The organism is Pediococcus acidilactici, assembly GCA_024970065.1.
In the GTDB taxonomy this organism is placed as follows: Bacteria; Bacillota; Bacilli; order Lactobacillales; family Lactobacillaceae; genus Pediococcus; species Pediococcus acidilactici_A.
This window is the reverse complement of the sequence record CP103908.1, coordinates 288,358-346,028: the sequence shown is the minus strand read 5'-3', so window position 1 is coordinate 346,028 and position 57,671 is coordinate 288,358. Positions and strand designations below refer to the sequence as shown.

The 57,671-nt window shown below is 43.3% G+C and carries 54 protein-coding genes and 1 pseudogene (2 of these 55 only partly in view); 19 read left to right on the top strand and 36 right to left on the bottom strand.

Annotated features, from left to right (window positions below; translation table 11 throughout):
- The 4 genes and pseudogenes from NYR25_01590 to NYR25_01575 form a co-directional block, all read right to left on the bottom strand.
- Positions 1-14 carry the start of a PTS glucose transporter subunit IIA gene (locus NYR25_01590; GenBank protein UWF34705.1) on the bottom strand. The gene continues 406 nt to the left of window position 1, outside the view, so only the first 14 of its 420 coding nucleotides appear in the window; its start codon is at positions 12-14; its stop codon lies beyond the left edge, outside the window.
- 60 nt (positions 15-74) lie between these two features.
- Positions 75-1,637 (bottom strand): annotated as a pseudogene (gene malX / locus NYR25_01585) (maltose/glucose-specific PTS transporter subunit IIBC).
- Between the two features lie 89 nt (positions 1,638-1,726).
- Positions 1,727-2,476 (bottom strand): MurR/RpiR family transcriptional regulator, encoded by a 750-nt coding sequence (locus NYR25_01580; GenBank protein UWF34125.1) that lies wholly within the window; start codon positions 2,474-2,476, stop codon positions 1,727-1,729.
- Positions 2,477-2,864: 388 nt separating this feature from the next.
- A complete protein-coding gene (locus tag NYR25_01575; protein UWF34124.1) occupies positions 2,865-3,395 on the bottom strand; it encodes a DUF1836 domain-containing protein in 531 nt (176 codons plus the stop codon).
- Positions 3,396-3,543: 148 nt separating this feature from the next.
- On the opposite strand from NYR25_01575, the gene NYR25_01570 reads away from it, so the two are divergent.
- Entirely contained in the window at positions 3,544-3,870 is a 327-nt protein-coding gene (locus NYR25_01570) for a DUF960 family protein (protein UWF34123.1), read from the top strand.
- Between the two features lie 176 nt (positions 3,871-4,046).
- Here NYR25_01570 and NYR25_01565 read toward each other — a convergent pair whose 3' ends face one another.
- The gene (locus tag NYR25_01565) at positions 4,047-4,985 is read right to left on the bottom strand and encodes an aldo/keto reductase (protein UWF34122.1); all 939 of its coding nucleotides are present in this window, start codon (positions 4,983-4,985) and stop codon (positions 4,047-4,049) included.
- Between the two features lie 221 nt (positions 4,986-5,206).
- Between NYR25_01565 and NYR25_01560 the strand changes: the two genes are divergently transcribed.
- Positions 5,207-6,592: a hemolysin family protein gene (locus NYR25_01560; GenBank protein ID UWF34121.1), complete on the top strand. Its 1,386-nt coding sequence runs from the start codon at positions 5,207-5,209 to the stop codon at positions 6,590-6,592.
- Between the two features lie 62 nt (positions 6,593-6,654).
- Here NYR25_01560 and NYR25_01555 read toward each other — a convergent pair whose 3' ends face one another.
- The 3 genes from NYR25_01555 to NYR25_01545 all read right to left on the bottom strand — a co-directional run bounded on the left by NYR25_01555 (position 6,655) and on the right by NYR25_01545 (position 10,256).
- Positions 6,655-8,265 carry an ABC transporter gene (locus NYR25_01555; GenBank protein ID UWF34120.1) on the bottom strand — a complete coding sequence of 537 codons (1,611 nt, stop codon included), beginning with the start codon at positions 8,263-8,265 and terminating at the stop codon, positions 6,655-6,657.
- Positions 8,255-9,187 (bottom strand): ABC transporter ATP-binding protein, encoded by a 933-nt coding sequence (locus tag NYR25_01550; GenBank protein ID UWF34119.1) that lies wholly within the window; start codon positions 9,185-9,187, stop codon positions 8,255-8,257. Before NYR25_01550 ends, NYR25_01555 begins: the two co-directional genes overlap by 11 nt.
- Before the next feature lie 217 nt (positions 9,188-9,404).
- The gene (locus NYR25_01545; protein UWF34118.1) at positions 9,405-10,256 is read right to left on the bottom strand and encodes a Cof-type HAD-IIB family hydrolase; all 852 of its coding nucleotides are present in this window, start codon (positions 10,254-10,256) and stop codon (positions 9,405-9,407) included.
- Positions 10,257-10,419: 163 nt separating this feature from the next.
- Here NYR25_01545 and nrdI point away from each other — a divergent pair, with 163 nt between their 5' ends.
- The 4 genes from nrdI (at position 10,420) to NYR25_01525 (ending at position 13,302) form a co-directional block, all read left to right on the top strand.
- Positions 10,420-10,893 carry a class Ib ribonucleoside-diphosphate reductase assembly flavoprotein NrdI gene (gene nrdI / locus NYR25_01540; protein UWF34117.1) on the top strand — a complete coding sequence of 158 codons (474 nt, stop codon included), beginning with the start codon at positions 10,420-10,422 and terminating at the stop codon, positions 10,891-10,893.
- 14 nt (positions 10,894-10,907) lie between these two features.
- On the top strand, positions 10,908-11,699 hold the full coding sequence (locus NYR25_01535; GenBank protein UWF34116.1) for a tyrosine-protein phosphatase: 792 nt from the start codon (positions 10,908-10,910) through the stop codon (positions 11,697-11,699).
- Positions 11,700-11,980: 281 nt separating this feature from the next.
- Entirely contained in the window at positions 11,981-12,766 is a 786-nt protein-coding gene (locus NYR25_01530) for a tyrosine-protein phosphatase (GenBank protein ID UWF34115.1), read from the top strand.
- 74 nt (positions 12,767-12,840) lie between these two features.
- The gene (locus NYR25_01525; GenBank protein ID UWF34114.1) at positions 12,841-13,302 is read left to right on the top strand and encodes an ASCH domain-containing protein; all 462 of its coding nucleotides are present in this window, start codon (positions 12,841-12,843) and stop codon (positions 13,300-13,302) included.
- A 75-nt stretch (positions 13,303-13,377) separates the two neighbouring features.
- On the opposite strand, the gene NYR25_01520 is transcribed toward NYR25_01525, so the two are convergent.
- Positions 13,378-14,205, bottom strand: coding sequence for a YihY/virulence factor BrkB family protein (locus NYR25_01520; protein UWF34113.1), 828 nt, complete (start codon positions 14,203-14,205; stop codon positions 13,378-13,380).
- 87 nt (positions 14,206-14,292) lie between these two features.
- Positions 14,293-15,729 (bottom strand): MFS transporter, encoded by a 1,437-nt coding sequence (locus tag NYR25_01515; protein UWF34112.1) that lies wholly within the window; start codon positions 15,727-15,729, stop codon positions 14,293-14,295.
- Between the two features lie 156 nt (positions 15,730-15,885).
- Between NYR25_01515 and NYR25_01510 the strand changes: the two genes are divergently transcribed.
- Positions 15,886-16,344, top strand: a complete 459-nt coding sequence (locus NYR25_01510) for a transcriptional repressor (GenBank protein UWF34111.1) — start codon at positions 15,886-15,888, stop codon at positions 16,342-16,344.
- An 89-nt stretch (positions 16,345-16,433) separates the two neighbouring features.
- Here NYR25_01510 and pta read toward each other — a convergent pair whose 3' ends face one another.
- The 3 genes from pta to NYR25_01495 form a co-directional block, all read right to left on the bottom strand.
- Positions 16,434-17,405, bottom strand: coding sequence for a phosphate acetyltransferase (gene pta, locus NYR25_01505; GenBank protein ID UWF34110.1), 972 nt, complete (start codon positions 17,403-17,405; stop codon positions 16,434-16,436).
- Between the two features lie 2 nt (positions 17,406-17,407).
- Complete coding sequence (locus tag NYR25_01500) at positions 17,408-18,607, bottom strand: acetate kinase (protein ID UWF34109.1); 1,200 nt, start codon at positions 18,605-18,607, stop codon at positions 17,408-17,410.
- A gap of 392 nt (positions 18,608-18,999) precedes the next feature.
- Complete coding sequence (locus tag NYR25_01495; protein ID UWF34108.1) at positions 19,000-19,713, bottom strand: glucosamine-6-phosphate deaminase; 714 nt, start codon at positions 19,711-19,713, stop codon at positions 19,000-19,002.
- Between the two features lie 214 nt (positions 19,714-19,927).
- On the opposite strand from NYR25_01495, the gene NYR25_01490 reads away from it, so the two are divergent.
- Positions 19,928-20,158, top strand: coding sequence for a hypothetical protein (locus NYR25_01490; GenBank protein UWF34107.1), 231 nt, complete (start codon positions 19,928-19,930; stop codon positions 20,156-20,158).
- 219 nt (positions 20,159-20,377) lie between these two features.
- Here the strand turns inward: NYR25_01490 and NYR25_01485 are convergent, their stop codons facing one another.
- Positions 20,378-20,758 carry a VOC family protein gene (locus NYR25_01485; protein ID UWF34106.1) on the bottom strand — a complete coding sequence of 127 codons (381 nt, stop codon included), beginning with the start codon at positions 20,756-20,758 and terminating at the stop codon, positions 20,378-20,380.
- 151 nt (positions 20,759-20,909) lie between these two features.
- Here NYR25_01485 and NYR25_01480 point away from each other — a divergent pair, with 151 nt between their 5' ends.
- Both NYR25_01480 and NYR25_01475 read left to right on the top strand, forming a co-directional pair.
- Positions 20,910-22,346 carry an MFS transporter gene (locus NYR25_01480; protein UWF34105.1) on the top strand — a complete coding sequence of 479 codons (1,437 nt, stop codon included), beginning with the start codon at positions 20,910-20,912 and terminating at the stop codon, positions 22,344-22,346.
- 92 nt (positions 22,347-22,438) lie between these two features.
- On the top strand, positions 22,439-22,846 hold the full coding sequence (locus NYR25_01475; protein UWF34104.1) for an iron-sulfur cluster biosynthesis family protein: 408 nt from the start codon (positions 22,439-22,441) through the stop codon (positions 22,844-22,846).
- A gap of 172 nt (positions 22,847-23,018) precedes the next feature.
- On the opposite strand, the gene NYR25_01470 is transcribed toward NYR25_01475, so the two are convergent.
- From NYR25_01470 to NYR25_01430, 9 genes are all read right to left on the bottom strand, one after another.
- Entirely contained in the window at positions 23,019-24,401 is a 1,383-nt protein-coding gene (locus NYR25_01470) for a flavocytochrome c (GenBank protein UWF34103.1), read from the bottom strand.
- A gap of 13 nt (positions 24,402-24,414) precedes the next feature.
- Positions 24,415-25,326: a dihydroorotate dehydrogenase gene (locus NYR25_01465; GenBank protein UWF34102.1), complete on the bottom strand. Its 912-nt coding sequence runs from the start codon at positions 25,324-25,326 to the stop codon at positions 24,415-24,417.
- Between the two features lie 11 nt (positions 25,327-25,337).
- Positions 25,338-28,511, bottom strand: coding sequence for a carbamoyl-phosphate synthase large subunit (gene carB / locus NYR25_01460; protein UWF34101.1), 3,174 nt, complete (start codon positions 28,509-28,511; stop codon positions 25,338-25,340).
- Positions 28,512-28,513: 2 nt separating this feature from the next.
- Positions 28,514-29,599, bottom strand: coding sequence for a carbamoyl phosphate synthase small subunit (locus tag NYR25_01455; protein UWF34100.1), 1,086 nt, complete (start codon positions 29,597-29,599; stop codon positions 28,514-28,516).
- Positions 29,596-30,888 (bottom strand): dihydroorotase, encoded by a 1,293-nt coding sequence (locus tag NYR25_01450; protein ID UWF34099.1) that lies wholly within the window; start codon positions 30,886-30,888, stop codon positions 29,596-29,598. The genes NYR25_01455 and NYR25_01450 overlap by 4 nt, the downstream gene beginning before the upstream one ends.
- Before the next feature lie 4 nt (positions 30,889-30,892).
- Positions 30,893-31,807: an aspartate carbamoyltransferase catalytic subunit gene (locus tag NYR25_01445; GenBank protein ID UWF34704.1), complete on the bottom strand. Its 915-nt coding sequence runs from the start codon at positions 31,805-31,807 to the stop codon at positions 30,893-30,895.
- 128 nt (positions 31,808-31,935) lie between these two features.
- A complete protein-coding gene (gene pyrE, locus NYR25_01440) occupies positions 31,936-32,589 on the bottom strand; it encodes an orotate phosphoribosyltransferase (GenBank protein UWF34098.1) in 654 nt (217 codons plus the stop codon).
- 427 nt (positions 32,590-33,016) lie between these two features.
- Positions 33,017-33,841 (bottom strand): Cof-type HAD-IIB family hydrolase, encoded by an 825-nt coding sequence (locus NYR25_01435; GenBank protein ID UWF34097.1) that lies wholly within the window; start codon positions 33,839-33,841, stop codon positions 33,017-33,019.
- A 21-nt stretch (positions 33,842-33,862) separates the two neighbouring features.
- The gene (locus NYR25_01430; GenBank protein UWF34096.1) at positions 33,863-34,192 is read right to left on the bottom strand and encodes a hypothetical protein; all 330 of its coding nucleotides are present in this window, start codon (positions 34,190-34,192) and stop codon (positions 33,863-33,865) included.
- A 134-nt stretch (positions 34,193-34,326) separates the two neighbouring features.
- Between NYR25_01430 and NYR25_01425 the strand changes: the two genes are divergently transcribed.
- Positions 34,327-35,217: an AEC family transporter gene (locus tag NYR25_01425; protein UWF34703.1), complete on the top strand. Its 891-nt coding sequence runs from the start codon at positions 34,327-34,329 to the stop codon at positions 35,215-35,217.
- Positions 35,218-35,783: 566 nt separating this feature from the next.
- On the opposite strand, the gene NYR25_01420 is transcribed toward NYR25_01425, so the two are convergent.
- Complete coding sequence (locus NYR25_01420) at positions 35,784-36,809, bottom strand: putative sulfate exporter family transporter (protein UWF34095.1); 1,026 nt, start codon at positions 36,807-36,809, stop codon at positions 35,784-35,786.
- 159 nt (positions 36,810-36,968) lie between these two features.
- Here NYR25_01420 and NYR25_01415 point away from each other — a divergent pair, with 159 nt between their 5' ends.
- From NYR25_01415 to NYR25_01405, 3 genes are all read left to right on the top strand, one after another.
- A complete protein-coding gene (locus tag NYR25_01415; protein UWF34094.1) occupies positions 36,969-37,823 on the top strand; it encodes a LysR family transcriptional regulator in 855 nt (284 codons plus the stop codon).
- Positions 37,824-37,961: 138 nt separating this feature from the next.
- Positions 37,962-38,147, top strand: coding sequence for an LBP_cg2779 family protein (locus tag NYR25_01410; GenBank protein UWF34093.1), 186 nt, complete (start codon positions 37,962-37,964; stop codon positions 38,145-38,147).
- A 115-nt stretch (positions 38,148-38,262) separates the two neighbouring features.
- Positions 38,263-38,784 (top strand): GNAT family N-acetyltransferase, encoded by a 522-nt coding sequence (locus NYR25_01405; protein UWF34092.1) that lies wholly within the window; start codon positions 38,263-38,265, stop codon positions 38,782-38,784.
- Positions 38,785-38,864: 80 nt separating this feature from the next.
- Here the strand turns inward: NYR25_01405 and NYR25_01400 are convergent, their stop codons facing one another.
- The 5 genes from NYR25_01400 to NYR25_01380 all read right to left on the bottom strand — a co-directional run bounded on the left by NYR25_01400 (position 38,865) and on the right by NYR25_01380 (position 45,940).
- Positions 38,865-39,623: a ribonuclease H family protein gene (locus tag NYR25_01400; GenBank protein ID UWF34091.1), complete on the bottom strand. Its 759-nt coding sequence runs from the start codon at positions 39,621-39,623 to the stop codon at positions 38,865-38,867.
- A gap of 197 nt (positions 39,624-39,820) precedes the next feature.
- Complete coding sequence (locus NYR25_01395; GenBank protein ID UWF34090.1) at positions 39,821-41,128, bottom strand: NCS2 family permease; 1,308 nt, start codon at positions 41,126-41,128, stop codon at positions 39,821-39,823.
- 271 nt (positions 41,129-41,399) lie between these two features.
- Positions 41,400-42,407: an aspartate--ammonia ligase gene (gene asnA / locus NYR25_01390; GenBank protein ID UWF34089.1), complete on the bottom strand. Its 1,008-nt coding sequence runs from the start codon at positions 42,405-42,407 to the stop codon at positions 41,400-41,402.
- A 595-nt stretch (positions 42,408-43,002) separates the two neighbouring features.
- The gene (locus NYR25_01385; protein UWF34088.1) at positions 43,003-44,916 is read right to left on the bottom strand and encodes a M13 family metallopeptidase; all 1,914 of its coding nucleotides are present in this window, start codon (positions 44,914-44,916) and stop codon (positions 43,003-43,005) included.
- Between the two features lie 52 nt (positions 44,917-44,968).
- Positions 44,969-45,940: an asparaginase gene (locus NYR25_01380; GenBank protein UWF34087.1), complete on the bottom strand. Its 972-nt coding sequence runs from the start codon at positions 45,938-45,940 to the stop codon at positions 44,969-44,971.
- A 108-nt stretch (positions 45,941-46,048) separates the two neighbouring features.
- Here NYR25_01380 and NYR25_01375 point away from each other — a divergent pair, with 108 nt between their 5' ends.
- Positions 46,049-46,807 carry a potassium channel family protein gene (locus NYR25_01375; GenBank protein ID UWF34086.1) on the top strand — a complete coding sequence of 253 codons (759 nt, stop codon included), beginning with the start codon at positions 46,049-46,051 and terminating at the stop codon, positions 46,805-46,807.
- A gap of 54 nt (positions 46,808-46,861) precedes the next feature.
- Here NYR25_01375 and NYR25_01370 read toward each other — a convergent pair whose 3' ends face one another.
- Positions 46,862-47,515 (bottom strand): aquaporin, encoded by a 654-nt coding sequence (locus NYR25_01370; GenBank protein UWF34085.1) that lies wholly within the window; start codon positions 47,513-47,515, stop codon positions 46,862-46,864.
- A 171-nt stretch (positions 47,516-47,686) separates the two neighbouring features.
- Between NYR25_01370 and NYR25_01365 the strand changes: the two genes are divergently transcribed.
- Positions 47,687-48,109 (top strand): hypothetical protein, encoded by a 423-nt coding sequence (locus tag NYR25_01365; protein ID UWF34084.1) that lies wholly within the window; start codon positions 47,687-47,689, stop codon positions 48,107-48,109.
- Between the two features lie 229 nt (positions 48,110-48,338).
- A complete protein-coding gene (locus NYR25_01360; GenBank protein ID UWF34083.1) occupies positions 48,339-48,677 on the top strand; it encodes a hypothetical protein in 339 nt (112 codons plus the stop codon).
- A gap of 1,057 nt (positions 48,678-49,734) precedes the next feature.
- Here NYR25_01360 and NYR25_01355 read toward each other — a convergent pair.
- From NYR25_01355 to NYR25_01345, 3 genes are all read right to left on the bottom strand, one after another.
- On the bottom strand, positions 49,735-50,556 hold the full coding sequence (locus tag NYR25_01355; GenBank protein ID UWF34082.1) for an ABC transporter: 822 nt from the start codon (positions 50,554-50,556) through the stop codon (positions 49,735-49,737).
- Between the two features lie 53 nt (positions 50,557-50,609).
- Entirely contained in the window at positions 50,610-50,804 is a 195-nt protein-coding gene (locus tag NYR25_01350; GenBank protein UWF34081.1) for a zinc-ribbon domain-containing protein, read from the bottom strand.
- Between the two features lie 265 nt (positions 50,805-51,069).
- A complete protein-coding gene (locus NYR25_01345; GenBank protein ID UWF34080.1) occupies positions 51,070-52,047 on the bottom strand; it encodes a ribose-phosphate diphosphokinase in 978 nt (325 codons plus the stop codon).
- Positions 52,048-52,321: 274 nt separating this feature from the next.
- Between NYR25_01345 and glpK the strand changes: the two genes are divergently transcribed.
- Entirely contained in the window at positions 52,322-53,842 is a 1,521-nt protein-coding gene (gene glpK / locus NYR25_01340) for a glycerol kinase GlpK (GenBank protein UWF34702.1), read from the top strand.
- A 73-nt stretch (positions 53,843-53,915) separates the two neighbouring features.
- Here glpK and NYR25_01335 read toward each other — a convergent pair whose 3' ends face one another.
- Genes NYR25_01335 through NYR25_01325 form a run of 3 tightly spaced genes read right to left on the bottom strand, consistent with a single transcriptional unit; the run spans position 53,916 to position 57,149 of the window.
- Complete coding sequence (locus tag NYR25_01335) at positions 53,916-54,605, bottom strand: ECF transporter S component (protein ID UWF34079.1); 690 nt, start codon at positions 54,603-54,605, stop codon at positions 53,916-53,918.
- Positions 54,598-56,244 carry an energy-coupling factor ABC transporter ATP-binding protein gene (locus NYR25_01330; GenBank protein UWF34078.1) on the bottom strand — a complete coding sequence of 549 codons (1,647 nt, stop codon included), beginning with the start codon at positions 56,242-56,244 and terminating at the stop codon, positions 54,598-54,600. Before NYR25_01330 ends, NYR25_01335 begins: the two co-directional genes overlap by 8 nt.
- Positions 56,226-57,149 (bottom strand): energy-coupling factor transporter transmembrane protein EcfT, encoded by a 924-nt coding sequence (locus tag NYR25_01325; protein ID UWF34077.1) that lies wholly within the window; start codon positions 57,147-57,149, stop codon positions 56,226-56,228. Before NYR25_01325 ends, NYR25_01330 begins: the two co-directional genes overlap by 19 nt.
- A 270-nt stretch (positions 57,150-57,419) precedes the next feature.
- Here NYR25_01325 and NYR25_01320 point away from each other — a divergent pair, with 270 nt between their 5' ends.
- Positions 57,420-57,671: the start of a helix-turn-helix domain-containing protein gene (locus tag NYR25_01320; GenBank protein UWF34076.1), read on the top strand. Its footprint extends 855 nt past the window's final position; only the first 252 of its 1,107 coding nucleotides appear in the window; its start codon is at positions 57,420-57,422; the stop codon falls past the right edge of the window.

The following is a 57,671-nucleotide window of genomic DNA, read 5'->3' as shown; positions in this document are numbered from 1 at the left end:
TCCGTTAATGGCACCGCTTTTCCAGCTAATGGCGCTCCAATTTGGAACTTTTTAGCTTCGGGTTCGGCCCCTTCTAAAAGGGCGTCTAATCCGTTGCGCACGGTAGTAACCTTAGTTCCAATAATCACCTGGACACTTGTATCATCTAAATGAACTACTCCTAAGGCACCTAATTTTTGAAGCTCCTCGTCATTGATGATTGAGCCGTCCTTAACAATTAATCTCAAACGGGTGATGCAGTTATCCAAGGTGACAATATTGCTTTTTCCACCAAGTGCTTTGAGAATTCCCGGAATGTCGTATCCACCAGCGTTACCACTCGTCCGAATTTCAGCATCCGTATATTCTGGTTCCGTAGCAACTTCCCGACCCGGCGTTTTTAAATCGCGCCAGAGGATAAATTTCTTGAAAGTGAAATAGTATGCCAAAAACCAAAAGATCCCCACAATTGGAATTAAGTACCACTTAGTTTGGGTGCCTTGCATAACCCCAAAAATCAAGAAGTCGAGGACTCCACCGTCAGTATTACCAATGTTAACCCCTAACAAGCTAACCACTAAGGCTCCAAATCCAGTCATAAAGACGTGGAAAAGCCAGAGGAACGGACTGATGAAGAGGAACAAAAATTCAATTGGTTCCGTAATTCCAGTAATAAAGGTCGCAATGAACCCGGAAATTAATAGCCCCTTAATTTTGGCCCGATTTTCAGGTTTGGCAGTATGGTACATCGCTAAGGCTGCGCCAGGGAGACCAAACATAAAGGTCGGCATCTTTCCTTGAGATAAAAATTGAGTCGCACTATGCGAAATTGGCAAATGATTTTGTAATTCCGAGTAGAAAATGTTGAGGGCCCCCGAAACTTGGTGACCATCGATCAACATGGTGCCACCTGCTTGGGTAAACCGGATGGTGGCAACGAGAATGTGATGTAGTCCAAATGGTAACAGCAATCGTTCACCCGAGAAGAACAACATGGGGCCAAACGGTCCGGCACCGTGAATCAAGGCCCCTACTCCGTTAATTAAAAAGGCGAATACCGGCCAGATAATTGGCAAAATGATCCCCACGACGGCCATCACCAACGACGTAATGATCGGTACGAAACGTGCCCCGCCAAAGAAAGCGAAACTATCCGGCAATTGAATCGTGCAATATTTTTTATTCAAGTTATACACAATTATTCCGGTTATAATTCCGCCCAGCACGCCCATTTCGATGGTTTGGACACCTAGTACCAGCGATTGCCCCGCCTTTTGCATTGCGTCTGCGTCAGCAAGTTGGTTGGTTAAACCTAAATAAAAATTAATTGCTAAATTCATTACCATGTAACCAACGAACCCGGAAAATGCCGCAACTCCCTTTTCCTTTTTGGCAAGTCCCAGTGGAATCGCCATCGCAAACATTACCGCTAAGTTATTAAAAGCAAAACCGCCGATTGCCGACATATATTTAAAAACCACTTGGAGAATGCTATTTCCTAAAAATGGAAACGCATCAATGGTTGTAGGACTCGAAAAAGAGCTTCCAAGTCCCAATAACAACCCCATAAATGCCATTAAAGCAACTGGCAGCATGAATGTTTTCCCCAGTTCTTGGAAAAAGCCTCCTAAAGCGATTCTTTTCTTTCCCTTTGACATAAAGGTAACCTCCTATGTAATCGTTTTATTGAGTTAAGGGTACCATTGTAACGGCGGTCAAACGGCAAAATTAGAAAAAAAGACCGAAACTACAACGTTTCGGTCTTTTTTGGTGTAATTTTACACAATTCTAAGTAACGCTGAAACAGGGATTGCAAAATCACAAACATCGGAGTTTTATCAGTAACTTCGATTCCCGCAATGTAAGTGACCTCCGTCAAGCAATAAATGGCAACGTCCGCGATTGCCGATAACGAATTATTTGATAGATTGGTTAAGCTAACCACCTGATGTCCCCGCTCCTTGGCTTTTTTAGCTAAATTAACAATCGCAGGTGTTTCTCCTGAAATTGAAATAAAGAAGAAGACGTCCCCTGCTCCATTGTTAATTCGGCTCAACACCTCTTTTTCGTAACCTAAGAGCTGAAATTTGCTGTCTAAAACTTGAAAACATTCTACCCCTAATTCAGCAATCAAATGGGTTTGATCTTGCGCATAAAAGTTAACCAAACGTGCTTTTTGAAGCAATTTAGCTAATTTTATTTCCCGCTTTTCATCAACTAATCCGAAATTTTCCTCAATTAAAGCCAGTTGTTGATTGCCAGTTTGCTTTTCGAGGAGTTCGTGGCGCAGTTCAACTTTTAATTCGGTAAATCCGCCATAACCTAACTTACGGCAAAATCTAGTAATGGTATTTGGCACGGTAAAAAAGCGTTCCGCCAAGGTAACGATTTTCATGTTAATTACCTCAGCTTGGTGTACCAAAATATACTCGACAATATTTTCTTCAGTTTCCGTGAGCTTATATTCGAGATTTTGCGCGCGAATGGCAAACTTCATTTCTTTAAACTTCCTTTGGGTAGATATTATTTACGTCCGCAAATATTGATATCCTATTATTTCCAAAACTAATTTTACATGCTTTGGCTAGTTTAACAAGGTTCTGTGCAAACATTCACCCTAAAAAATTATCCACCCAACTGACAGTTTTATATGCTGCATAGTTGAAACGCGTTATGGACCCCAGCCCTCTGCGGCTAACCAAATTAGGGACCAATCGCCTAACCCGCGATTCGTCCCTAATTCCGTTCTTTCTATGCCGCATAGTTGAAACGTGCTCCGTAACCCAAACCTTTCCGGTTAACCAAATTACGCCACCAATTGCCCAAACCGCAATTAGTGGCGTAATTCCGTTAATCCTCAAGGTTTACCCGGGTTTCTACGCACTCTATTTTATTTTCGTCGGTTCATGCGACTTTGAATTCTTTACTATTTTTACTAGTTGGTTGGTTTCCAACTGGTCCACCACCATATCTGATGCTGCTTCCAGTAGTTGATCCGTTAAATTTTCCGCGTGGCGATCTGGTCTTGATTTACCAATCAAACTAATTTTCTTATTTAGTAAATCAATAAACCGGTCGTACGCCTGCTTTGGATACTCACTTGCAGTTACCCGGTCAATTCCCGAACGGATCTCTTGAATCGAAAAGGATTGTTTTAGCAACGTCAACAAGAGGATGTCCGCGATTTGCATCACCTGATACTTCTTCTTCGTTGGTGCGACAATCACTTTATTCTTCACATAGTTATTAATCATCGTTGGGGTTACTACTTCCAAGCCTAAAGGTCCCGTGTATTCCGTCATCAACGCCACTACTTGATCCATATACAAATCAAAGTTTGGCAAATCGTCCCAGTGTGGTAATTCCACCCGGCTAACTAGCTCCAACCACCGTTGATATTCTTTATAGTTACTCATTGCTAAAACCTCCTTACTTTGTTTTCCTTTATTATAACACCATCACCTAGTATTATAAACTAGATAACCTCGTATGATAAACAATATTTATCAAAAGCAATCTTTTATGGTAATCTATTCATATTATTCGTAGGTGGAGGAAATTAAAATGTTTGATCCAACTAAAAAAAGAAAAGTTGCTGACGAAGTTAAAGAACAGTTCCCAAGCGAAGTAATTAACGGTTTGTGGGACACGGTAAAACAAATGAAGAAGGACCAAATCGTGGTCACTCCCGTAATTGCGTTTGCCTTTAGTGATGATTTTACCGATGACGAAATTTACGTTATGGGTCTTCAAAACTCGGGCGCCGTTGCTAAGGAATACACTATCAAATACAGCGGTTCGAAGGACTTTCTTGGCAAGGGAACCATCGTGGTCGTCCAAGACAAACCTAAAAACATTACTATGAAAATTAGTGACGTCAATAAGCAATAGTTACTAAAAAAGAGTGTGGGACAAAAGTCGAGTAGTTTGTAAGCACTAACCGAAAAGCGGCCATTATGCCTGAATTGGGCATGATGGTCGCTTTTCAGTTGAGCGAAATAAACTAACCTTTGGCTTCATTAAAAAGCAAAGTTCCAAAATAATTTTTTAGCTGCTTTTTTCATCGCCTATGGTAAATCGTTGCCCGCAGCGTAGTAAATGTCGTACCATTCTTGTCCGGTAAGTTCCACGTCGCTACCGGCTGCCGATTCTTTAATCCGTTGCGGATTCATGGTACCTAATAACACTTGGAATTGGGCGGGATGGCGTAAAATCCATGCCGTCGCAATGGCATTCTTGGTTACCCCATAAATATCCGCAATTTCTTGCATTTTCTTATTCAACTCAGGGAACTTCGGATTATCAATGAACACCCCGTCGAAGAATCCGTATTGGTAAGGTGACCACGCTTGAATCGTCATGTCGTGAATCCGGGAATATTCAAGAATCTGACCATCGTGGTTGACGCTCCGGTCGTCAGTCATGTTGGTGTGCATACCAAAGTCAATCATCCCCGTATGCATAATGCCAAATTGGAGCTGGTTAATGATTAGCTTCTGTTTTAAGTATTTTTGCACCAACTCTACTTGCATTGGGTTAAAGTTGGATACCCCAAAGTGCCGAACCTTTCCTGCCGTTTGTAATTCGTCGAAGGCTTCCGCAATTTCTTCTGGTTCCATCAATGGGTCTGGCCGGTGAAGTAAAAAGGAATCTAAATAATCCACACCCAAACGTTGGAGTTCCCCGTCTACCACCGCAATCAAATGCTGCTTACTGAAGTTATAACGGTTACCGTACGGAATGTCCCCATCATTTTCACTAACAATGCCACCCTTGGATTGGATGTACAGTTCATCGCGACTAGCCTTGGCTAACTTAAGTCCGGCCTTGAACTTTGTGCTTGATGCTCCGTGACCATATAAATCTGCCGAGTCAATATAGTTAATCCCCGCATCTACAGCCGCATCAATTACTTCCGCGGCCTTTTCGTCGGAGAGCGTATCCATCCGCATGATTCCTAACGCCACGTTGGAAGCTTGCATACCGCCCACGTTAATTTTCTTCATTTCCATACCTCCAGATAAAACTTACGACTTTTTAACAACATCATCATACCACCAATAAAAGCGATTACAATTATTACATTTTTCAAATCGTTTTAATTTTTATTAATGATTCCTTGAAATATCCCGTTAGTTTCGGTAAAGTACGGTTCTTGGCATACTAATTTGAATTTTAACGTTGTATAATATAACAATAACGAGAAAAAAGAAATGGGGAATTATTTTTGGATAGCGGTCAGATAGTCTCTAACCTGATTGTGATACTTATCACTTTTATATTAGCTTACTTCTTCGTTGCCGCCGAATTTGCCCTTGTGCAAACCCGGCCTAGTGCCTTAGAAGAAGCCGAAAAAGAAGCCACTAGCGCTCGCAAGCGAAAGAAATATCGATTGGCAATGCGGATGGTTAGTCGCCTAAACGAATATCTTTCAACTACTCAGGTTGGTACCTCAATCTGTGGGATCATCCTCGGTTGGATTGGTGAATCAACGGTTGAATATTTCGTGGTCGAACTATTTGGGGCTACACACATGGTTAACAGTGCCTCGCTACACATTGTGGGGGCAGTAATCGGGGTTCTACTACTAACTTACTTAGAAGTGGTAATCACCGAAATTGTTCCCAAGAACATCAGTATCGACATTCCGTTGAAAGTTTTGATGTGGGTGGTAACCCCACTCCACTATTTCCACACTGCTTTTTATCCATTCGTGTGGTTATTGAACGCTTCGGCTAACGGAATTGTTCGGTTAATGGGTATGCAACCTGCCGATGAAAATTCGGAAATCTTCTCCCAAGCGGAAATTTTAAACCTTTCTAAAAACGCGGTTAGCGGCGGAGAATTAGATAAGAACGACTACGTTTATATGCAACGGGCCTTTGACTTTAATGATAAGGTCGCCAAAGATATTATGATCGACCGGACTCAGTTAGTGGTTTTAGACGTTGATAGTACGGTAGATGATGCGTTACGCCAATACTTACAAAGCCGCTTTAGTCGTTTTCCAGTAGTTGCCAATAACGATAAGGATAAAATCCTTGGTTACATCTACAACTACGACATCATCCGTCAAAGTCAGGTGGATGGCGACATTAAGGTTAGCAAATTGCTTCGTAACATCATTACGGTTCCTGAAACCTTAGCATTGCAAGATGTTTTGGAACAAATGATCAAAAAGCAAGTGCCAATTTCCGTAGTAGTTGACGAATACGGTGGAACAAGTGGAATTATTACCGATAAGGATATTTATGAAGAAGTCTTTGGCAACATCAATGATGAAATCGACGACGTTTCGGGAGACTACATTCATAAAGAAGCCGACGGTTACTTCAAGGTTAGCGGAAAAATGACGGTGTACGATTTTGAACGGTACTTTGGGATTGACGTGCCCGACTTTGAAGAAGAAGACGTGGTTACCCTTGGTGGTTACGTCATCGATCACAACCCAGAAATCAAGGTGCACGAACACGTTCGGATCCAAAACTACGATTTCGAAGTACTTGATAACGAAAATGCGCATATCGACTGGTTCTTGGTTCATAAGTTAAAACCTGAAGAACTTGCCGACGTACCGCCGGTCGTTCCGGAAGTAGATCACTTTACCGATTGATCTAGATACCAAAAAAGCAGGGATTAAACATCCCTGCTTTTTGTTTTGCTTAAGGATTAATTTTAAGCGAGGTCGCGATGGTTAAATCCTCCGTACCCAACCAGCATTAATCCTACTCCCAACGCCGTCAAAACCAACACGTAATTGTAATTAACCTGGTCTAAAGGAACCATTTTGGTCCATCCTAATCCGGTAAGTTGTTTAGTCCAATCCGGTAATTTAAGTAAACCACCGAGATAACTGGTAAAAAATGCGTAGCCTAAATACAGCCAGGTAACCCCATTTAACTTTGGAGCTATCCCATTGAAACAAACCGCTAATCCAATGGTCAAAATAATTGTCGGGGCAAAGGCCACAAAAGTCTTTACGTACGCTGTAAAACTAATATCGCCTTGGGACAGCGCTAAATTTCCCGCGATGTAAACACCGAGCAATCCTGCTGCAAATCCCAGAATCCCAATTCCTACCGCGTTGACCACGTAAGCGGTCATTAAATGATTTCGTGAAACCGCCTTAGCATAGACATTTTCCAGATACCCGTGTTGCTGGTCACTATGCAGCTTGTTAACCCCCATCACCGCTGGAATCGTTCCTAAAACGGCCATAATCATCCCGATAATTGAAATAAAGTTAAGCAAAATCTGGTGATTAGCACTGCGCACCGCCGACTTTTGCATAACTAGCTGCATGGTCGGGTTAGATTTTAGAATGTCCCCCACCGTGTTAAATATTGAACCTAACATTCCTCCTAGGACAAATAATGCAATCAGCCAGATCCAGTTGCCGTGCCGTTGTAATCGTTCAATTAACGTGAGGGGCCCACGTAAAGTCCACGTCGCCCGGGCCCGGCCCGTTGATCCCTTAAAAATGCCAGATCCCACATCTCGCCGTTGATTAATTCCTAAGCCCACTAACCCCATGATGATTCCTAAACCTAACGTTAAGAAAACTGGAGTCCAATTGTTGCCATGAAAAGCATCAATTTTTTCAATCCACCCCATGGGAATCCACCAAGTGTGGTCCGGAGCCTTGAGATCGGTAAACATACGGGCAACGTACATCGCCCCAAAAATCAAGTAGCTAGCAATCGTCGCAGAACGAGCGTTGTCGAAAATTTGGGCCATTAATAAACCAATGACGCCAAATAATAATCCCATCGCTGCCAAACTTAGCCCAATCAGCCACGCACCATTCGCGTTCACTCCTGCCATAGAGCTAAATTGAATCGCAAAGCTATATAGTACGCCCGTCGCCGCGTCAATTATGAGTAATTCCGTGAATGCTGCCAAAATTATTGACCAGCTTCCAACATCGTGCGCTACTAGTAATTCCGTCTGCCCCCGATCCTCTTCTGCACGCGTGGCGCGAATTGCAAAATAAATGTTCATTGCAATCATCGCGATTGCCATAAATATCAGCATTTCAGTTGCAAAGAGATCTCCACTGGTTTTTAGCGGTGTCTTAAAGGTACCAAAGAAAGCTTGCATTGCTGGCGTATCAAGGGTCGACTTGATTGTTGCAATCGCTTGGCGAGTTCCGTATAACGTTTCAAATTTAAATGCCACGCTGGCCATCAGCCCCGCTAATACTAAAACCCATACGCCAATGTTTAAACGGTCACGACGCAAATTTAACACCGTTAAGAGACCATAACCCTTCATTTTATTTTTCATGATCAGTCACCTTACGTTGGTCCGAGCCTTGCTTGTAGTATCTCAGGAATAGGTCTTCTAAAGTTGGTGGGGTGCTTTGAATTGCTAAAATATTTTTCTCCGTTAACACCCTCATCACTTCGCCCACGGCTTCTGTATCAACAGAAAAACTAATTTTTTTGGGAGTTCGTTGGTCAATGCTAAACCCATGCACTCCAGAAATGTTCTTGACTATTTCAGCATCGTCGCTGGTCGTGACGGTGATTTGAGTGCGGGTGAGGTGCCGCATTTCATCTAAAGTTCCTTGTTCAATAATGGTACCTTCGCGGATAATTGCAATTCGATCACACATCCGCTCCACTTCAGATAATATGTGGCTAGACAATAGAATTGCCTTTCCTTCGTTCTTAAGTTTTAACACTTCCTCTTGAAAAATCTCTTCCATCAAGGGATCTAGCCCCGAGGTGGGTTCATCAAAAATGTAACACTCCGCTTCCTGGGAGAAAGCCGCAATTAACGCCACTTTTTGCCGATTTCCTTTTGAATAAGTCCGCGCCTTTTTCTTCGGGTCCAAATCAAAACGTTCAATTAATTCATCAGTCCGCTTAGAGTGTTTTTCGCCGTTCATTTTTAGGAATAAATCAATGATTTCGCCACCAGTCAGATTTGGCCACAAATATACATCACCTGGTACGTAAGCAAGTCTACGATGAATTGCCACTCGATTTTGCCAAACATCCTGGTTAAACATGGTAGCTTTTCCTGCACTTGCCTTAATAATCCCCAAAATCACCCGAATTGTTGTCGTTTTTCCCGCACCATTGGGTCCAATAAAGCCAAAAACTTCGCCGCGGCTCACTTGAAAGGTAACGTTTCGCAACGCGTGGACTTTACCAAAGTTCTTTTGGATTTGTTGCACGTCTAATACCTTTTTTGCATTCATTATCAGCGCCTCCCTGCTGGTACCTCTTTAATTCCAACACAGAATACGCTCTGCGGGTATATAAGTCAACGTAAATTTACGGGTATTTTTTCTTTAAAAATTCCTTTATTTCGGGATTCTTTGCTGTCTAGCCAAAATGCGTTCCAGCCCCTAACTTCTTCCGGTTAACTAAATATAAGGACTAATCACCTAACCCGTGATTAGTCCTTATATTTCATTAATCCTCAGAAGTTGCCCAGGGGCTTCCACTCTCTAAGTTAAAATACCTCTCCAAAAATTTTCCTATTCCATTTTCTAAATTACTTTCCGTCACCGCATCCGCTTCTTTTTTTAGTAGCTCTGGGCTATTCCCCATTGCTACCCCAGTTCCTACCGCGCGGATCATTTCCAAATCATTCATATCGTTGCCGAAAGCCAGCGTCCTTTCCACTGGAATCTGGTACTTATCCATAATCGCACGGACCGCCGTAGCCTTTGAAATTCTTCTTGGAATTAATTCCAAGTTATTTGGCGAAGAAGACGACACTGCTAGCAATTTGGTTGCCATTAAGCGTTCCTTCGCCTCTTGTAAACGCGCGGAGGGCTCATCGTCAATCGTGATACCATTAATAATTTGGCTGCTTAATTGCCGCAAGTGGTCTAAATCCTGAATCTTTTCAAAACCCCGGTTCCCCATTTTATCCGCCACCACGCGGACCCGCGCTAACCGACTTAAGCGCCACGGCTTTTTGTTAGTATAGTAGGTCATTTCGGTGGTGAAAAAATTTGTCGAAAGTCCTAAGTCCATCGTGATTTGGTAGATGGCCTTCAACGCGTTCCATCCCAGATGCTCCTGGTGGATATGGTGTCCTTTTTGGTAAACCGATCCGTTTGAAGCAATAATTTCAACATCGTTGTTGATTTTTTTCTGGATTAATTTTGCTAACGACAGCATCCGCCCAGTGGCAATGTAAAAAATTACGCCCTCTTGTTGGAGTCGTTCAATTGCCTGTTTGGTTGCTGGTAAAACGTTTTGGTGATTGTCAATCAACGTTCCGTCAATATCCATAAATACTAAATGTGGTTTCACTGCCTTCACCCCTTACATTACTGCCTATTATTGTACTACATTCTGGTAGCGTTTCCATCTTTCTCGGCAGTTTAAGTGAGTTTGTTATTAACCCGTGGTATCATTTTATTTAGGAGGAGCGTAAAATTAACTGTAACAGCAAATATAGTAAGGAGTTCTAACCATGAAAAATGAAATTCACCTTTTGTACATCTCGATTGCGGGTAATACGCAATCTTTCGTCGACGATTTAAGTGACTACGCCGAAAAAATGCACCAGCAAGACCCAAAAAATCCTTTAATTTTCGCAAAGGAAATTACGGACGAAACGGAATTTGCTGACGAAGAAATCCCCTATTTCGCCTTCGTCCCCACCTACTTGGATGGCGGCAACGGTATTGATAACGGCGTTAAGGAGCTAATGACCAACGTGCTGGGTGAATACATTGCCTACCATCACAACCGCGAATTATGTCTTGGGGTAGTGGGTAGCGGCAACCGCAACTTTAACGAACAGTATTGCCTAACAGCCCGCCGTTACGCTCGAGACTACGGTTTTGAAATGATCGACAATTATGAACTCCGGGGCACCACCAAAGACTGTGAACGAATTTACGCTAACATGGCAGAACGTGTCGAAGAAGAAATTAATGTATAAAGAGAGGAATTAAGATGGAACGTGCAAGACTCTTACCAATCGCAACTGGCTTAAACTTCCGCGAACTTGGCGGTTATAAAACCCTTGATGGCAAAACGATTAAGTGGAACAAAATCGTTCGGTCGGGACGCTTATCGGGCTTATCCCAAACGGACCTAGACTTTTTAGCTAAATACCCCATCAAATACGACGTGGATTTCCGTTCTCCCGAAGAAAAAAGTCAAGCGCCGGACCAAGTCCCTGCCGGAGCAAAATACACCTTCGATCCGGTATTTCCGGTTGACGAAACCCAAAGTACTAAACAAACTAGCGATTTGCAACGTAAAATGAACTATGATCCCACCAGCGGCCTAGTTGAAATGCGGCGCGTTTACCGTGACGTAATCAACCAATCCCACGCCCAAAAAGCATACCGCAAATTTTTTGACGTTTTACTAGCAAATAGTGACGAAGATTCCGCCCTCCTTTTCCACTGTACTGCAGGAAAAGACCGGACCGGCATGGGGGCCGTTTTCCTCCTTTCCGCTCTTAACGTTGACGAAGATACGATCCGAGCCGATTATTTACTTACTAACCGGGCAATTAAATCTCGTATTGATAATTTAGCGATGGATTTAAAATTACAAAATAAAAATTCGGCCTTTATTCAAAGTGCCAAAGCGTTACAATCCGTCAACATTTCCTACTACAATTCCGCGATGGAAGCCATTAAAAAGCTTTCTGGCTCCACCCAAAACTATCTTAAGGAATATCTCCACTTAACGGATCATGACTTAGCGGATCTCCGAAAAATTTATTTGGAGTAATTAACAATTTTTATAAACTTTGGTATTTTTAAAAGACTAAGTTAACAAAAAATTCACATTTACCATTTATGATAGAAAATGTGGATGAGGAGGTAGGGTTTACCGTTTCTCATCCGAAAATTTATTCTGATTACTCCTCCAAAAAGTACAGAATGTAGTTTTCAATAACCTACTCCCCAAAGGGCGCCCTAAACGGCGTCCTTTTTTGTTGATCCGGTAAATGTTTCTGTTCAGCTGCGTTATAATAGGCTTAAAACCACAGATAGGAGTATGCAAATATTATGAACCCCGAACGAATTTTGAACCTCCCCCACGCCGTGAACCTGCGAGAACTCGGTGGCTACCAAAATATTAATAATCAGACTATCAAATGGCGAAAACTTTTACGTTCCGGTGAATTATCCCGCCTTAACGAACATGATGGCGACATTTTAGCCAATTATGGTCTAAAGTACGACATTGATTTACGTTCTCCTTCCGAAGTAACTTGGCGCCCGGATCGTGTTCCTACGGGGACCATTGTCCGTTCTTACCCGGTTTATCCAATTCGGGACGGCGAAACTTCAGACATTCCAACTAACCAGCATTTACAATACCAATCTCACGTAGAAGCCATGTACGACCCCTACTTGGTAATGGTACTTAACGAACACGCACGTTTAGCGTTCCGCCAAATGTTCATTGATCTCTTAGCTAACGACCAGGAAAACGAATCGCTCCTATTTCACTGTGCAGCCGGCAAGGACCGTACTGGGGTGGCCGGAATGCTAATTATGGCGGCACTTCAAGTTCCCTACCGCACCATTCGGGAAGACTATCTATTGACTAATTTAGTTTATAGCCGGCGCGATCCGAATGAGTTACGCAAACAAATTGCCAACCGGCACGCTAACCAGCTAATCCAAAAGATGAACAGCGTCTTTTCCGTTGCCGCAGCTAGTTTGGACCGCGCTCATCAACTAATCATCGATCGATTCGGTAACTGGGACCATTATTTCAAGGAAGCTTTAGAATTAAGTGAAACTGACCTAAAGGACCTTCGTCGAATTTACCTTGAGAAGGACTAATTCATTTGCGGAAACGTTTCCGAGGTGGTAGGATATGGGCAACAACGATAAGATAACGGGAAGGACCTGATACAATGGCAACACCAGTTGAAACAATGTGGCAAGCATTTACCGAACAAAGTGGCGTTAAGGAGGATCGTTTTCAAACACGATGGTTTGGTCCCCAAGACCAGCCCGCAGAAATCGACCGGCTAAACGCCTTGATTCTCAAAGGGCAAAAGCGTGCAACCACTAAACCGTTAGCTTATTATTCCGCCGAACAAGAAGCCATTCCCCAAGCAGGAGATTATTTTGTGCTTCTAGACGGACAGATGAAACCCGTTGCGATAATCCAAACCGTCGTTTCTGAATTAATCCCCTTCTTAAGGGTTTCTGCCGAACATGCTTATAACGAAGGTGAAGGAGATCGCAGCCTCGAAGATTGGCGTGAACGTAGCCTGCATAAATTTGAAAACTTAATGGCTAATTACGATAATCAATTTTCAACCGATGATCCAGTTGTAACCGAGTTATTCGAAGTGGTTTATCGCCGTTAATAAATAGATAATTAAAAACAGTGTGGAAAGTGCAACTTATCGAGTTGTCATTTACTTTTCCACACTGTTTTTTGTTTATTTATGAATGTTAATTTTATATTTTCCAACCACTTTGCGTAAACTACCGGCAGTTTCGATGATTTTGCCTTCGCGCAATTCTTGCCACGTAGCGTTCAGTACTCCACCAAACATGATAATCATTGCTGAAAAGTTTAACCAGAACATGATGGCAATAAAGGTTCCTAAAGTTTTATAGCTCGTGACGGAACGGGCAAAAATCCTCAAGTAAAAGGAAAAGACTTGGGACAAGACCATCGTACCGACCGTCGCAAATATCGATCCTGGAATCACGTACTTAAAACGAATCTTAGCGTTAGGTACTAGGTAATATAGCAAGGATAGTCCCACGAATAGACCGACAATGGTAACCGGCCACTTCAATTGGCCGACTAGCGCAAATAGATGGGTCGGTAAATTAAGAATGGGCGTTAAATAACTAACCAACGTTTGACCAAAACTAAATAGGAAGACCAGCACCGCCATAATCGCAATAATCACTACCGTAAGAAAAAAGGAAACCACCCGGTTAATGATTGGGTTTTGGTATTTAGCAACCCCGTAAGCACGGTTAACGGTTCGCTGAAACGCTGCAACCGCTTGGCTAGCTGAAAAAACCGTCATTAGCAAACTAAACGAGAATAATTCGCCATTTCCGGAGCCTAAAAAATCTTTAACGATTGGCTCGGTAATGTTATAAATGGTCTCCGGCACGGCGGTTTCTATGTACTCTAAAACGGTATTTACCCGGATTTGAAACAGTGGTAATAAAGTTCCCAACAGCATTACTAAGGGAAAAAAGGAAAGCAGTAAATAATACGCTAATACGATCGAATTATTTACCACTTCCGACTCATTAAATCTCCTCAATAACGCTTTTAAGAAGGTTTTGCTTTTTCTAAAAAACACCTTAAAAGTCATTATTTTCTCCAACTACTTCACAATATGTTTACTCAAGTTATAGTTACGGCCCGCAATCATGGTGACTAGCCAGCTTAAAATGGTAATGATAAAAAAGACAAAAAATGCCGCCCGATAACCCGCTAATGAAGACAACTGTCCCGGAAGCCCAGAAAACGACCAACTCTCGGTTACGTTTTGTAAAACGACGGACAATACTGTCAAAATCAAGCTGGTTGCCATTAACTTAAATTGGCCAGCAAAAATGTCGGCCATGTTAATCAACCTACGGGAATGTGGCCGCTGGTTAAGTCGTTTGCCAACTTGAATTAAGATTCCGTGCCCTGCTTCAATCAACATGGTTAAGATTACAAACAACAGTAAGTTTAGGTATGTAGAAAAAATCGCCAAGCAACCCCAGCCTAACATCATGATGCCGGTTGCTAGTCGAATTCGCTTCACCATGGAAACTGGTTGTAATAACGTTACGGTGCCGTGGTGGACTACCAATCGAACCACAATCCCCGGAATCAACGACAACCCGATCGCCCACGTTGCGTAGTGAAGCCCCTGGCGTAAATACAATACCCCAATTACTAGCAAACTTGCAAAGGATGCCGCGCCAATTCCTTGTAAGAACACCGCTCGCAAATAGCGCACGTCTAGCAAGCCTTTAAAATCGATTAACGGGTTCTTAACTCGCCATTCACGCCAAACGTACAGCCCTAAGCAAATCAATGCGCTAACCAAAAAGAACCACCGCCACCAACCGGCTAACGCTAAGCCCGTTTTCGTGAGCAAAACCATTCCGCCGATTAGTAATAGCAACCCGCTAGAAAGAACAAAATTGACCCATTCAACGCTGTATTCTTGGACTTCAAGATCAATCTCGATTTCGTTTGCCATACCATAGACAATGAGGCTTCCCAAAATCACTAATAAGTTAGCCCATTGCCAGGCGTGAAAAGCAAAAAAACTCAACCCAGTTAGTACCAACGCCACAATGGTAGCTACTCCGGTAATAATATCTTCGAGTTGATTAAAATCACTAAAACGACTATCCTCAGGGAGGAGGGCGCTAATCAAAGTGGCAAACATGGGCAGCATCATCCCGCAACCCACGGCTTGAATAATTCTACCCACTAGCATGAGGGGTAACGTGTAGGCCAGGCCAATGATGACCGTCCCAATGATAAAAACTTTTAGTGAATCTCTAAATAGCGTGGAAACCGTCCGTTTTTGTAACCATACCGGTCCTAATGGATACATCAATGCTAAAATAGCTAAGGGCAAGATGTTCACCAGTTGGACGGTAGTTCCGCCGTTATCAAAATTGCGTAAAATTTCCGCAATTGGCAAAGTAGTGCTAAATTCGCCTACCAGCATGGTTAACATCCCTAATATTAGGACGATAACGTGACGGTAGTCCGCACTACTCAGCTGACTACGTAAACGTTGCAGTTTATTCATAAGTGCACCTCTTTAAGCCAACTTAACTTTAATTTTATTAATTTAAAAACCTAAAGTAAAGCTTCGGGGCAAACTTTATTTAATCGCGTTTGAAACTAAGCAAAAAACGTGCTTCAATTAATTTAGTGACTCGATTATGACATAGGAGAAAATACGATGGCCAAAAATACAATCGATGAAGCAATTGAACATTTACGACAAAAGCATATTCGCATCACTCCTCAGCGTCGACTCGTTTTGGAATACCTAATTCAGAAAAGAAATCACCCTACCGTGGAAACTATTTTTCACGCGTTAAATTCCACCACCCCTAACCTCAGTTTGGCAACTATTTACAACACTTTGAAGTTGTTAGTTGACCAAGGATTGGTAATCGAACTGACTAGTGGTGAGGATGGCATCCACTATGACTACTATGGGCATCCACATTTCCACGTAATTTGCGCCAACTGTGGAAAAATTATTGACGTCGATTATCCTGAATATGCCGCTGATTTAGCCAAAATTGACCGAGTAGCCGCTACCAAAACTGGTTTTGACATTATTGCCAATCACGTTGAAGTGGAAGGGCTATGTCCTGAGTGCCAAAAACTCACTTCTCCCGATTCCCAATAACTTAACGTTTTCCACAAGTTAAAATTGCATAATTAAAAAATGCTTTTCAAGAAGTTATAATCTTGAAAAGCATTTTTGTCTGTCATTAATTATGCTTGAGCTAAAGTAACGATGGATACTTTATAAACGTCTTCTTCACTAGCACCCCGGGAAAGGTCTGAAATTGGTGCATTCAAACCTTGGAGTACTGGTCCTAACGCTTCAAAGCCACCCAGTCGTTGGGCAATCTTATAACCGATGTTACCAGATTGCAATTCTGGGAAAATAAAGACGTTGGCGTGGCCCGCTACATCTGATTCAGGAGCCTTAGTCTTCCCAACTTCAGGCACGAAGGCCGCATCAAATTGAAGTTCTCCATCAATTGGGGTTTGGGGATCGCGTTCCTTAGCCAACTTGGTTGCTTCCACAACTTTATCAACCATTTCACCAGCAGCGGAGCCCTTTGTAGAAAAGCTAAGTAACGCAACCTTAGGATCAATTCCAATTGAACGCGCAGTTTCCGCACTTTGGATGGCGATTTCTGCTAACGTATCTGCGTCCGGATCGATGTTAATTGCGGAGTCCCCAAAGACGTAGCGTTCATCACCACGTTGCATAAGGAAGGCGCCACTAATCCGCCGCATTCCTGGCTTAGTCTTAATAATTTGCAACGCTGGCCGAACCGTATCACTAGTTGCGTGGGCTGCTCCAGAAACCATTGCATCAGCCTTGCCAAGGTAAACCAACATTGTCCCAAAGTAGTTAACGTCTTCGAGCATTTTTTCAGCTTGTTCCGGCGTATTTTTACCCTTCCGACGTTCAACTAACTTGTCCACCATATCTTGCTTTTCGTCAGCAGGATATTCGGCAGGATCAATAATTTGTAGGTTAGCTAAGTCAAGGTTATCTTTTTGGGCTAAAGCCTGGATGTTAGCCTTCGAGCCCAACACGATCACCTTAGCCAATTCTTCATTAGCTAAACGAACTGCTGCTCCAAGCACCCGTTGATCTTCACCTTCGGGTAAAACCAACGTCCGTTTTTGTTCTTTAACTTTGTTTTTAAAAGTTTCAAATAAGTTCAAAACTAATCCTCCATTTTCTTAAAGCGTTCCACTTCACGTGCAATCGCTAATTCTTCATTGGTCGGGATTACCATAATTTTAATTGCGGAATCTTCCTGGTTAATGAACCGTTCTCCACGTTGTTGGTTAAGCTCATCATCGATTTTAGCGTTAAAAATGCCTAACCGGTCCACGACTTTTTTCCGGATTGGTACACTGTTTTCACCAATACCAGCGGTAAAGACGATTCCATCAAGGCCGCCCATTTCCGTTGCGTATGAGCCAATGTACTTAACGATGTCGTTAACTAAAATCTCGACCGCAACTTCGGCGCGATGATTACCATCACTTGCAGCGTCTAGAATGTCCCGTAAGTCTGGAGATAATTGTGATAAACCTAATAATCCAGACTTTTCGTTAAGAATTTCTAGCATCTTTCGTGGGTCCTTAATGTTAAGTTTTTCCATTAAGTACACTACTAATGAAACGTCGATATCCCCTGAACGGGTGGCCATCGTAATCCCAGCTAACGGCGTGAAGCCCATTGACGTGTCAAAGGACTTTCCATCCTTAACCGCCGTAATTGAACTTCCCGCACCCAAATGCAACGTGATTAATTTCAAATCTTCCAACGGTTTTTGCAACATCTTAGCCGCTTGCCCCGCGACGTAACGGTGACTGGTGCCGTGTGCCCCATATTTCCGGGCTCCGTATTTTTCATAGTATTCATAAGGAATGCTATAGAGGTAATTTTTTTCAGGCAACGTACCGTGGAAAGACGTATCGAAAACCGCCACACTCGTGATGTCCGGTAAAATCTTCTTAAACGCCCGGATACCCGTAGCGTTAGCCGGGTTATGCAATGGAGCATATTCCTTTAAATCTTCAATATCTTTTAAGACTTGGTCATTGATCAATGCGGAGTCTTGGTAAATTTCTCCTCCCGCAACGACCCGGTGACCCACCCCGGTAATTTCGTGGTAGTCCTTAATGATATTTAACTTCAAAAGCTGTTGTAATAACAAATCAACGGCTTCTTCGTGGTTCTTAATTGGCTGTTCGATTTTAGTTTTATGTCCGTCAGCCGTCTTGATTGTAAAATTAGATCCTGGAATGCCGATTCGGTCTACCTCTCCAGATGAAATGACCTTTTCTTCTGGCATTTCGAAAAGCTTAAACTTCAATGTTGAACTACCAGCATTGATTGCAATTATTTTTTCCACTTTGTGATTGCTCCCTTACAATAAGACTTATTTTATCAGAATCCGACCGCTTTTTTCCTCTAAAAGTTATTATTTAGATAACTAATAACTATTAAAAAGGAGTGCTACCCCACTTTACGGTAAATTCTTTATATTAAAAATAACAAAATTAGTGACGTTTGGGCACTATTTATCCCAATACTTATAAAATAATCTTATTCCAAATGGGAAACGTTTTCAATCCTTTGGCACCTTTTTGTTCGAAAATGACGGAAAATAAAAGGAGATTAAGGAATCTTTCCCTTAATCTCCTCATTGGAGTCAATATTTTACTTTTTTAGATAACCTAGTCGAAAAAAATACCCTTTTTCGATTTTGGTTTCACAAAGTTTTAACTTTCCAAGTGTTTATTCTTAGTACTTGCCACTCAATTTACTTGCGGCTGCCTCGTCAACGATCACGGTAACGTTGTCGTGATTTTGGAGCAAGCTTGCTGGTAAATCAGTAGTTACTGGTCCTTCGATCATTCCCTTGATGGCGTCCGCCTTGTCTTCACCATAAGCTTCCATCAGGATGTGCTTGCTTTGCATGATTGAAGCCAAGCCCATTGAAATTGCAAAACGCGGAACGTCTTCTTCGTGTTCAAAGAAACGAGCGTTAGCATCAATAGTAGATTGGGTTAATGCTACCTTATGAGTAGTGCTATCTGCAGGAGTTCCTGGTTCGTTGAAACCAATGTGTCCGTTGCGGCCAATTCCTAAAATTTGTAGGTCGATTGGGTTTTCCGCAATAATTTCATCGTAATGCTTTGCTTCTGCTTCAATGTCTTTTGCGCGACCATTTGGTAAATATGAGTGTTTGAATGGCTTTGCATCAAATAGGTTCTTGTGCATGAAGTAGTTGTAGCTTTGATCACTGTCAGCAGGAAGTCCCACGTATTCGTCCAAGTTAATTGAAATTGAGTCTGAAAAATCTAAATCACTTTTAATGATTTCTTGATAAGTGGTAATTGGAGTACTTCCGGTAGCTAAACCGAACGTCTTTGCCCCATTTTTCTTTGCGTCAGCAAAAACTTTGTAACCTTCTTTTCCGCCTTCAACATCATTTTTTACGATAATTACCTTCATAGTCAGCGCTCCTTTTTTCTTTTTGGTATAGTCCAATTATAAAATGGTCTAAACCAAAATGCAATAGATAAGCCAATAAAACGCAAAAAATACTAAACTTTTATTTTAATCGTCTCTTTTTAGGGTTTTCGCGCAATTAATTAAGCGCGTAGCGAAATTGTTGAAAACGCGTACATTTTCATCTATAGTTAAGGTAGCGTAGGAGGTGGATACCATGAGTGAAACAATTTTCTTTAACCCCGGTGATTCGATCGGTAATTTTCACGACTATAACGAGGCGGTGCGTAAGGGACACCTCTATAAACAAAAACAACAGCTGGATGACGAACTAGTAGTCGTTAATAATAAAGATAAAAACGAAGAATACGCTATTTTTTACGTAAAGGATCGCAAGCCTAACCAAGATAAAAATAATGTATCGTATGATGTGCATAAAAAGATTTAGCGTGTGAAAAACCTCGGCAGAGTTAGGGATTAATTAGATTTTAGCCTTGATTGCGAAGTTAGCAATTAAGGCTAAAATTTTATTAACCACAGAATGCTGAGGGCGGAAAACCATTGCAGCTGTACTGCAATATTCCCTCCGCCTTTAATCACCAAGCAAAAATAACCGCTACGCCTCCGGACGTGACGGTTATTTTTTCCTCTTACCACGAAGTCAACTTCATTCGTGTAATTCAATCGGTAAGCCATCCGGGTCAAAGAAAAAGGTCATTTTACGCTGATTGAGGTCGTCTTTGCGAATAGGTTCTACCCGAATCCCCTTAGCCTTCAATTCAGCAACGTCAGCAGCGATGTCCTCCGTTTTAAAGCATAGGTGCCGCAATCCCGCTGCTTCAGGATACGTAAGTCGTTTAGGCGCCGTGGACTTGATGAATAATTCTACCATCAAGTCTCCAAAACTCAGGTCTAACTTAACATCCTGTTTATCACTTCGTTTAGTTTCTTGCACCACTTGCATCCCTAACTGTTCCACGTAAAATTTCCGGGCTGCAGCATAATCGGTACAAATAATTGCAACGTGGTCGATTTTTTTTGGTGTCATTAGTCTACCCACTTTCCTACTTTTCTTCTATTTTATCTAGAAACCCACTTTTTTAACAGCCTAGATAGTTTATAGCCCGAAAAGATTGACTTTTCCCATGATAACGGGAAAATATGTAGTTGTACAAATTATTTTCAGGAGGAAGAATTGAATGAAGCAGTCACAAGCGCCTTCAAAAACGAATAAAACGCTAATTCTAATTGCACTGGGCATTTTCACCTTCATGTCCACCCTTGATGGCTCAATCGTCAACATCGCCATGCCCATCATGTCAAAGGAAATGAACATTAGCCTAAGTCGAATTGAATGGGTCGTTTCTATTTATTTGATCGTCATTAGCGCCCTACTAATGTTTTTTGGTCGCTTAGGGGACGTAATTGGAAAATCAAAAGTATTCCGGATCGGAACCGCCATATTTATTTTGGGATCTCTACTTGCCGGAATTAATTTAGGCCTGGCGTTTTTACTATTCGCCCGGGCCGTTCAGGCAATCGGAGCTGCCATGACCATGTCTAACAGTTTTGGAATTACTACGAGTACCTTTCCCATTGAACAACGGGGACGGGCAATGGGAGTAATCGGAACCTTCGTTGCGCTAGGAGCCGTTGCCGGCCCCGCAATTGGTGGTCTAATCTTAAATTATTTAACTTGGAACTACATTTTTTGGATTAACGTCCCCATCGGAATCCTTGCCGTTTTAATTGGATTAAAGAGTTTACCCCATGACCAGCCCCTCGCAGCCAACGCACCCATCGATTGGATGGGAGCAATTGAATTTGCAATCTGTATCATTACCTTTTTCTTTGCAATTCTTCGTGGCCAGGAACGCGGGTATTCCAACCCATTAATTCTGGGAGCCTTATTAATTGCTATAATTTCGTTTGGTTTATTTATTCATACCGAAAACCACCGTCGGCACCCTTTGTTAGACCTATCGATTTTTCAATATGCCGACTTTACGCTGGGATTAATTGCCGCTCTGCTTGTATTTATTAACGGCTTCTTTTACAACGTTTTAATGCCCTATTACCTAGTTAACGCCCGGGGCCTATCTTCGGGCGTGGCCGGAACCCTTTTGTCCATCATTCCGTTGACCATGGTAATTTTCGGACCCGTGGGCGGCTTTTTATCTGACAAATTTGGTGGTGCTAAAATCACCGTAATCGGCGTAACGCTGCTATTAATTTCACAGTTCCTAATTATGGGATTCAACTTACAAACGCCATACTGGTTCTTTATTTTTACTTCTATTATTACCGGAATGGGAACTGGATTATTCCAATCCCCTAACAATGCTTCCGTAATGTCGGCGGTACCGCACAACCGTTTAGGGATTGCGGGCAGCGTCAACGCCCTGGCACGGAACCTCGGAATGATTTTAGGGGTAACAATTTCTACGTCAGCGTTATTCTTGTTGATGAGCGCCAAAGCACACACTAACTTAACCACCTATCCACACGGCAATGACCAACTCTTTATTTTCGGAATGCATTTTTCATTCGCCATTTCTGCCGGATTACTTGCAATCGCCGATATCATTGTAATCCGCCGTTGGTTAATTGCCCGGCAGAAAACTTTGGACGCATAATCACAAGCATAATTTTTAACTTCCGTACCTCCTTGCGCTAGGATTAGTTCGTAGGTAAAAGTCATTCAGTCAATTTATTGGGAGGCCACACTATGAAAATTAACATTACTCCATCTGCACAAGAATATTTAAGCACTAAAAACATCGGTCAACGCCACGTCTTTTTGGCACTAGACGACGGATCAAGCAAGTTTTCTAAACTAGGCGGTTCATGTTCAATCGGAAATAAGTTCCAACTAGTGGTTGCGGACAATGAAGATGCTGACTACGCTGAACCAATCGAAAACAACGCTGGTTTGGAGCTTTCTACCGGTCATGACGAACCCACTTATTTAGGTGAAGGCCTAACCCTTGACTACAAGATGGGTTTGCTAGCACTTCGCGATAACAGTGGAATTATTGACAACGCCGTTACGGTAACGAACTTTGTCCCCCAAAACGACGGAGACGGTAAGCAACTTAAGAAAGATATGCAAGAATTAGGTAATCAAATTTGCTAACCTAAACGAAACAAACGAGAAGCTATCAGACTTTTATCTGGTAGCTTCTCGTTTTGTATGCTCATCGATTCGAACACGTAACGAACAACCTTCTCCGTTAAACTTTGATCACGAGTTAACCCCTATACATAGTTATCAATTCCAAATCACTCTAATAGCTTTACTTTATTAATTAAGATTGATAATTTCTAATCTGACGAGCGGCCGCCAACCCAAAGACCACCGTTTCCGCAATCGAATTACCTCCGAGCCGGTTATTACCGTGCAATCCGCCCACGGTTTCCCCAGCCGCATATAATCCCGCAATCGGTTGTTGTTGATCATCTAAAACTTGAGTTTGTACGTTAACTTTTAAGCCGCCCATCGTGTAATGTACGGCTGGTGCCACCGGAATCGCCGCAAAAGGCCCGGTTGCAAAGTCATCTACCAAGCCGGTGGTGCGGCCAAATTCTGCATCATGCTGTTGGTGAACTACCGTTTGCCAAGTTGCCATCGTAGTATCCAAAGCGGCTTGGGAAATTTCCAATTGGTCGGCTAATTCTGCAAGGGTTGCACCATGGGTGACCAAACCAATTTGGTCGTAAAATTGGACGGCAACCACCCGGTTAATCAACGCTTGGTTAAAAATTAGAAAAGCGTTGGCCGGAGTTTGCGCGTTAATCGCCGCCGTAACTTCTTTACGGGTGGCCAATTCGTTAACGAACCGGCGTCCTTGATGATTAACGAGAATCGCGCCCTCGCCGCGGACCGTTTCCCCAATTAAAAAGGTCTTTACTGAATCTTGATAAACGGTGGGATGCACTTGAACTTCCGCCATATCGACCAACTGAGCTCCCAACTGCTGTGCTAGCCGGAGTCCATCGCCGGTCGCTCCCGGTTGGTTCGTGGTGCGGTAATGCAGTAAATCAGGTCGGTAGTGCCCAATTAAATCTTGGCTGGCCGAAAAGCCTCCGGTTGCTAAAATAATCGTCTTGCTATGGAGAGTTTCTCGAATCCCAGCTGGATTTTCGGTAACCACCTCAAAATCCCCGGCTTCCGTACGAATAATATTGACTACCTTAGTTTCACAAAACACCGGCACCTGTTTTTCTGCCAAGTCATCTATTAAATGGTGTATCAAGTAACCACCAATCGCCGGCGCACTGCTTGGTCGGTGCGCCCGCTTTACCGCCATTCCACCGGTTAAGGTCAAATCATCTAAAATAATGCCGTGATTTTTTAGCCAATCCACCGCCTCGGCTGCGTGACTAGTAAAATAGCGCAGCATGTCCACGTCATTTTGCTGGCCGCCACCCCGGTAGGTATCTTCAAAAAAGGCTTCGTAAGTATCCTTAATCCCCGCGTGCTCCTGAACAGCCGTTTTAGCAGCGTTCATTCCTGAAGAAGCCCGGATAGAGTTTCCGCCAGGCTTGGCCATCTTTTCTAAAACGACCACTTGTTTTCCCGCTTCGGTTAACGCGAGTGCACTTACTAAACCCGCACTCCCGGCCCCCACGATTACGGTATCAAATTGCTTTTTGCTGGTGGTTGTTTGAAGTTCTTGGGATTGTGCCATTACTCTGCCTCCGTTAATTTTTTACCTTAAAATCTGCAATCCGTTCAAACCCGTATTGATCCATTGCGGCAGGCAATTCCGTAATGACGTCGTGACACGCCCGCGGATTGCCGTAACTTGCGGATCCAATTTGAATTGCTTGTGCTCCTGCTACCATTAATTCTAACGCATCTGCGGGAGTAAAAACGCCTCCCACGCCAATAATTGGCAAATCGGTTACTTGACGTGCTTGGTGAATCATTCGTACGGCTAGGGGGTGAATCGCCTTGCCAGAAAGCCCCCCAGTGCCGTTTGATAAGTGCGGCTTGCGGGTGTGTAGATCAATTTCCATCCCCATCAACGTATTAATCATGACTAATCCGTCCGCTCCACCCGCTTCGGCAGCAAGTACGAGGGGTTCGATGACGGTCACCGCGGGAGTTAGTTTAACTAACACCGGACAGTTCACTTGGTCCTTAATTGCTTGGGTCAGTTCTTGTACCATTCGTGGTTCCGTTCCAAAGGCGATTCCGCCTTCCTTCACGTTCGGGCAGGAGACGTTTACTTCAATTAACTTAACGTTCGGTGCGCTAGCCATCCGGTGTGCGACCGTTACGTATTCTTCAAAAGTGCTCCCCGCCACGCTGCCCACAATCGGTAGCGTTGGAAAATTATTGGCTAACCACGGAAGTTCTTCACTTAATACATGATCAATCCCCGGATTCTTTAACCCCACCGCGTTCAGCCAGCCCGCGCTGGTTTCCGCCGTTGTGGGCCACGGGTTGCCTGCTCGGGGAGTTTGGGTGGTCGATTTAATCACTAAGGCGCCCAATTCGTTTAAATCCATTTTCTCCGCCAGGGACTGACCATACGCGGCAGTACCACTCGCATTCATAACCGGATTTTTTAACGTTACTCCCGCAATTTCCGTTTCTAAGCGTTGCATAATCTTCCTCCTTATAGGTGAACCGTAGTAAAGGCTTGGGCTTCTAACACTTGTAAAATGGCATCCACCGTATCCAAGGCGGTAAACAATGGCACTCCGTAGGTTAGCGCAGTTTGTCGGATTTTAATTCCGTCGTTGGCGCTATCCGGATCGTCAGCAATGGTGTTAATCACCGTTCTAATTTCATGTTCTTTGATTTCATTTAAAATTTGGGTCGATTCCGTCAGCTTTTCCACCGTTTCCACAGGTAAGCCGTTTTGTTTCAAGACTGCCGCGGTCCCTTCAGTAGCCACCAGTTGATAACCTAGGTCCCAGAAACGTTTAGCTAGGCCAACCACTTCTTCTTTATCCGTATTTCGAACCGTTAGTAAAACTTTGCCGTGGTCTGGCAAATGAAGTTTTGCGCCCTCCAACGCTTTATACAGCGCCTTAGCTAAAGTGCGGTCGCTCCCCATTACTTCGCCAGTGGATTTCATTTCTGGTCCTAGTAAACTATCCACATCGTTTAGTTTGGTGAAGGAGAAGACCGGCGCCTTCACGTGAATTAACTTGCCCGGTCGGTGAAGCCCCGGAGTTAGCCCTTGTTCCCGAATAATTTGACCAAGAATGGCCTTCGTTGCGATCCGGGCCAGTGGTAAATCCGTGACCTTGCTAATCAATGGAATCGTCCGACTAGCGCGCGGGTTAACTTCAATCACGTAAACCTGTTCGTCGTGCACGATAAATTGAACGTTCATTAGCCCTACGCACCGTAGGCAACGGGCCAATTTAGTCGCGATTTCCACAATTTGGTTCTGTACGGTTGTTGAAAGGGTTTGGGCTGGATATACCGCCATTGAATCTCCCGAATGCACACCCGAACGTTCAATATGTTCCATAATGCCCGGAATTACCACGTCGTGCCCGTCGCTAACCACGTCAACTTCACATTCCGTCCCCACCAAATACTGGTCGATCAAAACCGGATGCTGGTGGGAAACCTGGACCGCGGTGTGCATGTAGTTTTCCAATTCAGCCTGGTTGTGGACAATTTCCATCGCCCGGCCCCCTAGAACGTAACTTGGACGGACAACCACCGGATAACCGATTTGATTAGCCGCCGTAATTGCCGTTGGAACCGTAGTAGCAGTGCGACCTTCGGGTTGTCGGAACTGGTTTTCCGTGATTAACTGGTTAAACTCATCCCGATCTTCGGCACGGTTCACGTCTTCCACCGCGGTCCTTAAAACGGGGACTCCATGGTCCGCTAAAGCCTCAGCTAAATTAATCGCGGTTTGGCCACCAAATTGGACGATTACGCCCTTAGGTTGCTCTAACTCGATTACGTTAAGCACCTCTTCGACAGTTAACGGCTCAAAATATAGTTTGTCAGACATTGAAAAGTCGGTCGAAACGGTTTCCGGGTTGTTATTTACCACGATGGCTTCGTAACCCATTTGGCGAATTGCTTGAATCGAATGGACCGTGGCGTAGTCAAATTCAACCCCCTGCCCAATCCGAATCGGGCCCGACCCCAGCACTAGGATGGAGGGCTTTTCTGAAACTTGACTTTCGTTTTCAAATTCGTAGGTGCTGTAATAATATGGCGTGCTGGAAGCAAACTCCCCTGCACAAGTATCAATCATCTTGTACACTGGCTGAATTCCAGTTTGTTGCCGAAATTCGCGCACCCGGTCCGCAGTAGTTTGCCAAAGCCGGGCAACCGTAGTATCCGCAAACCCATACCGCTTAGCATCGGTTAGCCATTCGGTTGCAAAGGGGTGTTCCTGCAACGCCGTTTCAATTTCATAAATATGTAGTAATTTATCCAAAAAATAAACGCTAATCTTAGTTAATTGTGCTAATTTAGTCAACGACTCGCCGCGGCGCAACGCTTCGTAAAGGTAGAATAGCCGGTCGTCTCGGGCTACTTTGATTCCAGCAAGTAACTCTGTGTCGCTTAAGTTAGCTAAGCGTTCATCATGGAGCTCCGTCACGTCAATGTCGAGGGAGCGCAACGCCTTTTGGGTGGCTTCCTCAACGGTGCGACCAACCGCCATTACTTCCCCGGTCGCCTTCATTTGGGTACCTAAGCGGCGATCGGCGTTGGCAAATTTATCGAACGGCCACCGGGGAATTTTGCAGACCACGTAATCAAGCGCTGGTTCAAATTCCGCGTAAGTCGAGCCGGTCACCGGATTCAAAATTTCGTCGAGTTGCAATCCAACGGCAATTTTCGCCGCCACCTTGGCAATTGGATAGCCGGTTGCCTTAGAAGCTAGCGCGCTTGACCGACTTACCCGCGGATTGACTTCAATCACGTAGTACCGATTCTGGACTGGGTCAAGGGCAAACTGAACGTTGCATCCTCCCTCAATTTTTAACGCCCGAATAATCCGCAGCGCCGCGTCCCGCAACTCTTGAACTTCCCGGTCGCTTAAGGTTTGAACCGGTGCGTAAACAATTGAGTCTCCGGTATGAATCCCTACCGGATCAAAGTTTTCCATGTTGCAAACCACGATCGCGTTATCGGCGTGGTCCCGCATTACTTCAAACTCAATTTCCTTCATTCCGGCAATGCTTTGTTCGATCAGCACTTGGGTCACTGGCGAAAGGGTGAGTCCGTTGGCGGCAATTTTCCGAAGTTCCGTTTCGTCATTAGCGATTCCGCCGCCGGTGCCGCCCATTGTAAAGGCGGGCCGGACGATTACGGGGAAGCCACTTTGCTTAGCGAAGTCGACCGCTTCAGCAACCGTGGTCGCAATTGCGGAGTCAGGAACTGGTTCACCAAGTTCCTTCATTAACGACCGAAACCGTTCGCGATCTTCTGCTTGGTCGATTGCGTCTAATTTAGTTCCTAATAGCTCAATATTTAGTTCCTTTAGAATTCCTGATTCGGCTAGTTCCATCGCCATGTTAAGCCCTTGCTGACCTCCGAGGGTTGGCAAAATGGCATCCGGGCGCTCTTTGCGAATGATTTGGGATACGAATTGCCGGGTGAGTGGTTCAATATAAACCTTATCCGCCACGTCCGTATCGGTCATGATGGTCGCTGGATTTGAGTTAACCAACACCGTTTGGTAGCCGAGTTCTTTTAACGACAGGCACGCTTGGGTACCAGAATAGTCAAATTCGGCCGCCTGACCAATAATGATTGGTCCTGATCCAATCACCAAAATTTTATTTAAATCCGTTCGCTTAGGCATGATTAGCGCACCTCCATTAATTTTTTCCGTTGGTCAATCAACCGCATGAATTGGTCGAAAAGACCTACCGCATCGTGTGGCCCGGGTGCCGCGTCTGGGTGAAACTGTACTGAAAAAGCCGGGTACTTTTCGTGACGTAATCCTTCCACCGATTCATCGTTAATTTCTTCGTGGGTAATCGTCAAATCGGTCGCGGCAACCGAAGTGCGGTCCACCGCGTAGCCGTGGTTTTGCGAAGTTAAGTCGATTCGCCCAGTAGCTAAATTGCGCACCGGATGGTTAAATCCTCGATGACCAAACTTTAATTTCATCGTCCGGGCGCCGTTCGCCCGGGCAAAGAGTTGGTGTCCCATACAGATGCCAAACACGGGCACTTGTTTTTCCACCGTGCGAATCATTTGCAACACGCTATCTGGAACTGCTTCGGGGTCCCCCGGTCCGTTGCTTAAAAGCACCCCGTCCGGATTATTTGCTAAGACCGTTTGTGCATCCGCATCGTAGGGCAGCACCATTACGTTACAATTCCGTTGCGCAAGTTCCCTTAAGATGGAATACTTGAGACCAAAGTCCACCACGACCACCTTCCGACCGGTTGCTGGATTAGGATACGGCCTGGGCGTTGCGCTTTGTTCAATTGGGTGTGCGTCTGGTTTAAATTGTCGGATTTGTTCCACCAGACCGTCGCGGACTTCGTTAACTAGCGCCGCCTTCATCGCCCCGTGTTCGCGAATGTGCCGGGTTACCGCCCGGGTGTCAATTCCACTAATTCCGGGGAGTTCTTGTTGGATTAAAAACTCTTCAAAAGTCATCTTCATTTGCCAGTGACTAGCCCGCCGTGCAACTTCGTGAACCACCACTCCCGCGCAACTAGAACGGATCGATTCCCAATCGTCACGGTTAATTCCATAATTGCCAATCAGCGGGTACGTAAACATTAAAATTTCTCCGTTATACGATTGGTCGGTTAAGGACTCTTGGTATCCGCTCATTCCGGTATTAAAAACTAGTTCGCCGATGCGTTCCTGATTGGTGCCGATTGCCGTCCCCAGATAAACCGTGCCGTCTTCTAAAACTAAATAACGCTTCATTTTAAAATGCCCCTTCGTTCAAACTTGATTTGTCCCGCAACCATCGTGAGTTGGGGTTGACCATAAACTCGTTGACCAACAAACGGGCTGTTGTGCCCCTTCGATGCCATCGCCGCAGCGTCAATTTCATATTCGTGATCCACGTCCACAATCGTTAAATCCGCCACCGCGCCTACCGTTAAATTACCTGCGTCCCCTAATCGAAAGGCTTGCGCAGGGTTGGTACTCATCCAGTTGACCAATTGAACGACCGAACAAATTCCCGATTTAACTAGCTTGGTGTAAAGCAAGGCAAAGGCGGTTTCCAATCCGGTAATTCCAAAGGCCGCCGTTTTCATTGCCCCCGTCTTATCCGCGTCCGTGTGCGGGGCGTGGTCGGTAGCCACCATACCAATCGTACCGTCCAGCAATCCCGCAAGTAACGCTTGCCGGTCCGCTAACCGGCGCAACGGGGGGTTCATCTTTAACATCGGATTATCCTTAGTAATCATCTGTTCATCCAAGAAGAGGTGGTGCGGCGCGACTTCGGCAGTTACCCACACTCCGTCACGTTGGGCTCGCCGAATCAATTCCACGCTCCGTGCCGTAGAAACGTGGCAAACGTGGTAGTGTACACCCGTTTTCCGTGCGATTTCTAAATCCCGGGCTAACTGCGCCGTTTCTGCCAGTTCGTCGATGCCGGGTAAACCTAGTTCTTGGGCACGCGCCCCAGCATTCATCACCCCGTGCTGCATAAGGGATTCGTCTTCTACGTGGGCCGCTAGCGGCAAGTCAATTTTTTGCAAAGCTTGCATAGCCTGATACATCGTTTGTGCGCTTTGAACCCCGTTACCATCGTTACTGAAGGCCACTGCGCCCGCTTCTTTAAGAGCTGCAAAGTCTACCAACTGATCGCTGGTCCGCTTTTTAGTTACCGCCGCGTATTGTCCAATGTGCACCCGACCAACCCGTTGGTTATGCGCAATCATTTTAGTTAACCGTGCTGGGTCATCAGGGACCGGATCCACGTTGGGCATCGTCAATACCGTGGTGTATCCACCCCGCAGCGCCGCTTGGCTGCCGGTAGTTACGTCTTCTTTTTCGGTTAACCCGGGATCCCGAAAGTGAACGTGCACGTCCACCAATCCCGGAAGTACTAGTTGGTTTTGGGCGTCAATAACCCGTTCGGCAACCGTCGACTCCGCAAGTTGGGGAGCAATCGCACTAATTTGTTGACCCTCCACCAGGACGTCCGCCTTTTGCAGTTGTCCGTTAGAGATCACCCGGCCGTTTTTAATCAAGGTTCGCATTTGCTTACGCCCCCATCACCAAGTTTTTCGCGTTTAGCACGTCGGTCAAAATTGCCATCCGCATATACATCCCGTTGGTCATTTGTTTAAAGATCCGTGAACGTTGGCATTCCACCAGTTTGCTTTCAATTTCAATTCCGCGGTTAACCGGAGCGGGGTGCATGATAATCGCGTGTGGTTGCATCCGTTCTGCCCGTTGCTTAGTCAAACCGTAGTTGGTCAAATAATCCTGAACTTCCATTCGTAAATTGTCGCGATCCTGGATCCGTTCTTTTTGAATTCGCAGCAACATCATGACGTCGACTTGGTCAACCAGTTCGTCAATCGGCCGATAAGTACCGTAGTCAGCTAGGTCTTCGGCCATCCATTCTTCAGGACCCGCAAAGTAAACTTGTGCGCCCAGCTTATTTAGCAGCATTGCGTTAGAACGCGCGACCCGCGAATGGGCGATGTCACCGGTAATGGCCACCTTCAAGCCCGCAAAACGACCGAATTCCTCGTAAATCGTCATCATGTCTAGTAACGATTGGGATGGGTGTTGTCCGCTACCGTCGCCCGCGTTGACGATGCTGATGTCTAAATTTTCGTCCAAAATTGGTTCGTAGTAATCGTTTTGGGGATGGCGAATTACCGCCACGTCCGTTCGAATCGCGTCAATGGTTTTCACCGTATCCAACAGTGTTTCACCTTTGGAAACCGAACTAGTTTGTACCTCAAATTCCAACATTTTCATACCTAAGCGTTGTTCAGCCATTTCGAAGCTGGTGTGGGTTCGGGTGCTGTTTTCGAAGAAGAGGTTCATTGCGTAAACCGGGCGCTTTAATTGCACCTTCTTACCCTTCTTGAATTCTTCTGCCAATTTAATTTTGTGTAATACGTCCGCTTCGTTAAAGTTTTCTACCGTAGTTAAGTCATGCATATTCATTATTTTTTCCTCCTTAAGTTATCAAAAAAGGCTACCTGCCAATTGAATTTGCTTGGAAGGTAGCCTAAAAAAGCCGATTCAATTGGTTCCTCTCGGGAAACCGATTTAATTGAAACTAAATCTTATTTAATTGTTGTAGTTGCGCCCCATTGCCACGGATCCCGATGCCAAGTACGGGCCGAATCTAACTGGGCAGGGGTTAGTTGTTGTTGCGTAGCTAAATGATCAATTAGTTGGTGATAATCAATCAAACTATGTAACTGGGTTTCCTCAGCCGCAAAGTTTTGGCGTGCGTCCGGAAGCTGGTAACTAAAGATACTCGCGACCCCTAGCAGTTGAGCGGGGGTCTGGTGAACCGCCTTGCCAGCCTTAAGCACGCTGCCGCCGGTTGAAATCAAATCGTCAATCAACACCACTTGGTCAGTGGCTTGCAAAGTCCCCTCAATCTGCTTACCCGCTCCGTGATCCTTGGGCTTAGCGCGGACGTAAATCAATGGTAATTCGAGTTCTGCAGCAACCCACGCGGCGTGCGGAATCCCAGCCGTTGCCACCCCGCCGATCACCGTTGCCGTCGGATAAAATTGCCGAACTAGTTCGCTGAGCCCCGTGGCAATTTGTTTACGTAACGTGGGTTTACTAATCGTCATTCGCAAGTCGGTATAGATTGGCGACTTGATTCCACTGGCGTACGTAAACGGTGCGTCAGGCTTTACCTGAATCGCCTGCAATTCCAGTAACTGCTGAATAATTGCTGCTTGAGTTTGTGTTTCCGTCATGTTTGAACCCCTTTATTTGGATTTCGAAATCGCTATTTTGGGTACAAAAAAACCACCAGTAAGTAAAATGGCCGGCGCTAACCGCGTCCATTCCACCTACCGATGGCGACTCCGTTAGCTTGTTGACCTCTCGGGATCAACTTAAAGCGACTCGATTAATTTTTATCAATGATACACCCCTGAATTTAAATGTCAAGCCACGATATGGTAAACAATAAAGCGTGGGACAAAAGTCGGGTAGTTTATGAGCATTAACTAAAAAACGACCATTGTGCTTGTATTTAGCATAATAGTCGTTTTGAGATTATAAACGAAACAAACTGAATTTTGGCGCAGGTGTGGCTCTATTAAAGTCAATATACCAAAATAATTTCAGTTCCTTCTCAGCTTCCATTTTACTTGTATTTTGAAGAATCCGCGTAGTTAACTACTTAATCTCCCCGGCTAACAACCGCTCAATCATGTCTAAAACGCCGCTGTGGTTATTGTCCAATTTTGTGATTAGCTTCGTTGCTTTTTTAGCTTCTGGTTCCGCGTTTTTCATTGCATAACCTAGCCGGGCGTGTTGTAACATTGCTTCGTCATTTTGTGTGTCGCCGAAGGCCATGGTTTCGTCCATGGAAATCTGCCACAAGTTCTGCAATTGGGTCAGCCCATAAGCCTTCGTCACGTGCGGCATGGTGACGTCCATGCCACCCAATCCACTCATCACGCAACCAAGGTCATCGCCTAGCGCGTTTTTTAACTGCTCGGCTTGGGGGCGCACGTCCGTTAGCCCACTCCAATGAATGTCAATCTTGTAAATTGGCTCGTTTACCGCCGCTAGTTTTTCCACCGGCGTAAGGTGTTGATAAAAATACGCGCTGTCTTTCCAATCGGCGTCACTAGGCACCATATTAGTGAACGCTTGTTGACGGGTCGACAAAATCAGTTTTGCTTCGGCGAACTCCGGTGTGCTCATTAAATAATCCAACGCATCGTGCAGTAAGGCCGGTTTAAGGGGATTGTCATCCAAAACTTTTCCTTGCTCAACGGTTAGGGCACCGTCTTCAGCTACGAAAGTCAGGTCGCCTTCTATTCCCTCAAAAACTTCCTGACAGTGGGCCAATTGATTTCCACTAGCAACCACAAATTTAATTTGTCGGCGACTAAGTTCGTCTAGTTGAGCCTGAAAACGTGACCGGTCAAACTCCCGCTGGTCATTTAAAAAAGTTCCGTCGATGTCGCTTGCAATTAATCGAATCTCCGTCATAACATCCTCCTTGTTGGGTTACTAACGTCCGCCAGCAATCTTACTTAACTGTTTATCCAAGTAGTCCCAGAGGCCATCCGCATCTTGTGCGAAATCCTCAGCAAAGCTGGTTCCGCGAGGTGCAACTTTACCAGTGGGCGCGTTAATCACGTCATAGACTACCAACTCGTCATTTTCTAATTTACAAGTAAAGTAGTGCCCGTCCAAAATGTCGTCTAATAAGTGTTGGGCATTATCCTGGATTGCTTGTTGAATTAACAGCTCTTCAGTGACCGTTTGGCCTTGCTCCTTTAGTTGTTCTTTTTTAACCCGCACTTCGGTCAAGTCGTGTGGTACTTGAATGATTGCCATGCTCATTTCCCCCATTTGATTACTAATTAAGTTCAATTTTACCATGGATATTGCGCTAAAATAGACTAGAAAACAAATTAGGGGTGAGTGCGATTTTATTACAAAGTATTCAAGGGGTACTGGTAATCATCATCATGGTTGCCGTAGGGTACTATTTAGCTTCTCGGCACTGGTTTAACGAGGATTCCAAAAAACTGCTTGCTAAACTAGTTACCCAAGTGGCCCTGCCACCTTACATGATCACTTCAATTACCAAAGATTTTACTAAAACAGAACTTTTTAAACTGCTACCCAATCTGTGGTATCCAGTCCTATCGATGTTCATTTTAATGGGACTTGCTTGGTTAATTGTGCGCTTAATTCACGTTGACCCGCGCCATCAAGGCCTGTTCACTTCCATGTTTTTTAACTCCAACACCGTTTTTGTCGGGTTGCCCATTAACCTAGCAATCTTCGGAGAACGCAGCTTGCCTTACGTGTTGGTTTATTACATGGCTAATACGACCATTTTTTGGACGTTAGGGGTTTACTTCATCCAACGTGACCAACAGCGCCAAACCAAAATCAGTCTAAAAAGCACTTTGCAAAAGATTTTCTCAGCCCCTCTTTTAGGATTTATGATTGGAATCGTCCTGATCGTTCTAAATATTCACCTACCTAGTTTTTTATCGTCTAGCTTCACATACTTAGGAGGACTGACCATCCCGTTATCCATGCTGTTTATTGGGGTTTCCGTTTACGATGCGGGGTTGCGCAATATGCGTTTCCAAAAAGACAATTTGGGCGTTTTACTCGGCCGGTTTGTTTTTGCGCCAAGCTTAATGGCTCTGTTAGTAATGCCAAGTTCCATGCCCCTAATCATGAAGCAAGTCTTCATTTTACAATCATGCATGCCGGTAATGACGAATGCGCCAGTAGTCGCCAAGCTGTACGATGCGGATGCCGATTTTGCATCAATTATGGTGACGGAATCCACGTTATTATCACTAATAATGGTGCCGGTGATGATGGGGATAATGGTGTAGAGTGCTCTTGGCCCCGGTCAGCTTTTGAGGATTAATGGAATAAGGGACTTAATCGTGGGTTTGGCGATTGAGTCCCTTATTTGATTAACCGGAAAAAGTTGGGGTCAAAAGCACGTTTTGACTTAACTGCAGAGAACTACTCCAAAATTTGGTTAACCGCAGAACCATGGGGGCTGGAACACGTTTCGGCTCAGCTGCAGAAAAACACCCAGGATTAATGGAATAAGGGGCTTAATCGTGGGTTTGGCGATTGAGTCCCTTATTTGATTAACCGGAAAAAGTTGGGGCCAAAAGCACGTTTTGACTCAGCTGCAGAAAAACATCCCTAACAAAGATTGGAACTGAGGAGAAACTAAAAAAATGTTTTTCAAGAATGGAAAATTCTCGAAAAACATTTTTTGCGTGGGTTTTAATAAAACCCAATGTACGCCAAAAGCCAATTTTTCTCGCTTAACAAAAAATGACTATTATACCCAATCCAAGCATAAGTCGATTTCCAGTTAATGCTCACAAACTTCCCGGCTTTTGTCCGACTCTCATTTTTTAATAACCGATGTCTTTAAATTCTAGAAGAACCACTTGCTTGCCATAATTACGAAAATTAATAACAATACCGAACCGATTGTTGCTGCCGCAAACGGTCCCTTACCGCGTTTTAAGATTACCCGGAAGTTTACCGACATCCCTAAGGCCGCCATTGCCATCCCCAAGAAAATGTAAGCCAGCTTAACTAAGCCTGCCAAAACGCCTGCGCCTAGTGGTAAGAAAGTTCCGACAACACTAGCGAGAATGAATCCGCCCATGAACCAAGGAATGGGGAGCTTGCCCTTCGTTTGGCTAGCAACGTTAACTTCATTGTTCCGTCGGTGCCAGAAACCAATAATCAAGGCTACCGGAGCCAACAAGAGCACCCGCGAAAGTTTAGTAATAATGGCCGTATCCAAACTGACCGGTCCGCCTGCGCCACCAGTGGCCACCGCGTGCGCAATTTCATGAAGTGATCCACCAGCAACCACCCCAAATTGGGTCGGTGTCAAATGTAACCATGACTTTAATCCAATCTCAATAAAAGTAAAGACCGTTCCTAAAATTGCTACTACGGCGATTGCCATAACTTCGTCTTCGCGCTTTTGTTCTTCTTGATCAGCTGGCACCTGGATTTGAGGCGAAATCCCCATTACTGCGGCCGCCCCACAAATTCCGGTCCCACTTGCCACGAGCATTGCTAAATTAGATTCCACATTAAATTTCCGCGCTAAATTGTAAACCACTAAAATTGTCAGCGTAACCACCAAAACAGCTAACAAGATGGTTTTTACTCCCGCATGCGCCAAATCAATCAAATTCAACTTAAATCCTAGAAGGATGATCCCCAAACGTAAAAATTTATTAGAAATAAATCCGGTTCCCTTCTGAGATTTTTCCACAACCCGCGGGCTAAACTGTACCAACATTCCTAAAACTAATGAAATTACTAAGGCACCAATTAAACTAAAATATGGTAATTGGGCCAGTAAGCTACCGGCCAACGCGCAAAGTAACGTTACCCCGATGGCTGTCCAAAAGCTTTTTTCCTTCACCAACTTTGCCATAACAATTCTCCTTTTCTCTTTAATTATTTTGTAAACCCTAGCGAATACTTTTAGGGTTACTCGTTTTCTAGCACATTAATTATCCTATCAAAGTTAGTGAATAAAATATAATTATAATATATAATCAGTCTATAGATATTACTTATAGGGAGAATTTCCATGATTGATAACCGCTACGCCACGTTCGCTTTATTGTCGAAAAATAAATCCTACACGAAAACCGCTAAGGAATTATTTATTACCCAGCCTGCAGTTTCCCAACAGGTTAAGAGTTTAGAAAACGAACTCCAACTAAAATTAGTGAAGTATCGACATCCCCACTTAAGCATCACCCCTGCCGGACAAGCGCTAGCCCGGTTCATTGAGACCACCCAACACCAAGAAGACCAACTTGTACAACGGTTACGTCACCCTGCTAAGGCCACCAATTTGCGAGTGGGTGTGACTCATTCGGTCGGCATTTTTATGGCGCCCCAATTATTGCAAAAGTGGCACGATCGCTACACCCATATCCAATGCACGGTTGCCAACACCCGCGCCATTTTGTCCCAAATTGACGCAGGCAAGCTAGACATCGGCATTTTAGAGGGCAACTTTGATAAATCCTTATACAGTAGTCAAACGATCACTACCGAAGAATTTGTTGCGGTCACCCGCGCGTCGTCACCACTCGCCCAACGTTCTTCACTTACGTTAGCCGATTTATTGGATGAACCGCTATTGCTTCGGGAAACCGGTTCAGGAACCCGAAAAGTTTTCGAAGATTGGGCGAGTGCATTCAACGTCAAAAAAGACGACTTCGCTCAAGTGATTGAATTTGGAAGTTCCGGCGGAATCGTTAACTTGCTTCAAAGCTTGGGCGTAAGCTTTATGTACCGTTCTCTAGTTAAGCCTCAGCTTGAAGACCAATCCCTAGTGACACTCCCCGTTAAAGGACTTGATATTAGGCGCCCAATTGCCATGGTATATGCCAAAAACAGTTTCTTCGAAAACGAATACCAGCAACTCCGCTAAGCATTTATGAAGAAGAGCGTTATAATAAAGATAGTCTTGATAAAAATCATCAGTTATCGATTTAGTTTACTAGGTTTAACTTGGTAACTATGATAGGATTTATCATACATAGATGGAAACTTTATGGAGGGATTCATTATGAATGGCGTAACAGAATTTGCGGAAAAAATTATCAATTTCCAAAAGAAAAACAACCTAACGGATGCTGACGTTGCTTTCGGAACACATCTATCCGTGGAAAAGATTCACCGAATCAAGGAAAACTCGTACACGCCGACCGACGATGACTTAAAGCGCATCACCGACTTTATGAAAACCAAATAAGCCCGGCGGCCCGTTTCATAATTCATAAAAAAGAACCCGTGTAACTTCTAGCAATTAGTTTATTAATTGCTAAAAACTACCGGGTTCTTTCGTACTATTTTACAGGGGGATCACCATGAAGAAATTTGAATTTTACCATCCCATCTTGACCGACCATTACGGACTTGATTGGCTCACTAAAGCTAAAGTAAAAGATATTTTTGCCCTCCGAAGTCAAGCTCAAATTGCGCAACTAGAACAACGCGCTGCCGACCAAGAGCTTACCGATACGGTTGCTTACGTCAACCAAGTAATGCGACTAGTGATGAATAACCAAGCCTTAGTGTGGGGGATTACCCGTCGCGTTGATCAGCAGTTCGTTGGTATTGTTGGATTAACCGAATTTACTGCTGATTCTAAACAGGCCACTCTCCAATTCACCTTACCTGACGTAGCTTCCCTGACTTCTGCAATGACAGAAGTCCTAAAGCGGCTGATCACTTTTGCGTTTCAGGAATTAGAACTATCCCAAATTAACGCAAATGTTGCCCAAGAAGATGCCCTACAAGTTCAGCTGTTCGAAGAGGCGGGTTTTTCCCTGACTAAAACGGAGGGAACTATCCGACACTACCAGTTAACCCCTAACGATAAAATTTAAAGCGTCTTTAATTACTAAAGCGCCCCATCATGGTTGACGTAACGTCCGTCCACGATGTGGTGTTTTTAATTTAGTTGCAATTATTTTGGAAGCTTATCATCTACGGGAACCATGCCCTTTTCTTCCATATAATCCATCATTTTATTTAATTTATGGTCAACAAAAATATTTCCCTGATTGGTAGCGTGACCCTTCGTCCACGCAAACTGTAAATCAGTAAATTGCGGTAGCAAGTGGGCGATTTGTTGCCAGAGTTCTTGATTGGCTACCGGTTCTCCAGTAGACTTTTTCCAGCCGCGTCGTTGCCAGCCCGCGAGCCATTTCTTAGTAATGGCGTTTAAAACGTACTTGGAATCCGAAATAACCGTAACCGGTGCATCTTTGCCTAGCTTCGCCAACGCCGTTTCTAGCCCCCGCCAAAGAGCCGTCAATTCCATCCGGTTATTAGTGGCACCAAACTCCCCGCCTGATTGAGAATATTCTTGGTCGCCATTTTTTAATAGATATGCCCAAGCTGCTAGATCCGCTTGACGTACATGACCACCTTTTACGGTACCCGTATTCCGCGAACCACCGTCCGTATATAAAAGTACCCGGTCGGTAGGGATTTGGGGATCTTTTTGTGGAACTTGCGTTGATTTCCGAGAAACGCCTGACTTAGTTGATTTTACTGGTTTAACCTCTTTACCAGCTTGCCACTGCTCAGCTTCTTCCAGTGTTCCAAAGCTTTTGTAGCTCGCACCAGAAAAGCCCTTCACCTGCGCTTCTGCTTCTGCCCAAGTCCGATAAATTCCAGGACGCTTACCAATTTTTACAACGTAATACTTCTGTTTTGCCATTTGCCACCTCAAAAATTAAGTTTCTGTGAACCGCCGTTTAACGCACGCTTTGTGGTAAATTGGGGTTCCTAAGTTATTCTAAATAATCCGTAGTCAATTATGACTTTTTAACTCAGGATAGTCAAAAGCATTCTATTTACTAAAAAAGTGTCTCCCCTTTGTTTTAGGTTCAACACTTAATCTGGTTATATTGGTTTTTAAACGTTAAGAATTGCGATAAACCCAATAAAGACGAAGAACAACCCGTACATCAACGGATGAACTTCTTTACCACGCTTAGCGGCAATCATCGCAATTGGGTAGCTAATAATTCCTAAGGCCATTCCGTCTGAAATACTGTACGTTAATGGCATCCCGATGATAATTAAAAAGGCTGGAATCGCGATTTCTAGACGGTCCCAATTAATTTCACGCGTTTGTTGGGCCATTAAAACTCCGACAATAATCAACGCTGGTGCGGTTACTTGAGAAGTTACCACCGTTAATAGCGGGGAGAAAAAGATTCCCAAAATAAACATAATTCCGGTAATTACTACGGTAAAACCAGAACGGCCACCCACCGCGATGCCGGCCGATGATTCTACAAAGGCACCCACCGGCGAAGTTCCTAATAATGAACCCGTTAGCATGGCGGTCGAATCCGACATCAAAGCCTTCCCAACGCGAGGCATTTTATTGTCCTTCATAAATCCTGCTTGGGTAGCTAAACCAACTAACGTCCCTGCTGTATCAAAGAAGGTTACCAATAAGAAGGTCAGGACCACCACCCAGAGTTGCAAGGTGTTAATGTCGCCAACGTGGGAAACCGCCGTTAGAAAAGTTGGTTTTAAACTTGGCGCTGCGGCTACCAAGTGCGTAGGGGCGTGAATTACTCCAGTTACCATTCCAAATAACGTGGTCAAGACCATTCCAAAGAAGATGGCGCCTGGAACTCGCCGAACCATTAAGATAATGGTAACCACTAAACCAAACACGGTAATCCAGGTGGCCGGTGTAGTAAACGAACCCAAACCAACCATGGTGTCTGGGTTAGCAACCACCAAACCACCTTGGCTCAATCCTAGAAAGGCTACAAACATTCCAATTCCTGCCGAAATAGCGTGTTTTAAATCCGCAGGAATGGCATTGATAATTAATTCTCGCAATTTAAAAATCGTAATCAACAAGAAAATTAGTGACGCCACGAACACTCCGGCCAAAGCGGTTTGCCAAGGCACCTTCATTCCAATTACTACCGAATAAGCAAAAAAGGCGTTGATCCCTAAAGCCGGTGCGGAGGCAATCGGATAGTTTGCTAAAATCCCCATCAAGAAACAACCAATTGCACTAGCCAAGGCAGTGGCGGTAAAAATTGCCCCCTTGTCCATCCCCGAAGCTCCTAAAACATTGGGGTTTACAAACATAATGTAAACCATCGAGATATAGGTAGTGATTCCCGCAATAATCTCGGTTTTAAAATTCGTCTTCAATTGTTCGAATTGAAAATACTTAGCGATATTCTTCAAAACTCTTTCTCCTTTTAGTTCGATTTAAACAAAAAAGCACGTTGATATAGTCTACTCTAATCCTTAAAATAAGTAAAGTGCGATATAGAAATAATTCAACCGTCAATAATGTTCGGTTTCTACCAAAAATACATCAAATGCTTTTCTATTGTCCCTAGTTAGGTAGCACCCATAATGGGTCAACTAAACATAAAAACTACGTTATTGGGACGACCAATAACGCAGTTTTAAATTTCACTATATTAATCATCCTAAATGCCTTAGCGTTCCCTTATAAAAGCTGAATTCCCGCAGCTTTACATTGTTCAACCATTGTTTGTGGCCAGATACTGGCTTGTACTTCCCCAACGTGAGCTTTACCTAATAGTAGTAAGCATAGCCGAGATTGTCCGATCCCGCCTCCAATGGTGTACGGAAGTTTCCCCTGCAACAAAGCTTTGTGAAAAGGAAGTTTACTCCGCTCTTCAGCATTAGCCATTTTCAGTTGCCGACGAAGTGCATTTTCGTCAACTCTAATCCCCATACTAGAAAGTTCTAAGACACATTGTAAAGGCGGGTACCAAAACAAAATGTCACCATTTAAGTTCCAATCATCATAGTCCGGAGCGCGACCGTCATGTCGGGTTCCCGACCGCAGTGGGCCACCAATTTTCATTAGAAAAACGCAGCCTAGTTCCTGAGTAATCGCCTTTTCTCGTTCTTGAGGGCTTTTTTCCGGCCAACGATCTTCTAATTCTTGAGTGGTTATAAAATGAATTTTTTCAGGTAATTGGTACGCGGCCTGTGGATATTTATACCAAACCTCATGTTCCATATGCTTAATAACTTGAAAAATTTTCCGGACGGTATCCTGCAAAACTGCTTCGGTCCGTTCTTCCGGAGTAATAATTTTCTCCCAATCCCATTGGTCAACGTATATAGAATGCAAATTATCTAAATCTTCGTCTTTACGAATTGCATTCATGTTGGTATAAATCCCTTCGTGCAATCCAAAACCGTTGCGTGCTAAGGCCATCCTTTTCCATTTCGCCAAGGAATGTACAATTTCAATTTTATGTTCGGGGAGGTCCTGCATTGTAAAAGATACCGGATTTTCCATTCCGTTTAAATCATCATTAAGTCCGGTGGAACGTTCAACAAACATTGGTGCTGAAACTCTGGATAAGTTCATTTTTTTACCAAATTCATCTTGGAAAGTTTCCCTTATAAACCGAATTGCTCCTTGAGTTTCGCGCACCGTTAATTTTGGATCATATTTTTCTGGAATTATTAAATGCATTTTCCTCACTCCTTTTGAGATTAATTACAAAATAAAAAGCCTTCCACCCCCAGAATACTAGGGACGAAAGACTTTCGCGGTACCACCCAAGTTACCCATTCATCAGAACGGATCACCTCAAAACACGTACTAACATACGCTCCGGTGGTAACGGACCGGCAACGTCCAAGCCTAATCTGTGCGCGCTACATTTCAGCCTGGAGCTTACGGGAGTGTTATTCGACTAAATTGCCACTAATCAAGTTTCCACTATTTCTTGACTCACTGTTAGCGCAAAATAATTTACTCGTCTCCCACGCTTTTTTATTTTGTGGCATAATGATAACACAATTAGAAATCTAATCAAACATTTAGTTTTAAAACATCTTAATTTACTTAGCCGCGGCTTTCTGCTGGGTTTTCTAAGCTAATTCAACCGTCCCCTAATAATATTGTTACCGACAGACCCACTAGTGAATCATCCCTGCTAGGTTTCCTTGGCCGCTACCTAAAAAGCCGTTTAGCGAAGTTAACACTACTTCACTAAACGGCCTTTTATTCAACCAAATTATGTTTATCTTCATTATCCAACGATTTTACTGCGCTAACCCCTGAATTACCAGATTTGCACCCGTTTTTCTGGGGCCATGTACATTCCATCGCCAGGCTTTACGTCAAAAGTATCGTAAAATTCTTGGAAATTTTGTACTTGAACGTTTGCCCGCAGTTTAGATGGGGCGTGAACGTCGATAGCTAGCAGTAATTGTTCTCGCTCTGGAGTTGCCTTAGTCCGCCAAATTCGCGCCCAATTTGTAAAGAATTCCTTCAAGTTAGGGTCGTCGGTTGCTTTTGTCGCCTCTAATGCCGCACTAAGCCCGCCATCATCAGCAACGTTTTCCGTTACCACCAACTTACCGTTAACTTTGCCACCCGCAAATGGTAGTCCATCAAATTCCTGAACCATGGCTTCGGATAGTTTATGGAAGTGATCTAAGTCAGCTTGCGTCCACCAATTGTCCATGTTGCCATATTCGTCAAAGAGGGCCCCGTTAGGATCAAAGGCGTGCGAAATTTCATGAGCCATCACCGCACCAATTCCGCCGTAGTTTTGGCTAGCAGTCTGCTTCAAGCTGTAGAACGGTGCTTGTAAAATTGCCGCTGGGAAACAGATTAAGTTACCCTCGGGAGAATAGTACGCGTTGACCGTATCTGCACTCATGTGCCATTCGCTACGGTCAACTTTTTTACCATACTTTTCTAACTGATCTTCAAGGAAAATCCGGGAGAAGTTTTGTACATTTTCAACTAGACTGCCCCCCTGTACCGCAGTCTTCGTCTTTAATTTCTTATACACCGGCTTCAATTCGTCTGGATAACCTACCAAAATTTTCAAAGAGCGTAACTTCTTAATTGCCTTTTGTTTGGTAGCTTCCCCTAGCCAGTCGTTGTTTGCCAAGCGCTTTTCGTAAACGTTAATCATGGCAACCACCATCTCATGAACGTCTTTTTTAGCAGCTTCCCCAAAGTATCGGTGACCATAATATTCGCCAACTACTTGACTAAACGTCCGACGTGCTAAGTAAAAGGCACTCTTTTCTTGTGGCATGGAAACTTTCTGTCCGGACAACGCCCTGCCGTACATTCCACCAATTTGCCGAAACTCTTCGCTAAGGTAACCCGTCAAAGAACGGACCATGTTAACGTATGCCCAGCTCTTAAAGTCGGCAAAAGTCTCGTCATTAGCCACTTGGTTGAGGTTTTCATAGAACCGGGGTTCGGTAACGATGATTTGTTTTGGTTGCGTGCCTAACAATTCTTGAACTAATTTTTTAACGTCGATGCTTTGAACTTCGTCCGCAAACTGCGTAAATTCCATTGGATTATAAAGTTTGGCAACGTCACTAAGTTCTTCCGAGTTTTTACGGTATGGTGCCAAGCTAGCATCAAACCGTTTTGCTTGTTCAACAATGGTATGGGCTTCTTCGGGAGTTTTGCCAATTTTTACCAAAAGCTGGTTCATCATTTCGGTAAAGATTTTCATCAGTTGCGGTCCGTTAGGGTTGTCCGCTTCATAGTAAGTTTTATCTGGCAAAATCAAGCTAACGCCGCCAGCCCACAAAACGTTGCGTTTGTCGGCACCGTCACCCTTTAAATCAGGTTCAATTCCGATATCCACCGGTAAATCGACCCCGTTGTAGAACAATTCTTTCAAGTTGGCGTTAACGTCTGCCCAACTTTGTAATTTTTCAATTTGCGCAAGGTACGGTAATAACGGAGCTACTCCATCTGCGTCCCGTTGTTGAAAATCCGCCGCCATTTCATAAAACTTAATGAATTCGGCCAATTCGGGAGTTTCGGGCTCAACTTCGTGATTCCGCATTGCGGCAAAATCCTTCATTAACTGTTTATCGACCCCGTCAACGAGATCCATAAAACCTCCGGTTGACGAATGATCGTCCGGAATTTTAGCCGTTTTTAGCCATTCTCCGTTAACTGCATCGTAAAAATCCTCTTTAACTGAACTTGTCATTTTCGTTCCTCCCATTCCAGTTTTCCACAGTTCTATTATACACTGACCCGCATTAGGAGACGGCGTCGTGCATGTAGTGCGCAATCTCTTTACCATTCATGTGGTTGCTTAACCCTACTTGAAGCTTAATTCGTGCTTTTTGTCCGTTAAGTCCCTGACAAAAGATTACTCCCATCCGTTCTAAATCAATGCCACCACCAACGTAATCATAAATTGGTTCAGCAAGTCCATTGTAACAACGGGAAACCATCACTACCGGAATGCCCTTTTTAATCAACCTCTGGATGGGTTCAACTACTTCGACTGGCAGATTTCCCGCACCTAAACCTTCAATAACAACTCCCTTAGTTTCAGGGCGGTCGAGCGCTTCAAAAATGGAACCAGGAATCCCCGCGTAAGCTTTAACTAGGTAAACGCCATCAACTAGCTGGTCAATATCACAAACTTGTTGACTAATTAAGGCTTGGAAAAAACGAATGTCCCGTTTATATACAATTCCTAAAGGACCAAACGTGGGCGTCCGGAAGGTATCTACGTTAGTTGTATGGGTTTTAGTAACAAACCGGGCGGTGTGGATTTCATCATTCATCACCACTAAAACCCCTTTACCCTTGGCTTCGTCCGAGGCCGCAGTTAAAATCGCACTTTGGAAATTATAAACACCGTCAGAGCCGAGTTCGTTAGATGAGCGCATTGCGCCCGTTAAAACAATCGGGATTACGCTAGGAACCGTTAAGTCGAGGAAGTAAGCCGTTTCTTCAAGCGTATCGGTACCATGAGTAATTACGATTCCATCGCATTCGGCGTTGTCGATTGCCTTTTTGACCCGTTTTTTGATTACCAACATATCTTCTGGGGTAATGTGTTCCGATGGTTTGTTTAGGACCACTTCGTTCGCCAGGTCAATATTTTCATTGATAAATTGGGTATCTAATAGCGGATTCTCTTCGTTAGTTTTTACCTTATCATTACTAGCCGACATCGAAATCGTTCCGCCAGTGTGTAACGCTAATATCTTTTTCATCTGCTTTACCTCTTTTAGGATTAATTAGTCCTATCATATCATTTCTGAACTATTTACACCGGACAGAAATGCGTTAAAATAATTCTATTAATTTAGGAGATTTTACTCATGACAAAAACAAAAATCAATTGGCAACTAAGCTACGACATCGGGATTGCGGGCATCGCCCTCTTTTCATTTCTAATTGTCGTCGCCTCGTTTTTGGACCCCCACGCCGTCCGCTTAAGTGCCCCGCCATTAGCTCATTTATTAAATGTTTTACTGATTCTTTATACGATTGATTTTTTCTACCGTCTAGCTAAAAGTACGCATTGGCAACGATTTTTCTTTGACAACACCTTTGATTTACTTTCGTTAATTCCATTGCACCCCGCCTTCGCCATTTTTCGAATTGGCCGGGTCTGGCGATTAATTCGCCACCACCATCTGCTTTGGCGGTTTGGCTTAGATGGTAAGCTTTCTAAAACCGTACACCGTTTTGTTTACTCGTCAGGCTTTTTAAACCTTTTTACCGCTAGTATGTTTATCTTAGTGCTAAGCTCGCTATTGTATTCAATAGTGGAAAAAGTTCCTTACCCGTCCGCGCTTTGGTGGGCAATCACTACGGCAACGACGGTTGGTTACGGCGACATCTCTCCAGCAACCAACGTGGGCAAATTTATCGCCGCTTTCCTAATGATTGCCGGGGTTGGTTTTATTGGTTTGTTAACCAGTACGATCACGGGATTCTTCACGAGTCAAACTACCGATGCTAACAAAGATGATTTTAGCCGCTTATTTGAAAAAATCGACCAACTGGATCGTAAAGTTGACCACTTACAACGCGAACTTAATTTAGAGCGGCGGAAAAATCGGCATAAAAAATAGGCTGAGGAAATTGGGCATCATCCCAATCCTCAGCCTGTTTTATTACTCAGCTAATTATTCAGCTTCACTACCTAGAGCCTTAGCTACAACGGCAGCAACTGCACCACCAACTAGTGGAGCAACCACGTAAACCCAGAAGTGGGATAACGCACTGCCACCCACTAAAATAGCAGGTCCAAAACTCCGTGCAGGGTTCAATGAACCACCAGTTAAGTTAAGGGTGGCGATGATCATCAATGCCAATGTTAGGCCAATAATCAATCCAGCAAAGTTGGCGTTACCGTATTGTTTGCTAGTAACGAATAGAATTACTAATACAAACAAGAACGTAACCAATGCTTCAGTAACTAACGCAGGGAACGCTGAAATCTTAGTGAAATCAGTTTGACCCAAGTTAGCTGTGGAAGCGCCCATTGCAGATAGGAAGTACTTCACCATTCCAGAAGCCAAAACTGCTCCAATAAATTGGGAAATCACGTAATAAACGGCATCTGCGCCGCTCATTCGTTTGTTCATCCACATTCCAAGAGTAACTGCAGGGTTAAAGTGTCCTCCTGAGATTGCTCCTACCGAATAAGCCATAATGGTTACGGCTAACCCAAAGGCTAATCCAATTCCAACAACGTTTTCATGAGCAATCGTTACTGCTGCCGTTCCTACAAAGACCAATACAAAAGTACCAATAAGTTCTGAAATATACTTACGCATATAAATGGTCTCCTTTCTATATAGTAAATAATAAAAAATAATGCAAATAGCATTGTATACCAATTTAGAAGCATACTCAAATTAAGAGATTTATAAAGTAGGGCTTTGTTAAACCGGTTAGTTAATATTTATGCTAAAATATTACTAGAAATATAATCAGGAGGAGTTTACATGGCAAATTTTGACGTACATATTATCGACCAACCCACCGCGAAGGCAATGCTTGTAGAATTTAAGAGCCAACGGCAGGATAACGTCCCCGTTTTAAAGCACCCTGGGCACTATATTCTTCCTGATTACAAGCTAACTCGACAACGAAAAGCCTTCAAGATTCGCAAACACACGTATTTGACTAAAAAGTTTCGTTCTTACGTTGCTTTAGATTCCGCAAATGGGCACACCCTTTGGATGCGTAATTTTGGTAGTTTATCCGAGGCAGTCTTCTGGTTAGAAACTGGTATGAAGATTGGGGATACTGATACGGATGCACGTTTTTCCTATAAAAAATGGAAAAGTGCTCACGAAGCAGACATTGAAAAATTAAAGGATGAGTTGCGCGCTAAAAGCAAGGCTAGGGAAGCAAAAAAGGGCTAATTATTTAACGATGGCTTAAGCATATTTAAACGATATTGCACTTTTATTTGGTAGTTTATATACTACAGGGGCGAGAATTTTTTCGAGCCCCTATTTTTATCACCATAATAATTTTATGCGGATAAATTAATCTTGCTTGCAAAATTTAGCAGCTTACAAAATAAACTTTTTTGTCACCTCATAAGTAAAATAAATTTATCAATGTAAATAATTTAAGGAGAGCGTTTTGATGTCTACCGAAAACAAATTTTTAAGTTCACTTTCATATTTCAGCATCTTTTTTCTGCCAATTATTTTTCCGATTATCGTGATGGTGCTTACCAGCAACGTTCAGTATGCTCCAGCTCATCGTCACGCTGTGACAGCGTTTTGGCTGCACCTTATTCCAACAATTTTGCTGCCCTTAGCATTTGGGTTAGGAATCCTCGCTACTGCGCACAGCTTCTCGGGAAATCAATTTCCAACCAGCTCTTTAGTACTGTTTCTAATTGTTGGTCTGATGGGAATCGCGGCGTTGGCCCTTTTCATTTACAACATCTATAAGGGTGTGAAGATTTGGGTGGAGTAGTTTAATTTAGAGTGTTTCCAGCCTCGGGTAGCTTTTGAGGACTAACAGAACATGGGCGCTAATCACGGCTTTGGCGATTAGTTCCCATATTTAGTTAGCCGGAAAAAGCTGAGGTTGAAAACACGTTTCGGCTAAATTGCAGTAGATTATTAGAATTAGGGAGTTAATCGTGAATTTCGATTAGCTCCCTAATTTAGTTAACCGGAAAGATTTGGGCTCTGGTAACATTACGCGTGGTAACCTCGTTAACAGCGCATTACCAAGCTTTTATGCAATTACGTGCATTAAAAATTGTAGCAAAGAAATATTTCTTTATTGATTCGAGCCTTTATATTGCAACCGCTTTCAAACTATGATAGTATTCTAATTGAGGAAAGGAAATAGTTCCTCTTCAATCAAAAACTTCTCAGATGGCCTTGGTTCTCAGATTGCCAGAACCGTCGAAAAGGCAAGAATGTTAGCTCCATCCGCAAATCAGTTGCATCATGAGCGTACCCGTGAAAAAGTTTTGACGTTTAAAGACGTCGTTATGATTAAGTGTTTACCCACGATGGATTGATGAATGGAGTGGCAATCATCTTTTTAAAGAGTAATGTTCAACGTCATCTCCAAGCATTGAATCAAGTAGGTGTGTCCAATGACATAAATACTTCGCTTAGGTTCAATCCTAGGCACTGTTCCAAATAAACCCAATAGTTCACTGGAGGTCTATCGTTTCGAAGAATATCTTAATGAAACTCCAAGACCGTCTATTTCACCGTTAGCCTGAACGAGTGTATCCTTCGTCAAACCCTTTGTTTGATTAGACATGCAGCAGCAGACGTAATAACAAAACCTCAGGTAGGTTAGAAGCACGACGGCTGAACAATTGAATATGTAATTGAAGTTGAAGGTGTAAAGATCGATAAATTTTCCAATAAAGAGATCACGATTGATTGGGAACGCCTTTCCTCTTAGTGGGATTCTAGTGTGAGAAGTCTAGAATCCTTTTTTGTTGCCTAAATAAAGCATATTGTCACCAATTTCTGACCACTACGGGTCTTGGTGATAATATGCTTTATTTACGTCTACGGCTTGTTGAATGCATTATTAGTAAAACGATGCTGAGAGCTACAATTAGATAACCGCCCCATGCCCAACGAACACCATTAAACATGTTTGCCAATCCAACTAGCTGAGCTTCGTTTTGATAAATCAAAAAGAACATCATCGCGTACCATAGAAAGTTTAAGTAACTTGCCCATTTTGTTAACCAACGGAACTGTAAAAGCGCCCCCAGTAAGAGTAACATGGGAGTTACCCATAAAAACTGGACCAGTTTGTCGTCCCCTAACGTCTTTAGAATACTCATTAAAGTCACTTTAACGTTATACCCAGCGGTAGGCGCCGAGGCAAATGGAGCCCAATAAGTAGCCATTCCCACGATAAGGGCAATTCCCATAATAACCTGGTTACGTAACGTCCAACGACGTTTTTTCCTAGCATCGACACTAGTTGGATGACGTTCGTCTGCCGTGGTGGAAACTTCGTCTTCTATCAGTTCCTCTTGGGGACTATCCGCAACTTTTTCAACCGACTCTTTTTCGGTAGTTGGGGCGGTTGCGCTCCTTTGACCACGCTTCTTCGACGCCTTTGCTTGTAGTTTATGCCCAATATTTTGGCTTGCTGTTAGCATCCTTTGCCAAGCTTTTTTCACCGCTTGGTCTGCGCTGTGATCGCTAGCGCCCACTCTTTGCGCGTAAAAAAAGGCTGCTCCAATTGCCACTACCAATAAAACTACTCCTACTAGCTTGCTTAGCCAATAGAAAATTGCGCCGATTACTGCCAATCCTAGTAACGCCGCTAACCAATTACCGCCTAACCACTGTAACGTAGTCAAAGCCCCTTGTTGAATGTCTGCTAGGGCGCCATCTTTTTTGCGAGAGCGGCTTGCTATTGGAGGTTCTTCTTTTTTTCATCCGCAGTCTCTGCCGGATCATCAACCGATTCTTCCCGCCTTCTTTTATGCAATTCAGCACGAGAAAGTCGTGAACCATCACTTGGCGCTGCTTCAACTTTAGCTCCACAATTGGGACAAAAATGTGCCTTTTCAGGTAATTTTTCACCACAGTTCAAACAAAATTTCATAATCAACTTCTCCAGTTTAAAATATTAATTCTATTGTAAATGATTTAGGGTTCTAAAACCGGCTTGTTTACCAAGTTTTAAAAATTAGCCCATAATAAACACCTAGACTATGGGGCTTGATAAAGTTCCGTTACGTAATTTTTAAAACAAATATCTTTTAGAGGTTAATTTTCGGTGAGTTTACTGTACACAAAAATAGAGGTCAAGAACGTTACCTTGGCCCCTATTTTTCATTTGTTTTCTTGCAATCGGCATCAAACTTATTTTAGTGTTCAGTACTAAAACGGTTGTTGAATAACGGACTAACCGGCTTGTCTTCGTGGATTAAACGAATTGCTTCCCCGATCAATGGTCCTACCGAAATGCTTGTGATCTTATCAATTTTCTTTTCTTCTGGAAGTTGAATAGAATCCGTCACAATCAATTCCTTGATTGGTGAATTTTGGATTCTTTCGATTGCCGGACCAGATAAAACTGGGTGCGTGCAACTAGCATATACTTCAGTTGCTCCAGCATCGATTAATGCCTGTGCTCCTAAAGTAATCGTTCCCGCCGTATCAATCATATCGTCAATCATGATACAACGTTTACCCTTAACTTCACCAATAATGTTCATTACTTCCGCTACGTTTGCGCGTGGACGGCGTTTGTCAATGATTGCAATTGGTGCTTTCAAAAATTCTGCCAACTTACGTGCTCGCGTAACCCCACCGTGGTCAGGTGAAACTACTACCGCATTTTCATTCAAGCCCCGTTCGATGAAATGATCAGCCAATAATGGAGCGCCCATCAAGTGATCAAGCGGAATATCAAAGAAACCTTGGATTTGTGCCGCGTGCAAGTCAAGCGCAATAATCCGGGTCGCACCCGCACGTTCAATCATGTTTGCTACTAATTTAGCAGTAATCGGTTCCCGCGAACGGGCCTTACGATCTTGCCGAGCATATCCATAATATGGAATCACGATGTTGATTGTCTTGGCACTCGCACGTTTCAAAGCATCAATCATGATCAACATTTCCATCAAATTATCATTAACCGGCGCAGAGGTGGATTGAATAATGTAAACTTCATCCCCACGAATACTTTCTTCAATATTAATACGAATCTCACCATCACGGAAACGATCAACCGATGTTTTCCCGAGTTCTACACCAACTGCCTTAGCGATTTTTTCTGCCAAGGGCTTGTTCGAATTCAAAGCAAAAATTTTCAGCTTTGGATCGGAATAATGTTCAGACATGTTTGCCTCCAAAAGATTATAAGATATTGAGTTTATTCAATTTTTCCATATAATATCATAATTCATTTACGACTATAAAAGCAAGCTACTTCCAAATAGTTTCTAAGTTTTCTTCATTAAAAAACGTTTTTTATTTACCTTAAAATGTTTTTTTAAAAAACATTCTGCCAAATTGGTCTAAAAGGTTCGTTACCAAAATTATTTGTTTCACCGAATCGTGTTATACTTAATTCTGCAATCGACGTTGCCTTTCAAAAGCTTTGTTTATCGCGTTATTACAGGGGGATGCAGAAACTTGGAAAAATACATCTTATCAATTGACGCCGGCACTTCGGTAGTTAAAACCGTTATTTTTAACCATGCTAGTTCGGAAGTGGTCAGCTTTTCTAGAGAATTGGCCCAAGAAAGCCCTCACCAAGGTTGGTATGAACAATCTCCCGAAGACATTTGGGAAAAAGTTTATTCTTCAATGGCTAACGCACTGATTGTCTCCGGAATTAGTCCTAAACAAATCGCTGGGATTGGGATTACCAACCAACGGGAGACCACCATTATTTGGAATAAGAAAACCGGTAAGCCGATTTACAACGCCATCATGTGGCGGTCTCGTCAAACCAACGAAATCACTGATGCTTGGAACCTTTCCAACTATAAAGACTTAGTTAAGGACAGTACGGGTTTAGTACTGGACTCGTATTTTTCAGCTTCTAAAATTCGCTGGATTTTAGATCACGTCCCCCATGCTCAGCAGCAAGCGGAAAACGGGGAGCTACTTTTTGGAACGGTGGAAACTTGGTTGCTTTGGAAACTAACGAATGGCCAAGCACACGTCACCGACTACACAAATGCTAGCCGGACAATGCTTTTTAACATTAATACGCTAAATTGGGATGAAAATTTATTAAAGGCACTAAATATTCCCATTCAATTAATGCCAGAAGTACGATCTAATTCGGAAATTTTTGGTTACACCCAAGGCGCTGCCTTTTTTAATTGTGCAGTTCCCATTGCCGGAATGATTGGTGATCAGCAAAGTTCCTTAGTGGGTCAATTAGCTTTTCAACGCGGAGCAATCAGCGCAACCTATGGCACCGGCGCTTTCATTACCGTAAATACCGGTGAAACCATGGTTAAATCCCAAAGCAACCTGCTAACCACCGTTTCGTTTGGTTTAGATAAAAAAATCTATTACGGACTCGAAGGTAATATTTTCGTTGCTGGAACTGCAATTAACTGGCTGGAAGACGGGCTAGAAATGATTAAAAATCCGCTGGACTCGGCGATGGTTGCTAACCAATCTAGTAACGACAACCTATACGTGGTGACTTCGTTCAACGGGATGGGTGCACCCTACTGGGACGAAAAAGTCCGGGGCGCCGTTTTTGGAATGACCGATAAAACTACCAAAGCAGATTTTGTACGGGCTACCCTGCAGTCAATTGCCTACCGCTCTAAAGACGTTATCCTCGCTATGCAAGAAGATATGCATACCGAACTTCAGGTGGTAAATACCGATGGCAGCATGGCTAAAAATGATTTCCTAATGCAGTTTGAAGCGGACATTTTAGGGGTGGACGTTAATCGCTCGGAAACTACCGATATTAAGGCACTTGGAGTTGCTTTCCTAGCCGGATTAGCAGTAGGATTTTGGGAAGATCTCGATGAAATCAAAAAACTTCGTCATCCAATTACTAAATTTCAGCCCGTTTATACCGCTAAAAAGCGTGAACGCCTTTATCGCGGGTGGCAAAGAGCTGTATTAGCGTGCCAACTGTTTTCCCAAACAAATGATTAATTGTCCAAACAAAACGCGTCCCTTTCAAATGGAATAGGCAGACGTGTTTTTTATTTACCATATATTACTTAAATCAATCAAGTAACCCGTACTTAATCTTGAAACGGGTAATAATCTTTTTCCAAGAATTATAAAAAATTAACAAGAAAAAGACGTTTGATAAAGCATGTAATAAGTCAAAGTAACCAGTTCCTAGAAAAGTAAGTAACATCGCCTTAAGATTCAGCGGATTAATGTATGCAACTAAATACCAAAGGTCCATAATCCACCCGAAAATAAATCCCCAAACGAAGCCAAAAATTACCATCACGTATTTGTTATTAGCTAACCAAGTGTTTTTTAGCAATCCTGCCGTCATCCCCATCATTCCCCAGGCAAACATCTGCCACGGGGTCCATGGCCCTTGTCCAAGAAACATATTAGATGTCAACGCAACGGTAGAGCCAATAATAAATCCCGATTCTGGTCCTAATACCGCCCCCGCCGTTATAATCACAAAACTAGTTGGCTGGACGTTCGGAATAATTGCAAACGGTACTCGACTAACTGCAGCGATCGCAATTAACACCGCCAAAAATACCACTTCTCGTGCTTTGAGTTCGCTATTTTCAAATTTCCAATAAAACGGAATTACGCTAGCAATCAAACAGATAAAACTGAACAGAAGAAAATGTTGACCTTGGAGTGCGGTTACAAAAGTTAGAAAAATCAAAAAAATAATAATTGCCACTAAAAAAGTAATTCCCGTCATCCGCTTATTCATAGTTAAGCTCCCTCCATATTAGCGCCTCTGGCAACTGATCACGCACCATTCGGTTAATCGGAGTGGTATAAAAGAAATTTTTGGTAAAAAAAGCGTACGGATCCGCTACGGAAGTGATTTTACCATCGAACAACATGGCACAACGGGTGGCGTACGTAGCACTAAAGCTCATGTCATGACTAGTGGTGATAATGGTCATCCCTGTTTCTTGGAGTTTTTGTAATAACTTCCCTAATTCTCTTTTACGTAGCGGGTCCAACCCCTTCGTAGGTTCATCTAGGAGTAAAATCTTCGGCTGGCCAATCAGGATAATTCCCAAGGCGATTAATTGCTTTTCGCCCCCGCTTGTATCGTGAGGATTTTTATTCTTCAAAGAGTTAATTTTCAAACGTGATAGCATTGCTTGCCCAACTTCTTGAGGGTCTGTCAATCCCAGCTCCTTCGCGCGATTAACAAATTCATCGGACACCGTATCATAACTAAAATGATCAGCAGGATTTTGGGATAAGTACCCCATCACTTCGTATAACTGATCACTTGTCCATTTAGTAAGTTTGCGATTTAACACGGATATCTTTCCTCGCCGTGTTTTTTGCATCCCTGTTAGACACTTTAACAGGGTAGACTTACCAGTTCCGTTGCGCCCAACAATCGATAACCATTCACCACGTTGCACAGTCAACGCTAGATCATTCAAAATTAATGGATCATTTCGCTCATACTTAAAGTCAACGTGAGTAGCTTTTAAAACCGGGTCATTATGTAATTGTGGGATACTTCGTTTTTGTTGCTGAAATTTTATTTTATGATTATTTATAAAGCGTTTACCATCGACCACCGTTAATGGTACGGTAGCTTTTGAAGAATCCGTAATTACGTTTTCGGTCAAAAACAAGCGGGGAATTTCTGGAATAAATTCGGCCAATTTTTGGCTATGGGCAGCTCGTTGAATTCCTTCACTAACTTTACCAACGAACGTTAATTTGCCTTCTTCCAAAATGCATAATTGAGTAGCTAACGGTAGCAACTCGTCTAATTGATGTTCGCTAATCATAATTGTTACGCCCAATTCGTCATGCACCCTTTGTAAAAGGCTAATGAACTCCTTAGTCGCAATGGGATCTAGTTGGGCGGTGGGTTCGTCTAAAAGCAGCAATTCCGGTTGCAAAATTAATACTGCTGCTAAGTTAACCAACTGCTTTTGACCACCAGAAAGTTCGTTTACCGATGCATATAAAATATCTTGAAACCCAAAAAAGCTGACCATTTCAGCAATTTTTCGTTGAATATTATCGCTATCTTCCCCCACGTTTTCCAATGAAAAGGCGAGTTCTTGGATTACCGTATCCATTACAAGTTGGTCATCAGGATTTTGAAATACCATCCCGATTTTTTGGGCACTTTCAATCGGTGATAGATCCTCTAAAGGTTGGTTTTTAAATTTAATCGTTCCGTGTCGCTCACCAACTGGCCATAATTCTTTTTTTAGTTGCCTCAATAAAGTGGTTTTGCCGCTTCCTGAATCACCAATAATGAGTGTGAAATCGCCTTGGTTAACGCTCAAATTAACCTTTGCTAAGTTAACTTTTTTGGCAAGGGCATACTTAAAATTTAAATCTTTTACTTGTAAAATTTCCACCAAAGCTCCTCCTTCAACTCTACAACCATAGGTAAACCACAAATCAGAGCGACCGTTCCAGCAAGGAGCACCTCGCTTTGCCACGTTCCCCAATCCATTTGTAAACTGGGATAAATTTGTATTACGCCCACTCGGCGAATTGCTTCCCCAATTAAAATTGCCCCACCTCCAACTAGAATTCCTGCGTACGTTATATCACGATGGGTCATCTGGTAACGTTGGTAATTCGTCCTTTTTGTGCTCCCAAATCCGCGAGCAGTCATTGAATCTGCAGTTTGAAAAGCGTTATAACACGCATCCACCAACAGTACTTGCATTAACTGCATTAACGCTTTAGTACGTTGACGCACGCTTCCTTTATTAATGTTGATTCCCCTCATTTTTTGAATTTGACCAATACTTTTAAAGCGCTTTAAAAACAGCGGGATAAAACGCATTACAATCATCGTGAGTAATGAAAGTCGGGGCAAAATCTTACCAAATAAAAACATAAATTTATTATTAGTCATCAGTTTGTTGTACGAGGCAAAAAGTAAAATTACGTTGGTTAACGATAACGCCATCAACACTCCGTATAACAAAGCTTCTTTAGTAACCGTTAACCCATGAAAAACCACTAATAAGTGCGCCCCGTTATGATTCGTCAACGGATTAATAATGATAATAAATAACGCCATTATTCCAGTTGCCCTGAGCGTCTTAAATGCCGTAGTTGGATCAGAAACCCGGATTAATAGCCCTAAAACTGCGATGAATTCAATTATTAAAACAATCGGTGAATTAAATAAAACCGTAATCAAAATTAACATCAGGTAATACGAAAAAATAATAGCCGGATTTAACCGCTCAAACTCAAGGGACATATTTTGCTTCTTAACCTTTGTTTTAATAGGCTGCTCTTTCATCTATAATCACTTTCTTTAAAAATGGTTACTTTAACGGTACCATTCCCGAAACTGCGAAAGTGATACTTTTTCCCCAAAAAGTAGTAATAATTTGTCCTTTCTCGAGTATTTGTACTATCTTGTTTTGTTCGCAATATTTTACAAGTTTTACTAAAAATATTGTCATTTTATCAATAAATTGACATTATATTGCATTGTGAATAGTAATTTCTTGCCTCATAATTAATCGAAAGAAATCGTTTTCATATAATTTTTATTAGGAGGTTGATCATGTTAAGTGCATTGAATCAGACACATGACGATCGATATACACCGGACTCTTATACTAAGCTTGCCAATTCATTAAACGCTTTTTATGAAATCACCCAAATTGACGTACTTTTCTATAGCTTTACTGGAGTATTAGTTTACCGGGGCGATATTATCACTGACAATAAAGTTATCCAAAAGACGCTTGATCCAGAACATTTTGGCAAGTCGATCATCTTCCCAATCATTCTTAATAATAAGGTTTGGGGGTTT

Excerpts from the sequence above, each read along its gene's own strand:
- NYR25_01580 (UWF34125.1), bottom strand. The coding sequence starts at position 2,476 with ATGAAGTTTGCCATTCGCGCGCAAAATCTCGAATATAAGCTCACGGAA.
- NYR25_01575 (UWF34124.1), bottom strand. The coding sequence starts at position 3,395 with ATGAGTAACTATAAAGAATATCAACGGTGGTTGGAGCTAGTTAGCCGG.
- NYR25_01570 (UWF34123.1), top strand. The coding sequence starts at position 3,544 with ATGTTTGATCCAACTAAAAAAAGAAAAGTTGCTGACGAAGTTAAAGAA.
- NYR25_01565 (UWF34122.1), bottom strand. The coding sequence starts at position 4,985 with ATGAAGAAAATTAACGTGGGCGGTATGCAAGCTTCCAACGTGGCGTTA.
- NYR25_01555 (UWF34120.1), bottom strand. The coding sequence starts at position 8,265 with ATGAAAAATAAAATGAAGGGTTATGGTCTCTTAACGGTGTTAAATTTG.
- NYR25_01550 (UWF34119.1), bottom strand. The coding sequence starts at position 9,187 with ATGAATGCAAAAAAGGTATTAGACGTGCAACAAATCCAAAAGAACTTT.
- nrdI (UWF34117.1), top strand. The coding sequence starts at position 10,420 with ATGAAAAATGAAATTCACCTTTTGTACATCTCGATTGCGGGTAATACG.
- NYR25_01535 (UWF34116.1), top strand. The coding sequence starts at position 10,908 with ATGGAACGTGCAAGACTCTTACCAATCGCAACTGGCTTAAACTTCCGC.
- NYR25_01530 (UWF34115.1), top strand. The coding sequence starts at position 11,981 with ATGAACCCCGAACGAATTTTGAACCTCCCCCACGCCGTGAACCTGCGA.
- NYR25_01525 (UWF34114.1), top strand. The coding sequence starts at position 12,841 with ATGGCAACACCAGTTGAAACAATGTGGCAAGCATTTACCGAACAAAGT.
- NYR25_01515 (UWF34112.1), bottom strand. The coding sequence starts at position 15,729 with ATGAATAAACTGCAACGTTTACGTAGTCAGCTGAGTAGTGCGGACTAC.
- NYR25_01510 (UWF34111.1), top strand. The coding sequence starts at position 15,886 with ATGGCCAAAAATACAATCGATGAAGCAATTGAACATTTACGACAAAAG.
- NYR25_01495 (UWF34108.1), bottom strand. The coding sequence starts at position 19,713 with ATGAAGGTAATTATCGTAAAAAATGATGTTGAAGGCGGAAAAGAAGGT.
- NYR25_01490 (UWF34107.1), top strand. The coding sequence starts at position 19,928 with ATGAGTGAAACAATTTTCTTTAACCCCGGTGATTCGATCGGTAATTTT.
- NYR25_01485 (UWF34106.1), bottom strand. The coding sequence starts at position 20,758 with ATGACACCAAAAAAAATCGACCACGTTGCAATTATTTGTACCGATTAT.
- NYR25_01480 (UWF34105.1), top strand. The coding sequence starts at position 20,910 with ATGAAGCAGTCACAAGCGCCTTCAAAAACGAATAAAACGCTAATTCTA.
- NYR25_01475 (UWF34104.1), top strand. The coding sequence starts at position 22,439 with ATGAAAATTAACATTACTCCATCTGCACAAGAATATTTAAGCACTAAA.
- NYR25_01470 (UWF34103.1), bottom strand. The coding sequence starts at position 24,401 with ATGGCACAATCCCAAGAACTTCAAACAACCACCAGCAAAAAGCAATTT.
- NYR25_01465 (UWF34102.1), bottom strand. The coding sequence starts at position 25,326 with ATGCAACGCTTAGAAACGGAAATTGCGGGAGTAACGTTAAAAAATCCG.
- carB (UWF34101.1), bottom strand. The coding sequence starts at position 28,511 with ATGCCTAAGCGAACGGATTTAAATAAAATTTTGGTGATTGGATCAGGA.
- NYR25_01455 (UWF34100.1), bottom strand. The coding sequence starts at position 29,599 with ATGAAGCGTTATTTAGTTTTAGAAGACGGCACGGTTTATCTGGGGACG.
- NYR25_01450 (UWF34099.1), bottom strand. The coding sequence starts at position 30,888 with ATGCGAACCTTGATTAAAAACGGCCGGGTGATCTCTAACGGACAACTG.
- NYR25_01445 (UWF34704.1), bottom strand. The coding sequence starts at position 31,807 with ATGCATGACTTAACTACGGTAGAAAACTTTAACGAAGCGGACGTATTA.
- pyrE (UWF34098.1), bottom strand. The coding sequence starts at position 32,589 with ATGACGGAAACACAAACTCAAGCAGCAATTATTCAGCAGTTACTGGAA.
- NYR25_01435 (UWF34097.1), bottom strand. The coding sequence starts at position 33,841 with ATGACGGAGATTCGATTAATTGCAAGCGACATCGACGGAACTTTTTTA.
- NYR25_01430 (UWF34096.1), bottom strand. The coding sequence starts at position 34,192 with ATGGCAATCATTCAAGTACCACACGACTTGACCGAAGTGCGGGTTAAA.
- NYR25_01425 (UWF34703.1), top strand. The coding sequence starts at position 34,327 with ATGGTTGCCGTAGGGTACTATTTAGCTTCTCGGCACTGGTTTAACGAG.
- NYR25_01420 (UWF34095.1), bottom strand. The coding sequence starts at position 36,809 with ATGGCAAAGTTGGTGAAGGAAAAAAGCTTTTGGACAGCCATCGGGGTA.
- NYR25_01415 (UWF34094.1), top strand. The coding sequence starts at position 36,969 with ATGATTGATAACCGCTACGCCACGTTCGCTTTATTGTCGAAAAATAAA.
- NYR25_01410 (UWF34093.1), top strand. The coding sequence starts at position 37,962 with ATGAATGGCGTAACAGAATTTGCGGAAAAAATTATCAATTTCCAAAAG.
- NYR25_01405 (UWF34092.1), top strand. The coding sequence starts at position 38,263 with ATGAAGAAATTTGAATTTTACCATCCCATCTTGACCGACCATTACGGA.
- NYR25_01400 (UWF34091.1), bottom strand. The coding sequence starts at position 39,623 with ATGGCAAAACAGAAGTATTACGTTGTAAAAATTGGTAAGCGTCCTGGA.
- asnA (UWF34089.1), bottom strand. The coding sequence starts at position 42,407 with ATGCATTTAATAATTCCAGAAAAATATGATCCAAAATTAACGGTGCGC.
- NYR25_01385 (UWF34088.1), bottom strand. The coding sequence starts at position 44,916 with ATGACAAGTTCAGTTAAAGAGGATTTTTACGATGCAGTTAACGGAGAA.
- NYR25_01380 (UWF34087.1), bottom strand. The coding sequence starts at position 45,940 with ATGAAAAAGATATTAGCGTTACACACTGGCGGAACGATTTCGATGTCG.
- NYR25_01375 (UWF34086.1), top strand. The coding sequence starts at position 46,049 with ATGACAAAAACAAAAATCAATTGGCAACTAAGCTACGACATCGGGATT.
- NYR25_01370 (UWF34085.1), bottom strand. The coding sequence starts at position 47,515 with ATGCGTAAGTATATTTCAGAACTTATTGGTACTTTTGTATTGGTCTTT.
- NYR25_01365 (UWF34084.1), top strand. The coding sequence starts at position 47,687 with ATGGCAAATTTTGACGTACATATTATCGACCAACCCACCGCGAAGGCA.
- NYR25_01360 (UWF34083.1), top strand. The coding sequence starts at position 48,339 with ATGTCTACCGAAAACAAATTTTTAAGTTCACTTTCATATTTCAGCATC.
- NYR25_01350 (UWF34081.1), bottom strand. The coding sequence starts at position 50,804 with ATGAAATTTTGTTTGAACTGTGGTGAAAAATTACCTGAAAAGGCACAT.
- NYR25_01345 (UWF34080.1), bottom strand. The coding sequence starts at position 52,047 with ATGTCTGAACATTATTCCGATCCAAAGCTGAAAATTTTTGCTTTGAAT.
- NYR25_01335 (UWF34079.1), bottom strand. The coding sequence starts at position 54,605 with ATGAATAAGCGGATGACGGGAATTACTTTTTTAGTGGCAATTATTATT.
- NYR25_01325 (UWF34077.1), bottom strand. The coding sequence starts at position 57,149 with ATGAAAGAGCAGCCTATTAAAACAAAGGTTAAGAAGCAAAATATGTCC.